Annotated in this window: 41 protein-coding genes (1 of these 41 running past the window's edge); 10 read left to right on the plus strand and 31 right to left on the minus strand. The window is 74.9% G+C overall.

All coding sequences use genetic code 11. The features are described from left to right. On the minus strand, positions 1–1,318 hold the 5' portion of the coding sequence (locus tag ACWEFJ_RS27635) for an AMP-binding protein (RefSeq protein ID WP_449715488.1). 374 nt of this gene lie to the left of the window's left edge; only the first 1,318 of its 1,692 coding nucleotides appear in the window; the start codon lies at positions 1,316–1,318; its stop codon lies off the left edge, out of view. A 160-nt stretch (positions 1,319–1,478) separates the two neighbouring features. Here ACWEFJ_RS27635 and ACWEFJ_RS27640 point away from each other — a divergent pair, with 160 nt between their 5' ends. The 3 genes from ACWEFJ_RS27640 (at position 1,479) to ACWEFJ_RS27650 (ending at position 4,093) form a co-directional block, all read left to right on the plus strand. After that, positions 1,479–2,312 carry a helix-turn-helix transcriptional regulator gene (locus ACWEFJ_RS27640; RefSeq protein ID WP_449715489.1) on the plus strand — a complete coding sequence of 278 codons (834 nt, stop codon included), beginning with the start codon at positions 1,479–1,481 and terminating at the stop codon, positions 2,310–2,312. Positions 2,313–2,385: 73 nt separating this feature from the next. Then, entirely contained in the window at positions 2,386–3,393 is a 1,008-nt protein-coding gene (locus ACWEFJ_RS27645; protein WP_378091517.1) for a TerC family protein, read from the plus strand. Between the two features lie 46 nt (positions 3,394–3,439). Continuing rightward, a complete protein-coding gene (locus ACWEFJ_RS27650) occupies positions 3,440–4,093 on the plus strand; it encodes an 8-oxoguanine DNA glycosylase OGG fold protein (protein ID WP_449715490.1) in 654 nt (217 codons plus the stop codon). A gap of 120 nt (positions 4,094–4,213) precedes the next feature. On the opposite strand, the gene ACWEFJ_RS27655 is transcribed toward ACWEFJ_RS27650, so the two are convergent. From ACWEFJ_RS27655 to ACWEFJ_RS27665, 3 genes are all read right to left on the minus strand, one after another. Further along, positions 4,214–5,245, minus strand: a complete 1,032-nt coding sequence (locus tag ACWEFJ_RS27655) for a zinc-dependent alcohol dehydrogenase (protein ID WP_449715491.1) — start codon at positions 5,243–5,245, stop codon at positions 4,214–4,216. Continuing rightward, a complete protein-coding gene (locus ACWEFJ_RS27660) occupies positions 5,242–6,102 on the minus strand; it encodes a fumarylacetoacetate hydrolase family protein (protein WP_449715492.1) in 861 nt (286 codons plus the stop codon). Before ACWEFJ_RS27660 ends, ACWEFJ_RS27655 begins: the two co-directional genes overlap by 4 nt. A gap of 91 nt (positions 6,103–6,193) precedes the next feature. Next, entirely contained in the window at positions 6,194–6,964 is a 771-nt protein-coding gene (locus tag ACWEFJ_RS27665; protein ID WP_449715493.1) for an IclR family transcriptional regulator, read from the minus strand. 101 nt (positions 6,965–7,065) lie between these two features. Here ACWEFJ_RS27665 and ACWEFJ_RS27670 point away from each other — a divergent pair, with 101 nt between their 5' ends. Further along, positions 7,066–8,775 (plus strand): IlvD/Edd family dehydratase, encoded by a 1,710-nt coding sequence (locus tag ACWEFJ_RS27670; protein ID WP_449715494.1) that lies wholly within the window; start codon positions 7,066–7,068, stop codon positions 8,773–8,775. Positions 8,776–9,116: 341 nt separating this feature from the next. Here ACWEFJ_RS27670 and ACWEFJ_RS27675 read toward each other — a convergent pair whose 3' ends face one another. Together ACWEFJ_RS27675 and ACWEFJ_RS27680 are read right to left on the minus strand one after the other, a co-directional pair. After that, positions 9,117–10,622 (minus strand): RICIN domain-containing protein, encoded by a 1,506-nt coding sequence (locus tag ACWEFJ_RS27675; protein WP_449715495.1) that lies wholly within the window; start codon positions 10,620–10,622, stop codon positions 9,117–9,119. A 54-nt stretch (positions 10,623–10,676) separates the two neighbouring features. Beyond that, positions 10,677–11,045 (minus strand): RICIN domain-containing protein, encoded by a 369-nt coding sequence (locus tag ACWEFJ_RS27680; protein WP_449715496.1) that lies wholly within the window; start codon positions 11,043–11,045, stop codon positions 10,677–10,679. Positions 11,046–11,658: 613 nt separating this feature from the next. On the opposite strand from ACWEFJ_RS27680, the gene ACWEFJ_RS27685 reads away from it, so the two are divergent. Beyond that, a complete protein-coding gene (locus ACWEFJ_RS27685) occupies positions 11,659–15,252 on the plus strand; it encodes a glycosyl hydrolase 53 family protein (protein WP_449715497.1) in 3,594 nt (1,197 codons plus the stop codon). Between the two features lie 3 nt (positions 15,253–15,255). On the opposite strand, the gene ACWEFJ_RS27690 is transcribed toward ACWEFJ_RS27685, so the two are convergent. Genes ACWEFJ_RS27690 through ACWEFJ_RS27735 form a run of 10 tightly spaced genes read right to left on the minus strand, consistent with a single transcriptional unit; the run spans position 15,256 to position 23,103 of the window. Then, positions 15,256–16,209 carry a cyclase family protein gene (locus tag ACWEFJ_RS27690; RefSeq protein ID WP_449715498.1) on the minus strand — a complete coding sequence of 318 codons (954 nt, stop codon included), beginning with the start codon at positions 16,207–16,209 and terminating at the stop codon, positions 15,256–15,258. Positions 16,210–16,265: 56 nt separating this feature from the next. Further along, positions 16,266–17,879 (minus strand): FAD-dependent monooxygenase, encoded by a 1,614-nt coding sequence (locus ACWEFJ_RS27695; protein WP_449715499.1) that lies wholly within the window; start codon positions 17,877–17,879, stop codon positions 16,266–16,268. Further along, on the minus strand, positions 17,872–18,201 hold the full coding sequence (locus ACWEFJ_RS27700; RefSeq protein ID WP_378091539.1) for a TcmI family type II polyketide cyclase: 330 nt from the start codon (positions 18,199–18,201) through the stop codon (positions 17,872–17,874). The genes ACWEFJ_RS27695 and ACWEFJ_RS27700 overlap by 8 nt, the downstream gene beginning before the upstream one ends. After that, entirely contained in the window at positions 18,186–18,644 is a 459-nt protein-coding gene (locus ACWEFJ_RS27705; RefSeq protein ID WP_449715500.1) for an SRPBCC family protein, read from the minus strand. The genes ACWEFJ_RS27700 and ACWEFJ_RS27705 overlap by 16 nt, the downstream gene beginning before the upstream one ends. Before the next feature lies 1 nt (position 18,645). Further along, a complete protein-coding gene (locus ACWEFJ_RS27710; RefSeq protein WP_449715501.1) occupies positions 18,646–18,888 on the minus strand; it encodes a phosphopantetheine-binding protein in 243 nt (80 codons plus the stop codon). A 1-nt stretch (position 18,889) separates the two neighbouring features. After that, positions 18,890–20,122: a beta-ketoacyl synthase N-terminal-like domain-containing protein gene (locus ACWEFJ_RS27715; protein ID WP_449715502.1), complete on the minus strand. Its 1,233-nt coding sequence runs from the start codon at positions 20,120–20,122 to the stop codon at positions 18,890–18,892. After that, a complete protein-coding gene (locus tag ACWEFJ_RS27720; protein ID WP_449715503.1) occupies positions 20,119–21,375 on the minus strand; it encodes a beta-ketoacyl-[acyl-carrier-protein] synthase family protein in 1,257 nt (418 codons plus the stop codon). Before ACWEFJ_RS27720 ends, ACWEFJ_RS27715 begins: the two co-directional genes overlap by 4 nt. Beyond that, the gene (locus ACWEFJ_RS27725; RefSeq protein ID WP_449715504.1) at positions 21,372–21,761 is read right to left on the minus strand and encodes a cupin domain-containing protein; all 390 of its coding nucleotides are present in this window, start codon (positions 21,759–21,761) and stop codon (positions 21,372–21,374) included. Before ACWEFJ_RS27725 ends, ACWEFJ_RS27720 begins: the two co-directional genes overlap by 4 nt. Next, positions 21,758–22,786, minus strand: a complete 1,029-nt coding sequence (locus tag ACWEFJ_RS27730; RefSeq protein WP_449715505.1) for a SchA/CurD-like domain-containing protein — start codon at positions 22,784–22,786, stop codon at positions 21,758–21,760. Before ACWEFJ_RS27730 ends, ACWEFJ_RS27725 begins: the two co-directional genes overlap by 4 nt. Further along, positions 22,783–23,103 (minus strand): hypothetical protein, encoded by a 321-nt coding sequence (locus tag ACWEFJ_RS27735; protein WP_378094747.1) that lies wholly within the window; start codon positions 23,101–23,103, stop codon positions 22,783–22,785. The genes ACWEFJ_RS27730 and ACWEFJ_RS27735 overlap by 4 nt, the downstream gene beginning before the upstream one ends. A 405-nt stretch (positions 23,104–23,508) precedes the next feature. On the opposite strand from ACWEFJ_RS27735, the gene ACWEFJ_RS27740 reads away from it, so the two are divergent. Then, positions 23,509–23,838 (plus strand): DUF6204 family protein, encoded by a 330-nt coding sequence (locus tag ACWEFJ_RS27740; protein ID WP_449715506.1) that lies wholly within the window; start codon positions 23,509–23,511, stop codon positions 23,836–23,838. 228 nt (positions 23,839–24,066) lie between these two features. On the opposite strand, the gene ACWEFJ_RS27745 is transcribed toward ACWEFJ_RS27740, so the two are convergent. Then, positions 24,067–24,570, minus strand: a complete 504-nt coding sequence (locus ACWEFJ_RS27745) for a hypothetical protein (RefSeq protein WP_449715507.1) — start codon at positions 24,568–24,570, stop codon at positions 24,067–24,069. Between the two features lie 24 nt (positions 24,571–24,594). Next, positions 24,595–26,637, minus strand: a complete 2,043-nt coding sequence (locus ACWEFJ_RS27750) for a S8 family peptidase (RefSeq protein ID WP_449715508.1) — start codon at positions 26,635–26,637, stop codon at positions 24,595–24,597. 357 nt (positions 26,638–26,994) lie between these two features. Here ACWEFJ_RS27750 and ACWEFJ_RS27755 point away from each other — a divergent pair, with 357 nt between their 5' ends. After that, positions 26,995–28,692 carry a M14 family zinc carboxypeptidase gene (locus ACWEFJ_RS27755; protein WP_378094739.1) on the plus strand — a complete coding sequence of 566 codons (1,698 nt, stop codon included), beginning with the start codon at positions 26,995–26,997 and terminating at the stop codon, positions 28,690–28,692. Between the two features lie 271 nt (positions 28,693–28,963). Here ACWEFJ_RS27755 and ACWEFJ_RS27760 read toward each other — a convergent pair whose 3' ends face one another. The 8 genes from ACWEFJ_RS27760 to ACWEFJ_RS27795 form a co-directional block, all read right to left on the minus strand. Further along, positions 28,964–29,701, minus strand: coding sequence for a DUF4328 domain-containing protein (locus ACWEFJ_RS27760; RefSeq protein WP_449715509.1), 738 nt, complete (start codon positions 29,699–29,701; stop codon positions 28,964–28,966). A gap of 175 nt (positions 29,702–29,876) precedes the next feature. Then, positions 29,877–31,379: a cellulose binding domain-containing protein gene (locus ACWEFJ_RS27765; RefSeq protein WP_378094735.1), complete on the minus strand. Its 1,503-nt coding sequence runs from the start codon at positions 31,377–31,379 to the stop codon at positions 29,877–29,879. A gap of 148 nt (positions 31,380–31,527) precedes the next feature. Beyond that, a complete protein-coding gene (locus tag ACWEFJ_RS27770) occupies positions 31,528–32,430 on the minus strand; it encodes a sugar kinase (protein WP_449715510.1) in 903 nt (300 codons plus the stop codon). Further along, positions 32,430–33,062, minus strand: coding sequence for a bifunctional 4-hydroxy-2-oxoglutarate aldolase/2-dehydro-3-deoxy-phosphogluconate aldolase (locus ACWEFJ_RS27775; RefSeq protein ID WP_449715511.1), 633 nt, complete (start codon positions 33,060–33,062; stop codon positions 32,430–32,432). Before ACWEFJ_RS27775 ends, ACWEFJ_RS27770 begins: the two co-directional genes overlap by 1 nt. Then, the gene (gene dgoD / locus ACWEFJ_RS27780; RefSeq protein ID WP_449715512.1) at positions 33,059–34,204 is read right to left on the minus strand and encodes a galactonate dehydratase; all 1,146 of its coding nucleotides are present in this window, start codon (positions 34,202–34,204) and stop codon (positions 33,059–33,061) included. Before dgoD ends, ACWEFJ_RS27775 begins: the two co-directional genes overlap by 4 nt. 27 nt (positions 34,205–34,231) lie before the next feature. Next, positions 34,232–35,002, minus strand: coding sequence for an SDR family NAD(P)-dependent oxidoreductase (locus ACWEFJ_RS27785; protein WP_378094727.1), 771 nt, complete (start codon positions 35,000–35,002; stop codon positions 34,232–34,234). Continuing rightward, positions 34,984–35,175: a hypothetical protein gene (locus ACWEFJ_RS27790; protein WP_449715513.1), complete on the minus strand. Its 192-nt coding sequence runs from the start codon at positions 35,173–35,175 to the stop codon at positions 34,984–34,986. The genes ACWEFJ_RS27785 and ACWEFJ_RS27790 overlap by 19 nt, the downstream gene beginning before the upstream one ends. 44 nt (positions 35,176–35,219) lie before the next feature. Then, complete coding sequence (locus ACWEFJ_RS27795) at positions 35,220–35,930, minus strand: FadR/GntR family transcriptional regulator (protein WP_449715514.1); 711 nt, start codon at positions 35,928–35,930, stop codon at positions 35,220–35,222. A 129-nt stretch (positions 35,931–36,059) separates the two neighbouring features. Between ACWEFJ_RS27795 and ACWEFJ_RS27800 the strand changes: the two genes are divergently transcribed. The 3 genes from ACWEFJ_RS27800 to ACWEFJ_RS27810 all read left to right on the plus strand — a co-directional run bounded on the left by ACWEFJ_RS27800 (position 36,060) and on the right by ACWEFJ_RS27810 (position 40,694). Further along, on the plus strand, positions 36,060–38,375 hold the full coding sequence (locus ACWEFJ_RS27800; RefSeq protein WP_449715515.1) for a beta-galactosidase: 2,316 nt from the start codon (positions 36,060–36,062) through the stop codon (positions 38,373–38,375). 133 nt (positions 38,376–38,508) lie between these two features. After that, on the plus strand, positions 38,509–39,750 hold the full coding sequence (locus tag ACWEFJ_RS27805) for a cellulase-like family protein (protein ID WP_449715516.1): 1,242 nt from the start codon (positions 38,509–38,511) through the stop codon (positions 39,748–39,750). Positions 39,751–40,031: 281 nt separating this feature from the next. Beyond that, complete coding sequence (locus tag ACWEFJ_RS27810; protein ID WP_449715517.1) at positions 40,032–40,694, plus strand: DUF4097 family beta strand repeat-containing protein; 663 nt, start codon at positions 40,032–40,034, stop codon at positions 40,692–40,694. A gap of 69 nt (positions 40,695–40,763) precedes the next feature. Here ACWEFJ_RS27810 and ACWEFJ_RS27815 read toward each other — a convergent pair whose 3' ends face one another. From ACWEFJ_RS27815 to ACWEFJ_RS27835, 5 genes are all read right to left on the minus strand, one after another. Beyond that, positions 40,764–41,165, minus strand: a complete 402-nt coding sequence (locus tag ACWEFJ_RS27815) for a hypothetical protein (RefSeq protein ID WP_378098304.1) — start codon at positions 41,163–41,165, stop codon at positions 40,764–40,766. Positions 41,166–41,287: 122 nt separating this feature from the next. Continuing rightward, the gene (locus ACWEFJ_RS27820; protein WP_449715518.1) at positions 41,288–42,061 is read right to left on the minus strand and encodes a winged helix-turn-helix domain-containing protein; all 774 of its coding nucleotides are present in this window, start codon (positions 42,059–42,061) and stop codon (positions 41,288–41,290) included. Positions 42,062–42,215: 154 nt separating this feature from the next. Further along, the gene (locus ACWEFJ_RS27825) at positions 42,216–43,148 is read right to left on the minus strand and encodes an NAD(+)/NADH kinase (protein ID WP_378098301.1); all 933 of its coding nucleotides are present in this window, start codon (positions 43,146–43,148) and stop codon (positions 42,216–42,218) included. 149 nt (positions 43,149–43,297) lie between these two features. After that, complete coding sequence (locus ACWEFJ_RS27830) at positions 43,298–43,972, minus strand: MerR family transcriptional regulator (protein WP_378098298.1); 675 nt, start codon at positions 43,970–43,972, stop codon at positions 43,298–43,300. Positions 43,973–44,051: 79 nt separating this feature from the next. Further along, the coding region (locus ACWEFJ_RS27835; RefSeq protein ID WP_449715519.1) for a hypothetical protein at positions 44,052–44,234 on the minus strand (183 nt) is incomplete at its 5' end.

Genomic DNA, 44,234 nt, shown 5'->3' on the forward strand with positions numbered 1-44,234 from the left:
GGCCGATGAACGTGACGTAGCCGTCCTGGTCGACGCTCGCGACGTCACCGGTGTGGTAGAAGCCGCCGGCCTTCGCCTCGGCGTCGCGCTCGGGATCGCCCTGGTAGTCGGTCATCAGCGGCAGCGGGCGGGCCGAGAGGTCCAGGCAGATCTCGCCCTCGCCGGGACCGGTGACGACCTCGCCGGTGACGGGGTCGACGAGCGCCACCGGCACGCCGGGCAGCGGCCGGCCCATGGACCCCGGTTTGACCGCCGAGCCGGGCGTGTTGCCGATCTGGGCCGTCGTCTCGGTCTGGCCGTAGCCGTCCCGCAGGGTGAGCCCCCACGCCTGCCGCACCCGGTCGATCACCTCGGGGTTCAGCGGCTCGCCCGCCGCGATGACCTCGCGCAGCGAGCCGGGGCCGCCCGACAGGTCGGCGTTGATCAGCATCCGCCACACCGTCGGCGGTGCGCAGAACGTGGTGACGCCGTGCTCGCGGATCCGCTCCAGCAGCGGGCCGGGCTCGAACCGGCGGTAGTTGACGACGAAGATCGTCGCCTCGGCGATCCAGGGGGCGAAGAAGCACGACCACGCGTGCTTGGCCCAGCCGGGCGAGGAGATGTTGAGGTGCACGTCGCCCGGCCGCAGCCCGAGCCAGTAGAGGGTCGACAGGTGCCCCACCGGGTACGAGACCTGGGTGTGCCGCACCAGCTTGGGGCGCGACGTGGTGCCGGAGGTGAAGTACAGCAGCAGCGGGTCGTCGGGCGCGGTGCCGGGGTGGGCCGCGGGCGCGACGTCCAGCGCCGCGGCCTCGGTGGTGTCGGCCCAGCCCTCGGCGCGTCCCACGCAGAACCGGCCGTACTCCCCCGGCACCCGGTCGAACCTGCCGACGTCCGCCGCCGCGCACAGGACGTGCCGCGCGCCGCCCCGGTCGATCCGGTCGACCAGGTCGGCCGGGCCCGCCATCGTGGTGGTGGGCGTGATGACCGCGCCGAGCTTCATGATCGCCAGCATCGACTCCCACAGCTCGACCTGGTTGCCGAGCATCAGGACCACGGGGTCGCCCCGGCGGACGCCGCGGTCCGCGAGCCACGCGGCCAGGCGGTCGGAGGCGACGGCCAGCTCGTCGAACGTGCGCGTCGTGACCGTGCCGTCCTCCTCGGCGATGACCAGCGCCGGCCGGTCGTTGCCGCGGGCGATCGCGTCGAACCAGTCGACGGCCCAGTTGAAGCGCTCGCCGGGGTCCGGCCAGCGGAACTCGCGGACGGCACGGGCGTGGTCGTCCCTGAGCGCCAGCAGCGCGTCACGCGCTGCGCGGTACGCCTCGGTCGCGGTCATCGTCGTACTCCTTCGTGGCGCGCCCGGTCCCGGACGGCACGACTCTGCGTGAGCACGCTCGCCACCGACTACCCACGGAGGGGGGTAGCGCGCCCTTGACCTCGTCGTGCCTGCTGACCGAGTCTCGACCCGGGGACCACCACCGACCACCGGAGAGGGCATGGACGACGACGTCGCGGTGCACGACCTCATCGAGCGGCTGCTGCCGGAGCGCCTGCGGCGGCTGCGGCGGGTCGGTGGCGTGCCCGTCGTCTTCGGCGGGGCCACCAGGCCGGTGGGCGGCACGTCGTCGCTGGTCATCAGCCGGCTCACCGGGACGCTCGGCACGTCGTTGCACGGCCTGGTGGTGCGGTCCGGGCTCGGCCTCGGCGGAGCGGTGCTGCGGCACGGGGCGGCGCGGCGGGTGGACGACTACGCGTCCACGGCCGGCATCACGCACGACTACGACCGCGTGGTGGTGGCGGAGGAACGGCTGACGTCGGTGTTCGCCGTGCCGGTGGTCGTCGGCGGCTCGGTGCGCGGGGTGCTCTACGGGGCGGTGCGCGACCCGCACCCCATCGGCGACCGGGTGCTGACCGCGGCGACAACGATCGCCTCCCGGCTGCAACGCGACGTCGAGGACCTCCTGCGGCCCGCCCCGCCCGTCGTGGCCGACCCGCGGGCCAGGGCGTTGGACGACCTGGCGGCGGTCGTCGCGGCGACGGAGGACCCGGGGCTCCGGGCCAGGCTGGCCCGCATCCACCGCGACCTCGGCGGCGTGCCCGCCCGGCCGGTCCCCGGCGGGCCCCGGCTGTCGCCGCGCGAGCTGGACGTGCTGCGGCTCGTGGCCCGCGGCGACGGCAACCTGGAGATCGCCGGCGAGCTGGGGCTGCGGCCCGAGACGGTCAAGGCGTACCTGCGCAGCGGCATGCGCAAGCTCGACGTGCACAACCGCACCGCGGCCGTGCACGTCGCCTGCCGGTGGGGCCTGCTCGCCCCGCCGACCGCCGGCTGAGGCGTCACGGACGGGCGACGACACCCGCCCGCGTGCCCGGTCGTCGTGCTCCGATTGGTCTAGTGTGGGGCGCGTGCTGCAGATCACCGGCCTCACGTGGGCGGTCACCATCGCGCTCATCGTGCTGCTGCTGGCGGTGGACCTGGCCCTCGCCGCGGCACGGCCGCACCGGGTCGGGTTCCGGGAGGCGGGCCTCTGGTCGGTCTTCTACATCCTCGTCGCCGTCGGTTTCGGCGTCTGGCTCTGGTCGGCCCACGGCGGCGGCTTCGGGACCGAGTACTTCGCCGGGTACATCGTCGAGAAGAGCCTGTCGGTCGACAACCTCTTCGTCTTCGTGATCATCATGACCACGTTCGCGGTGCCCGAGGAGCACCAGCACAAGGTGCTCACCTTCGGCATCGTGCTGGCGCTGTTCATGCGGGCGGTGTTCATCGCGGTCGGGGCCACGCTGCTGGCGTTGTTCTCGTTCATGTTCCTGCTGTTCGGCGTGCTGCTGATCTTCACCGCGGTGCAGCTCTTCCGGCACCGCGACGAGGACCCGGACATCGAGAACAACGTGGTGGTCCGGACCGCGCGCCGGATCCTGCCGCTCACCGACGACTACGTCGGCGGCCGGATCCTCACCCGGGTGGACGGCCGGCGCGTGGCCACACCCCTGTTCGTCGTGCTGGTGGCCATCGGCGGCGTGGACCTGCTGTTCGCGCTGGACTCGATCCCGGCGGTGTTCGGCGTGACCGAGGAGCCCTACATCGTCTTCACCGCGAACGCGTTCGCTCTGCTCGGGCTGCGGGCGTTGTTCTTCCTGGTCAAGGGCTTGCTCGACCGGCTGGTGTACCTGTCGGCCGGGCTCGCGCTGATCCTCGCGTTCATCGGGGTGAAGCTGATCCTGCACTGGGCCCACGTCGACGTGGACGACCGCGTGCCCGAGATCCCGACCCCGCTGAGCCTCGGCGTGATCGTGGTCGTGCTGCTGGTGGTGACCGTGGCGAGCCTGGTCAAGACCCGCCGCGACCCGTCGGCCAAGGCGCACGCGGGCTCCCTGCGCGCCCGCTCGGACGAGGCCCGCGACCGCGAGCGGTGAGGTCGGGTAACGGCAGCGCGCGGACCGCGATGCACCGGACATGCCGATGACCGATCTGACGACGGTGGCGCTGCCGCCCTGGGCGGTACCGTCCCGTCCCCGCGAGGTGGGCGTCGGCGACCACGCCATCCGGATCCGGGAGCGGTGGTGGCGATCGGCGATCGGCGATCGCGGGCTGCCCGGCCGGCCGCCGGTCGGCCCGACGCTCACCCGGGCCGAGGTGTGGGCGCCGGCCGACGACGTGTTCACGACGCTGTGGCGGGTCCTGGCGTGGGGGTCGGGCAGCCGGTTGCGGCAGAACGCGCGCAGGTTGGACAGCATCGCCGCCGACGTGCCGCGCGCCGAACGCCTCCTCACCGAGGCGGCGGCGAGGTCGCGGCACGACCCCGCCGGCGCGTACGCGGTGCTGTGGCCCGACGGGCGCAGCGCGATCGGGTGGCTGGGCCCGTCGTTCTTCACGAAGTTCCTCTACTTCGCCGGTGGCGGCAGCCGGGAGCACCCGTGCCTGATCCTGGACCGGGTCGTGGCCACCGCCCTGCGCGACCACTGCGGCTGGGCCTCCCTCGACCCCGCCGGGTCCTGGCCGGCGCGGACCTACCAGCGGTATTGCGACCTGCTGGCCCGGTGGGCGCGGGAGCACCGCTGCGCGCCGGACGAGGTGGAACTGGCGCTGTTCGCCGGCCCGCCGGACGCCGGGTGAGGCAGGCGGCCGGTCAGCGCGAGGCCCGGCCGGCGCGAGTCCGACCGGATCTGACCAGCGAAGGTCCGGCCGGCGCGGGTCCGGCGGTGCGAGTCAGGCCGGCGCGCGTGCGGGGTCCGGTCAAAGCAGGGTCGGGTCGACGTGGATCTTCGGGCCCGGTCCGGCACCCTCGACGGGGTGCCCGGCCAACACGTCGGCGACCCGGTCCAGGCCCACGGTCGCGGCGACGAGTGGGCGCGGGTCGACGGTTCCGGTGGCGTAGGCGGTGATCGTGTCGGCCAGGCCCGGCGAGGCGGACAGGACGCCGACGGCGGTGACGTCCTTCAGCGCCAACGCCCTCGTGTCGATCCGGCTCGGGTTGCCCGCCAGTCCGATGTAGACGACCCGGCCCGAAGGCTCCACCCGGTCGAGCGCCAGCGCCGGGAGGTGGGCGGCGTTCGAGGCGTCCACCACGGCGTCGAACGGCAGGTCCGGCAGGGTGTCCTCGGTCCACGTGCGGTCGAAGCCCAGCGCCCGGGCGAAGGCGGGCGACTCGTCGGCCCGGCCCATCAGGTGCACCTCGACGCCCTCGGCGCGCAGGAACATCGCGGTGAGCAGGCCGATCGTCCCCGGTCCCAGCACCAGCGCCCGGTCGCCGGGGCCGACGTCGGCGGCCCGGGCGGCGCGCAGCGCGTTGCCGCCCGGCTCGACCAGCGCGCCGAGCGCCGCGTCGACCCGGTCCGGCAGCACGTGCAACGACCACGCGGGCACGGCGATCCGCTCGGCCAGCGCGCCGGGCCGCCCGTCGCGGATGCCGACCTCCTGCCGCCGCTCGCAGACGTGCTGCCGCCCGCGCCGGCACCGGCGGCACGTCCGGTCGCCCAGCATGGTGTCGCCCATGACCCGGCGGCCGAGCCAGGCCGGGTCCACGCCCTCGCCAACGGCGCGGACGGTGCCCGACCACTCGTGGCCCAGCCGCATCGGGTACGAGCTGTGCCCCTCGTGCAGGTAGGCCATCTCGCCGGTGAAGAACTCGACGTCCGTGCCGCACACGCCGACCCGCTCGACGTCCACGACCACCTCCCCCGCGACGGCGTCCGGCACGGGCACCTCGCGCGCCTCCCCCTCCCGGGGCCCGGTGAGCACGAAGGCGCGCATGGTGGCCCGGCTCATCGCGGGGCGAGCACGTGCTGGCGCTGGCTGCCCAGCCCCCGGATGCCCAACTCCACCACGTCGCCGGGCCGCAGCCAGACCTGCGGGTCGAGGCCCATGCCGACGCCGGGCGGGGTGCCGGTGTTGATGAGGTCGCCCGGCTCCAGCACCATGAACTGGCTCAGGTGGTGCACGATGAAGTACGGGTCGAAGACCATCGTGGCGGTGCTGCCGGTCTGCCGGCGCTCCCCGTTGACGTCGAGCCACAGGTCCAGCGCGAGGACGTCGTCGATCTCGTCCGGCGTGACGAGCCACGGGCCGGCCGGGTTGAACGTCTCGGCGGACTTGCCCTTGGTCCACTGCCCGCCGCGCTCCAGCTGGAACGAGCGCTCGCTGACGTCGTTGACGACCAGGTAGCCGGCGATCGCGTCGCGCGCCTCCTCGACCGAGTCCAGGTAGGAGGTGCGCCGGCCGACCACGATCCCGAGTTCGACCTCCCAGTCGGTCTTGGTCGAGCCGCGCGGGATGCGGATGTCGTCGTCGGGGCCGACGAGCGTGTTCGGCGACTTGGTGAACAGGATCGGCTCGTCGGGCACGGCCTGGCCGGTCTCGGCGGCGTGGTCGCGGTAGTTCAGGCCGATGCACAGGATCTGGTGCGGGCGGGCGATGGGCGCGCCGACGCGCTCGCCCGCGAACCGGGACACCCGGCCCGCCTCGGCGCGGTCGGCGACGACGGGGCGGACGCGGTCGGGGCCGCCGCTGCCGAAGAACTCCTCGTCGAAGTCGCGGACGACGTCGGACAGGTCGACGTAGGTCTCGTCGTCCAGGCGGGCGACGGGCTTCTCGGCGCCGGGCGCGCCGATGCGCATGAGGTACAAGGGTTTTTCTCCGGGCTCGGTGGAACGGGCGATCAGGGGGCGACGGGGCGCGGTAACGACGGGCCGGGCAGCCGGGTCCGCGCGGCGGCGGTCACCGCGCCCCGCCCAGGTCGCCGAGCAGGTCGCGGATCCCGTCCACGGCGTCGACCAGGGCGCGCAACGGCGTGCGGTAGGCCAGCGCGCTGACGCTCAGCGCGCCGGAGGGCGTCGTGGGCGAGGTCGCGTACACGGGCAGCGCGACGCAGTTCACGCCCGGCTCGTTCTCCTGGTCGTCGGTGGCGTAGCCGCGCTCGCGCGCCTCGACCAGGTCGCGGTGCAGGGCGTCGACCGTGCCGCGCGTGTTCGGGGTCCGGCGTTCGAGGTCGGTCGGGCCGATCCACGCCGCGACGTCGTCCCGGGTCCGCAGGCGGTGGGCGAGCAGCAGTTTGCCGACGGCGGTCGCGTGCGCCGGGTTGCGCCCGCCGACGGTCGAGGTCAGCCGGACCGGGCCCGCGGGCGGGTCGACCTTCTCCCGGTAGACGACCTCGCGGCCGTCGAGGACCGCGTAGTGCGTCGTCTCCCCGAACCGGTGCGCCAGCGACTCCAGCACCGGGCGCACGCGCACGTGGTCCGGGCGCGCCTCGTGGTGCGCGAAGGCCATCCGGAGGAATTCGTCGCCGAGCAGGTAGCGCCCGCGCGCGTCCTGGTCGGCCAGGCCCGCGCGGCGCAGCGAGCCCAGCGCCCGGTGCACGGTCGGCTTGGGGCTGCCGATCACCCTCGTCAGCTCCTCCAGCCCGACGCCGCCGGGGTGGCGGGCCAGCTCCTTGAGGACGGCGAGCACGCGGTCGGACCCGACGAGCCTGCTCGCGTCGAGCCGAGCCACGTCCCCGGTCGCGGGTGCTGTCGCTTTCGCCGACGGGTGGTTATCGTTCATCGCGTTCCACAAGTTAGACCATCGTGTCGATAGGTGGAAGGCGGTCGCAGGTGACGTTACGGAGCGCCCAGTGGTACGCGGGGGACGGTCGCAACGCCTACATCCACCGCGCGTGGATGCGGCGCGGGGTGCCCGGTGACGCGTTCGACCGCCCGCAGATCGCCATCGCCAACACCGCCTCGGACCTGACGCCGTGCAACGCGCACCTGACGGAGGTGGCCGCGTCGGTGCGCGACGGCATCCACGAGGCCGGCGGCATCCCGCTGGAGCTGCCCGTGGTGTCGCTGGGCGAGACGCAGGTCCGCCCCACCGCGATGCTGTGGCGGAACATGGCCGCGATGGCCACCGAGGAGATGCTGCGGGCCAACCCGATCGACGGCGTGGTGCTGCTCGGCGGGTGCGACAAGACCATCCCGTCGCTGCTCATGGCCGCCGCCTCGGTGGACCTGCCCGCCGTGGTCGTGCCGGGCGGACCGATGCTGACCGGCACGTTCCGCGGCGTGCCGCTGGGGTGCGGCACCGACGTGTGGCGGCTGTCGGAGGAGGTGCGCGCGGGCTCGCTGTCGAACGAGCAGTTCATCCGGTCCGAGTCGGCGATGATCCGCAGCCGGGGCCACTGCAACACCATGGGCACCGCGTCCACCATGGCGCTGGTGGCCGAGGCCCTGGGCGTCGTCGTCCCCGGCGTCGCGGGCACGCCCGCCCCGGACAGCCGCCTGCTGGAGGCCGCGCACCGCACCGGCCGGCTCGCCGTGGAGCTGGTCACCGCCGACCGGCGACCCGGCGCGTTCCTCACCAGGGCGTCGTTCCACAACGCCATCGTCGCCCTGGCCGCGATCGGCGGCTCGACCAACGCGGTGGTCCACCTGCTCGCCATCGCCGGACGCCTGGGCGTCGACCTGACCCTGGACGACTTCGACCGGATCGGCTCGGACGTGCCGGTGCTCGTGGACCTCCAGCCCGCCGGCCGGTTCCTCATGGAGGACTTCCACCGCGCGGGCGGTCTGCTCGCCGTGCTGCGCGAGGTGCGCGACCTGCTCGACCCCGACGCGCTCACCGTGACGGGCAGGCCGCTGGTCGAGTACCTGGACGACGCGCCGATCTGGGACCCGGAGGTCATCCGCACCCGCGCGACGCCGCTGGTGGAGCACGGGGGCATCGCGGTGCTGCGGGGAAACCTCGCGCCGCGCGGAGCCCTGGTGAAGCCCGCCGCCGCGTCGCCGCACCTGCTCAAGCACCGCGGCCGGGCCGTGGTGTTCGACTCCATCGAGGACTTCCACGCCCGGGTGGACGACCCGGACCTGGACGTGGACGCCGACTCGGTGCTGGTGCTGCGCGGCTGCGGGCCCAAGGGTTACCCCGGCATGCCGGAGGTGTCGAACATGCCGCTGCCGAAGAAGCTGCTGGAGCAGGGCGTGCGCGACATGGTCCGCGTCTGCGACGGCCGCATGTCCGGCACCGCCTACGGCACCGTCGTGCTGCACGTCGCGCCCGAGGCCGCCGCCGGGGGGCCGCTCGCGCTCGTCCGCACCGGCGACGTGATCACCCTGGACGTCGAGGCCCGGCGCATCGACGTCGAGCTGTCGGACGAGGAACTGGCCGCCCGCACGCCCGACGAGGCCACCGTCGCCGGGTTCGCCAACCCCCGTCGCGGCTGGGAACGCCTCTACGTCGACCACGTGCTCCAGGCGGACACCGGGGCGGATCTGGACTTCCTGCTCGGTTCCAGCGGGTCGCGGGTCAGCCGGGAATCGCACTGACCGGGACGACCGCGGACCGGCCGGGATCGCGCCGACCGGGACGAGCCGACCGGGCCGGGATCGCGGCGAGCGGAACGAGCCGACCGGGCCGCGATCGCGCCGACCGCGACGAGCCGACCCGGCCGGGCAGGGACCGCGCCGAGCGGGACGGGCCGAGCGGTGCGCGGCGCAAGGCTTTCCGGTCGTGCGCGCCGGGGTTCGGGATCCGGCCGAGGGCACGCCGGCCGTCGGGACGCGAGGACTCCCGCGCCCAGCGGCCCGGCGTCGAAGGGACGACGCCGGGCCGTGGCCGCGCCGGTTCACGGACGTGCGCGTGAACCGACGACCCGCGGAGGAGGTCGTCACACGGTCGTGCGCGACCACTGCTGGTTGGCGCCGGTGTTGCAGGTGTACTGCTTGAGGATCGCGCCGTCCGCGGTCGACGCGGCGGGCACGTCCACGCACTTGCCGCTGTGCCGGGCCCGGAGCTGGAAGTAGCCGCCGTTGGCCACCATCTGGAACTGCTGGTTCGTGCCGCTGCCGCACGTGTACTGGATGAGTTCCGCGCCGTCGGCGGTGGACGCGCCGACCACGTCGAGGCACTTCCCGCTGTGGCGGCTGACGATGCGCCAGTAGCCGCTGCCGGCGTCCTCGAACTGCCACTGCTGCCAGGCGTTGCCGCCGTAGGTGTACTGGCCGATGCGCGCGCCGTTGTCGGTGTTCGGCTGCTGGACGTCCATCGACTTGCCGCTGTGGCGCACGTCGAGCCGGTAGTACGTGCCCACCGGCGGGTTCGTGGAGCCGTCGCCCCAGGCGTAGCGGACCCGGTCGGCCCCGGAGGCGTTGCGCAGGGTCAGGTCGAGGTTGGTGCCGCTGCCGCTCAACGCGTACAGCGAGTAGTGGTCGTAGCCGAGGTTGCCGGTCAGCTTGCCGCCGAGCGCGGGCCAGTACGTGCCGCCCATCCTGTTGTCCCGCATGACCTGCGCCACGGCGCGGAGGTAGCGCACGAAGTTGTCCGTGCTGTTGGCGTCGCCGTAGTTGAGACCGGTGGACTGCGGCGAGCCGAATTCGGTCACGACCGCGCGGGACGCGCAGTTGCCCAAGCGCGTCTGCATGTGGCTGCGGAACGCGTCGTAGGTCATCGGGCTGTAGAAGAAGGCGTAGTAGTGGAACGACAGCAGCGTGGCGTTGAAGCGGCTGTCGTTGCAGATGTCGCGCAGGTCCTGGCTGAAGCCGGTGCCGCCGATGAGCACCCGGCCGGGCACGGCCGACGTGTGGTAGGCCAACCAGTTCGCCGCGACGGTGCGCCACTCCGCCGACGAGTAGCCGTGCGGCTCGTTCATCGGCTCGAAGTAGACGTTGGCGTTGGACCCGTAGGTGTTGGTCACGCTGGACCACATCGTGTTCCACGCGGCCAGGTTGGTGATCCGGCCGCCGGAGGCCGCGCCGTCCTCCCAGTACGCGAGGATGACCTTGAACCCGCGCTCGGTGGCGGCGTCGATGGCCCCTCGGTAGGAGTTCCACCAGGTCGTGTTGGCGACGGTGTGGGTGTTGATCGGCAACCGGACGGTGTTGACGCCCATGGTGGAGGCCATGTCGTCGTACAGGGCGTTGGCCTTCGCCCGCACGGTCGCGTAGCTGTCGGACTGGTTGAGGCCCTGCACGACGAGCGTGCCGGTGGTGAAGTTGTCGCCCAGCATGGCCCAGTTCATGCCGCGGAACTGGCTGGTGGCGGCGGTGGCCGTCGGCGTGAGGGCGACCAGGCTCGCCGTCACCGTCAGCGCGGTCGCCACCAGGGCGGTCAGCGAACGCCGGGTTCTCCTCGGCGCTCGTGCCGGGTGGCCGTCGGACGTCGTGGTCGGTGTCATCGGTTGTCCAATCAGGCGTGGTCCCGCCGGGTGCGGGGATTCGGGTGTCGTGGATCAGGTCCGGGTGCGGCTCCGCTGCCGGTTCGCGCCGGTGCCGCGGGTGTACTGCGGGATGTCGGCACCGTCGCCGGCGCCGGAGTTCACGACGTCGAGGCACTTGCCGCTGTTCTGGTTGACCACGCGGGAGTAGCCGCCGCCGGCGTCCTCGACCGGGCGTCGCCCTTGAACGTGGTGTGGACGTGCCCGGAGGCGGCTCGGGCGGGCGGGGCGACGACCACCGCGGCGCAGGCGGCCGTGGGCACCGCGAGGCCGAGTCGGGCCGGCCGGTTGTCCGGGCTTCGGCGTTCGGGTCACGGGTGGTCTCCCGGTTCGGCGGGATCGGGCACGCGGTCGGCGGCTCGGGGCCGGGGCAGGCGTGAGCACCCCGGACGCGGACGGACGCGGTCGAACGCGGACGGGAGCGGACCGGTCGTGCCGTCCGGTGTGGACGGAGAGGGAAAGCGCTTAACCGGCGACGCGACGGGTGGGGCGTGCGCGGCGGGCGGGTGAAGAGTTCATCGTTGATCTCCTCGGAGGTGTCGACGACTGCGCTCGGTCGACCGGCCCTGGCCGGCGGTTCCGCGGTGCCCGGCGTGCCGGTCGTCGCGACCTCCGGCGGCGGCCCGTCGGGATCGCCCGGCTCGGCGTCGCCGTCGACCGTCGTCCACGGCGTTGCGGGCGGGTGGAGAACCCGGATGTTTGCGTTAACATCCGGAGCGGTCATAGTGTGCGAGGAAGCGCTCGACGGTGTCAATACGACTGGCGACTTCCGGTCACCGGGCCGCGACGAGCCGTTTCGCCGGCCCCGGATCCGCTGCGCACGGCTCCGGCCACTCCCTCCCACCCCACCTCACCAGGGACATCAGGCGGCGACAGGCCGACTGTGCACGTTCCCACACAGTCACCATTGGTGGAGCCAGTCTGACCCCTGGTACTGCGCCGACTTGTTGTGTACGTTCACAGCACCCTGGAGCCGGATCACCCCACGGAGCACGCCATGCGAGTCGCCTCCCTGCACGGACCGCGAGCGGTGGCGGTGGTCGGGCTGGTGCTCGCCGGCGCCCTGGCGACGCCGCCCGCCCAGGCCGCGGACGGCCCGGTCGAGGCGGGCATCGTGGTCCGCAAGGTCGAGAACCTGCCCGAGGACTTCGTCAACGGGGTCGATGTGTCGTCCGTGATCGCCCTGGAGCGCTCGGGGGTGGTGTTCCGCGACGCCGCCCGGCAGCCGGCCGACCTGTTCGCGGTCCTCGCCGGAGCCGGGATCACCGACGTCCGCGTCCGCGTGTGGAACGACCCGTACGACGCCGCCGGCAACGGGTACGGGGGCGGGACCGTCGACGTCGCGCGGGCCGTGGAGATCGGGGCGCGGGCGACCCGTGCCGGGCTGCGGGTGCTGGTGGACTTCCACTACTCCGACTTCTGGGCCGACCCGGCGAAGCAGCAGGCGCCGAAGGCGTGGGCCGGGCTCTCCGTCGCGGAGAAGGCCGACGCGGTCGGCCGGTTCACCACCGACGCGCTGCACCGCTTCAAGGCGGCGGGCGTCGACGTGCGCATGGTGCAGGTCGGCAACGAGACCAACAACGCCGTGGCCGGTGTGACCGGGTGGGAGGGCATGGCCCGGCTCTTCTCGGCCGGCTCGGCGGCGGTTCGGGCGGTGCTGCCCGACGCGCTGGTCGCCCTCCACTTCACCAATCCCGAGTCGAGCGGCCGCTACGCCGGGTACGCGCGGGAACTCGCGGCACGCGGCGTGGACTACGACGTCTTCGCGTCCAGCTACTACCCGTACTGGCACGGGACCCCCGCGAACCTGACGTCCGTGCTCAAGCACGTCGCCGACACCTACGGCAAGCGGGTCGTGGTCGCGGAGACGTCGTGGGCGCACACGCTGGCCGATGGCGACGGGCACGGCAACGTCATCGACCTGCCCTCGGAGGCCACGCAGTACCCGGTGAGCGTGCAGGGCCAGGCCACGGCGGTGCGCGACGTGGTCCAGGCCGTCGTGGACGTCGGCGCGGCGGGCATCGGCGTCTACTACTGGGAGCCGGCGTGGTTGCCGGTCGGGCCGCCGTCCGCGCTGGAGGCGAACAGGCTGCTCTGGGAACGGGACGGCTCCGGGTGGGCGTCGAGCCACGCGGGCGGGTACGACCCGCACGACGCGGGCCTCCACTTCGGCGGCTCGGCCTGGGAGAACCAGGCCCTGTTCGCCGCCGACGGCACACCGCTGGAATCGCTGAACGTGTTCGCGTACGCCCGCACCGGGTCCGTGGCGCCGCGCGAGGTGACCGGCGTGGGGACGGTGGCGCTGACCGTGCCGGAGGGCGAGCCGGTCGTCCTGCCGTCGGCGGTCACCGTCGCCTACAACGACGGTTCCGCGGAGGAGCAGCCCGTCACGTGGTCGGGCGCGCAGGAGTGGATCTCCGGCCCGGGCTCCTACCGGGTGAGCGGGGTGACGGCGTCCGGGCGCGCGACCGAGGCGGCCGTCGTCGTCGCGCAGCGGAACTTCCTGCGCAACCCCGGTTTCGAGGCGCCGGACACCGGCATGTGGGAACGCGCCGGAACGGGCGTCACGGTCCGCGCGACCGACGACCCGCACGGCGGGGAGCGGTCCGCGCACTTCCACTCCCCCGACCCCTACGCCTTCACGCTCTCGCAACGCGTCGACGGCCTGGCCGCGGGCGACTACGTGGCCCGCGCCGCGCTCCAGGGCGACGGCGAGGCCACGCCCGACGACGTCCGGATCACGCTGGCGACCCCGGCCGGCGCCGGCACGGCCTCGTTCGCGCTGACCGGTTGGCGCAACTGGTCGACGCCGACGACCGGCGCGGTGACCGTCCCCGAGGGCGGTTCGGCCACCGTGACGATCACGGCCGACCTGCCGGGCGGCGCGTGGGGCACGCTGGACGACGTCGAGCTGGTCCGCCACCTGCCGCCGGGCGCGGACACGGGCGCGCTGCGGGCTTTGGTGGACCGCGCCGGGCGGATCGACCGCGCCGCGTTCGCCGACCTCGCCCCGCTGGACCGCGCCGTCGAGGTGGGCCGGGTGGTCCTGGGCGCGCTCTCCCCCGCCGCCGACCGGGTGGCCGGGGCCGTGCGGCGGCTCGACGACGCCTTCGGCGGGCTGGAACCCGTCGGTGAGGCCCCCGCGCCGAGGGTCGAGCCGGTGGCGGTCGCCGTCGTGGACGGCGAGCCGGTCCGACTGCCCCCGCACGTCACCGTGACGGCCTACGACGGCGTCGTCACCGAGCAGCCGGTGACGTGGTCCGACGCCGTGCGGTGGATCGCGGGGCCGGGCGCGTACGCGATCCGCGGCGCCACCGACGCCGGTCTCGCGGTGACCGCGCGCGTCACGGTGACCGGGCGGAACTGGTTGCGCAACGGCGGGTTCGAGGACGCCGACACGTCGATGTGGACGGTCGACGGGCCGGGCGCGCGCATCGTGGGCACCGACGACGCGGCCGGCGGCTCGCGCGCGCTGGCGTTCTGGCTCGACTCCGCCTACTCGTTCACCCTCACGCAGCGGTTGTCCGGCCTCCCGGCGGGCGAGTACGTGCTGTCCGCCGTGACGCAGGGCGCCGGGGCGAGCCCTTCCGACGCGTTGACGCTGTCGGCCCGTTCCACCGCCGGGTCGGCCGGCGTCCCGCTGGAGCTGGCGGGCTGGAAGGCGTTCCGCACCGCCACCACCGCGCCGGTGGCCGTCGACGCGGACGGCGAGCTGACCGTGTCGGCGTCGTTCGCGCTCGGCGCGGGCGCGTGGGGCTCGATCGACGAGCTGCGCCTGGTCCGCGCCGGCGCGGCCGACGTGGACACCGACGGGCTCGCGGCGGCCGTCGCCGAGGCCGAGGGGATCGACCGCGGCGGCTACACGCCCGGGTCGGCGGCGACGCTGGTCGCCGCGATCGAGCGGGCGCACGTGGTGCTCGACGCCGACCGCCCGACCCGGGACGCGGTGGACGGCGCACGCCGCGCGCTCGCCGACGCGGTGGCGGACCTGGTCGTCCGCGACAGCGCCCGGCAGGCGCCCGGGCAGGGCGTGCTCTCGCACGACAACGGCTGGGACACCGGCCTGCACGACGGCGCGTACGCGGTGCGGATGAACCTGTGGTGGGGCGAGAACGCCACGTCGTTGCGGCTCTACGAGAACGGCGTGCTCATCGCCCGCGTGCCGCTGGCACCGGACGGCCTCAACGCCCAGTCCGCGAGCGTCCCGGTGACGGGCAAGCCCAACGGCGCCTACGTGTACACCGGCGAGCTGGTCAACTCCCGGGGCCGGACCGCCGTGCGGCCGGTGACGGTCACGGTGACCCGGGCAGCCCCGGCGACGCCCTCGATCAGCCACGACAACGCCGACCGGGACGGCGACTACCGGGTCGTCGCGAACCTGTGGTGGGGCACCAACGCGACGTCGTACCGGTTCTTCGAGAACGGCGTGCTCGTCGCGGAGGAACCGCTGCCGGCCGCCACGCCGAACGCGCAGAGGGCCGAGCTGGCCGTCACCGGCAAGCCCGGGGGCTCCTACCTCTACCGCGCCGAGTTCGTGAACGCGGCGGGCACGAGCACCAGCGGCGACGTCCGGGTGGAGGTCCGGCGGTAGCGGTCAGAAGGTGGCGATCGGGTTGACCGGGCTGCCGGACGTGCCGGCGAACCGGACCGGCGCGACCGCGAGCTGGAAGTCCCACTGGCCCAGCCCGGCGGCCGTCGCCGCGCACGCCTCCAGGTCGCAGTTGTCCAGCAGCCACAGGCCCATCGCCACCAGGCCGACGGCGTGCACCGGCATCAGCACGTCGTCGTAGCCCGACGGCTGCACGTCCTGCGGGGTGTCCGCGCCGATCAGCGCGACCTGCCGGGCGTGCAGCCACGGCAGGCAGGACGCGTGCCAGCCGGCCTGCGTGAACCCGCCCGACGCGCCGGACTCGTGCCGGGCTCGGCCGTGGCCGGTGCGCAGCAGCACGGCGTCGCCCGGCCGCACCCGCACGCCCTGGCGGCGCTCGGCCTCCTCCAGGTCTTCGGGGAACACGCCCTGCCCCGGCTCCAGCCACGGCACGTCGCGGACCCGCGCGACGTCCAGCAGGACACCGCGCGTGACGATGCCGTTCGCCGCCGCCGTGACCGCGCCCCACGCCGATCCGGTCGCGGGGTCGACGAGCGAGTGCGACCGCCCGTTGTACATCCTGCCGTCCCAGTGGACGTGGCACGGCGAGTCGACGTGGGTGACGGTGTTGCCGTGGAACGCGATGCCGAGCCGCTCGGACGAGAAGCCCCAGCGCCGGTCGCGGTGGAACGCCGCCGGCAGGTGCTCGCCGCCCGGCATGTCCGCCGCGCGCGGGAACGTCGTCGTGGACCGCTCCATGTCGTCCGGCGCCGAGACCTCCCACGCGCACGACACGCTCCGGCCGTGCCGCACGGCCCGCGCCGCCGCCAGCCGGACGTCGTCGGTGACGTGGTTCAGCGTGCCCAGCTCGTCGTCGTCGCCCCAGCGCCCCCAGTTGGACAACGCGTCGAAGTACCCGAGCACGTCGTCCTGCGTGGGCGCCGGTCGCCCTGCCGTCATGCCCGCCCCCGGCTCCTCGTGCCACCGGACCGGCGGCCGGCCGGTCCGGTGGCAGGCTACGGCACGGACTCGTGGCGCTGCGGCCCTCCGCGTTCACGGATGCACTTCGCGTTCGGGCTGAACAGCACGCGGTTGATCGCCGCGACGAGGGTGTCGGAGTCGTCGGCTCCCGGCGTGCGCCAGGCGATGAAGCCGTCCGGGCGGATCAGCACGGCCCCGGCGTCGGTCACGCCGAACCGGTCGAGGTGACGGGTCCGGTGGTGTTCGACGCCGACGCCGGTCCGCTCCGCCGCGAGCGTCGCGGTCCGCGCCCAGCCGGTGCCGGCGACGCCGGTGAGCAGGACGAAGTCCCGGCCCATCAGGTCGACGGGCGAAACCGGCTGCCCGTCGTGCTCCACCGGCACGTGGGGTGCTCGGGTGCCCGGTGCGCCCGACGGCCGCTCCGGGTCCTCCACCGGGTCCGGCGTGGCGCCGTCCGGGACGATCGCCCCGTCGGGGTAGGTGTAGCCGTACATCGCCATCCGCTGCCGCCGGGCGCTCTCGCGCGGGTCGCCGGCGTTGCCGTTGACCAGGCCGTACCGCTTGACCGTCAGCCCGGTCGTGTGACGGGCGACGGGCAGGCGCTCGGTCTCGTAGCTGGCGACCAGCCCGGGCCCCGCCTGGCCGCGGTGGCGCAGGGCGAGCTTCCACGCGAGGTTGAACGCGTCCTGGACGCCGGTCGCCACGCCGAACGTGCCGACCGGCGGCATGGTGTGGGCGGCGTCGCCGGCGACCAGCACCCGACCGGCGCACATCCGGTCGGCGACCCGGCCGGCGATCTCCCACGGCACGTCGGACACGTGGTCGAGGGTGATCGGGAGGTCGTCCACGCCGACGGCGGCCCGGACCAGCCCGACGCACCGCTCCTCGGTCATGGCGGTGTCGTCGTCGGGACCGAGGGAGAGGGCGAACCGCCAGCGCTTCACCCCGTCGACCGGCGTGAGGAAGCCCTGGACGGCCGGGTTGCGCACGGTCAGCGCGACGATCCTGCGCCCGCGCAGGGGCTCGCGCAGGTCGGCGTCGAAGTAGACGTTCAGCTTGCGCGCCAGCGTCCCGGGACCGCCGTGGCCGATCCCGAGCAGGCGGCGGACCGGGCTGTGCGCGCCGTCCGCCGCGACGAGGTGGTCGGCCACGACCTCCTCCTCGCGCCCGGTGCGGTGGCAGCGCAGCACCGCGACGACGCCGTCCGGCCGGTCCCGCACGGCCACGACCTCGGTGCCGTACCGCACGTCGACGCCGGCCGCGACGGCCCGGTCCCGCAGCAGCGGTTCGAGCTGGTCCTGGTCGATGGCCGCCCACTCGCACGGGCTGTGCGGGTCGGGGCCCGTGCCGAGGCGGTCCGGCAGCCGCAGGAGTTCCGCGCCGGCCAGGGTCTCGACGTGCGCGACGACGCCGTGGTCGGCGATCGGCGACCGCACCGCGCGGATGGCGTCCTCCAGGCCCACGGCGCGGTACAGCTCCATCGTGCGCGGGTTGAGCGCGCGGGCCCTCGGTTCGGCCAACGGCTCGCCGCGCCGCTCCACCAGCACGGTCGGCACGCCGTACCAGGCCAGGAACACCGCGGCGGACAGCCCGGTCACACCACCGCCCGCGACGAGCACCGGAACGCGGGTCGCGCGCGCGTCAGCCACGGCGCTCCCACCGGTAGAACTCGTGCGCGAGGGCGTCCTTCGGCTCGCGCCAAACCACCGGGTCGTACGGGGTGATGAAGGGGCGCAGGTCCTCGCTGATCCGGGTGAAGCGGTGGTCGTGGCGGTGCTCGGCCAGCGCGTCGTCCAGCGGCCGGTCGCCCTCGACCAGGTGCAGGTACAGGTCGCCGAACCGGAACAGGCTCCGCGCCCGCACGCCGATCGCCTCGGGGAGACCGGTGTGGCGGTCGGCGTCGGCGAACACCGCCGCGACCTCCGGGGCGGCTTCGGGGACCATCCGGGCCACGATCACGGTGCGGTGCACGCCAACTCCTCGACCTTGTGCTTGATCAGAGACATCTGGACCCGGCTGTTCTCGTTGATGCGCCTGGTCATCGCGGCGTCGTCCAGCGGCGCGTCCGGTTTCATGGCGAAGTCCTGCACCCACCGCATCCGCACCCCGCCGTCGGCCGGCTCGTAGGTCCACCTGATGTCCATCCGCTCGAACGGGCCGGTGGTGAGCCGGCGGGCGGTGACCGTCCTGGTCGCGGGGTCCATCACGCGCTCGGACACCCAGGTCCACTGGTTGCCCCGCTCGTCCGGGTGCATCGTGAGGCGGAACACGACGCGGTGGCCGTCGCGCTCCAGCACCTGCGCCGAGGCGTACTCGCTGAACAGCTCCGGCCAGCTCTCGACGTCGTTGGTGCGCTCCCACACCAGGTCCATCGGCGCGGCGATGACGATCTCGTTCTCGGTGTGCCCGGCCACCTCACGCCCTCCCCGACAGCAGCGACAGCAGCTCGCGCGGCGACCGGTCCGGTCGCAGGTCCACGTCGGGGGGTATGCCGTGGTCGCGCCGCAGCTCGCCCAGCACCCCCATGAGGCCGAGCGAGTCGATGCCGAGGTCGTCGAAGGTCAGCCGCGGGTCGGTGACCTGCCCGGCGGTCACCACGACGCCGGTGCACCGGCTGATCAGGGCCGCCAGGTCGACCGGGGAAAGGTTCGCTTCCACTTCAGTTGCCTCCCGTGAGCGATGTCGGGTGTCGGAGCACCAGCGCCGAGTTGCCGCCGTGCCGGCCGCGGGACAGGACGAGGGCCGTGCGAAGGTCGGCCTCGCGGGCCGTTCCGGTCACGAGGTCGAGGTCGAACCGGCAGTCGCGGACGCCCGGCGTCGGCGGCACGACGCCGTGTTCCACGGCCAGCACGGCGGTGGCGACGTCGAGCACCGCCGCGCCGGAGTAGCAGCGCCCGTACCCGGCCTTGGGCGCGGTGACCGGCACCCGGTCGGCCCGGTCGCCGAGCAGCAGGCGCAGGGCCAGCGCCTCGGCGGCGTCCGCCCGCGGATCCGCCACCGCGTCGAGGAAGACCACGTCCACGTCGCCCGCGGTGAGCCCGGCCTCGGCCAACGCGTCCTCGGCGGCCCGCAGCAGCCCTTCGGCCGAGCTGTCGGGGCACCCCGTGCCGGTGTAGGTCGCGCCGCACCCGGCGACGACGGCCCGCGCGGCGGCGCCCCGGTCGGACGCGGCGCGCTCGGCCTCCACGACGAGCATCGCGCCGCCCTCGGCCGGCGCGAAACCGGCGGCGTGCGCGGTGAACGGCAGGTACGCGGTGGCCGGGTCGTCGACCGTGCTGAGCACGTCGAGCCCGAGCTGGCAGCACATCGAGTAGGGGCAGAAGGGCGCTTCCGCGCCGCCGACGAGCATCGCCGCGGCCCCTCGCCGCAGCTCCCCGGCGGCCACCGCGAACGCGTCCAGGCCGCCCGACTCGTCGGCCACGACCACGCTCGACGGGCCGCGCAGGCCGTTGCCGATGGAGACCTGGCCGGCGGCGGCCGCGTAGAACCACGCGATCGACTGGTACGGCCCCACGTGGTCGGGTCCGCCTCGCCACAGCCGCTCGATCTCCCGCTGGCCGAACTCCACCCCGCCCGCGTAGCCCGCCGTCACCACGCCGAACCCGAACGGCGGCACGGCGGCCGGGTCGAGCCCGGCGTCGCGCAGCGCCAGGTCCGCCGCCGCCAGCGCGAAGTGGGTGAACCGGTCGGTCTGCACGGCGACGCGCGGATCGACCCGGCCCTCGGCCTCGAACCCGACCACCTCGCCGACCACGGTCACCGGGTACGGGTTGGGCTCGTACCGGCGCACCGCGCCCAGCGACACCCGCCCGGCGCGCACCGCGGGCCAGAACGACTCGACGCCGACACCGCTGGGCGCGATCACGCCCAGGCCGGTCACCACGGCGGTCATCGCCGGTCCGGGCGGGTCAGCACGACCGCGGACTGGAACCCGCCGAACCCGCTGCCCAGCGACAGCACCGCGCGCAGGTCCCGTTCCCTCGCCGTGTGCGGCACGTAGTCCAGGTCGCACTCCGGGTCGGGGGTGTCCAGGTTCGCCGTCGGCGGGACCACCCCCTCCCCCAGCGCCAGCACGCAGGCCACCAGCTCGATCGCGCCGATCGCGCCCAGCGAGTGGCCGACCATCGACTTGATCGAGCTGACCGGCGTCCGGTACGCGTGCGCGCCGAGCGCCCGGCGCAGCGCGGCGGTCTCGTGCCGGTCGTTCTGCCGGGTGCCCGAACCGTGCGCGTTGACGTAGTCCACGTCCCCGGGGGCCAACCGGGCCTGCGCCAGGGCGCGCCGCACCGCCTCGGCCATCTCGACGCCCTCCGCGGTCAGACCGGTCATGTGGTGGGCGTTGCTGCGGGTCGCGAAACCCGCGACCTCGGCCAGCACCACCGCGCCCCGGCGACGGGCGTGCTCCCACTCCTCCAGCACCAGCACGGCCGCGCCCTCGCCGAGCACGAACCCGTCGCGGTCGCGGTCGAACGGCCGGGCCGCGTGCCCCGGGTCGTCGTTGCGGGTCGAGGTGGCCCCGATCGCGTCGAAGCACGCCACCGCGATGGGCGAGATCGGGGACTCCGCCGCGCCCGCGACCACGACGTCCGCCCGGTCCTCCTCGATGAGGCGGGCGGCGTGGCCGACCGCGTCCAGCCCGGCGGTGCAGCCGGTCGACACGGTGCGCACCGGTCCGCGCGCGCCGACCCGGTCGGCGACCTCCGCGGCCAGCGTGGCGGGCGACAGGGCGCGGGACAGGAACGGGGACGCCGCCCCCGGGTCGACCAGCCACCGCCGGCCCCCGTGCGAGGTGGCGACGTAGTCCAGCTCCAGCCGCGTGGTCGCGCCGACCGCCGACCCCGTGCACACGCCCACCCGCCAGGGGTCCTCGACGTCGAGTCCGGCCTGCCGCCACGCCTCGTCCGCGGCCACCGCGGCGAACCGCACGTACCGGTCCATCCGGGCGACCTCCACGGCCGACAGCCCGGCGGCGTCCGGGTCGAAATCGCACTCGGCGGCGATCCTGGACCGGAAACCCCGCGCGTCGAACAGCCCGATCGGCCGGGTCGCGGTCCGGCCGGAGGTCAGCAGCTCCCAGAAGGGCTTCACCCCGATCCCGCCCGGCGCCACCACCCCCAACCCCGTGACGGCCACCCGGCGGGTCACGGTGTCGTCTCCGTGTCCACGTGCCCCAGGTCCGGGCGCGGCGCCAGCGGGCACAGGTGGAACACCGCGCGGGCGGGACCGGGGCCGGTGTTGCGGACCCGGTGCCGCACCCCGGTCGGGAACAGCAGCGCCTGGTCCGCGCGGACCGCGTGCGGCACGTCGTCGAGGTCCACCTCGACCTCGCCCTCCACGACGTACAGGAACTCGTCGGAGTAGGGGTGGTAGTGCTCGTCGACCCGTTCCCCCGGCTCCAGGCGCACCACGCCGAGGAACCCGGTCGTGGCCCCCACGGTCGCGGGGCCGAGCAGGACGCGGAGGTCCCCGCCCCGGGCCCGGTTCGGCGCGGCGTCGCGGGAGCTGACGACGTGGTAGGTCTGGCTGGTCATGAGGACACCCCTGCGATGCGATCGGTCACCAACGTCATCGGGCGGGCCGTGCGGACGATCGGCGCCAGCTCGCCCGCCAGCGGCACCTCCAGCGTCGCGTCCGGCGACTCGACCAGGTGCACGACGAGGTCGCGCCGGCGGAACACCGTGGTGTTGCGGCCCGGGACCGCGGCGTCGGCGGCGAGCCGGCGGGCCACTTCCCCGCCCCGCCCCGGCAGCGCCCGGTAGACCGCGGCGGTGCGGGGCGGGTGGCCGGGGCACCCGTGCGCGGAGGCGACGACCCGCATCCCGGCGGTCGCCAGGAACCGCCGTCGCCCGTCGTCGTCGGACAGGTCGCGGTCCAGCGTGAGGTGCGGGCGCAGCCTCTCCTCCACCGCCCGGACCTGCGGCTGCCCGGCCAGGTGCCGCACGACCTCGGACGGCGGGCCGGTGATGTCCACGACCCGCACCACGAGCGGCCCGGCCATGAACACCGACGTCCGGTCCAGCAGCCGCGGCCCGTCCCCCGCCCGCCCCGCCGGCGGCGAGGAGTAGCCGGCCAGGATCTCGGCCACCTCGGCCACCGACTCCGGCCGCACGGTGAACGCCAACGCGTAACGGCGCACCGGTCCGCCCCCGACCGGTCCCCGGGCCGGCGGCAGCGGCGCGGTGGCGAGGCGGACGTGGTAGCGGCGCGACTCCCTGGAGGTCACGCACGCCATCAGGGGCCCGGCGAGTTCGCGGTGCCCGGCGCTCGCCTCCCACCGGTGGAAGTGCGCCGGGCTCGACCACTCGCTGGTGAGCACCCACTCGTCCGGGTCGTCCTCGGACTGGCACAGCTGGTCGCCGAGGTAGCCGTCCACCCGCGCCACCCGGTGCCGGATCCGCCGGTACGCCTCCAGGAACCGGTGCCGCTGACCGTCGGCCACCCGGAGCCGGAAGACCACCCGCAGCCGGCCCACCGCCGACGCGGCGTCGCCCGCCGGCTCGGCCCCGCCCGTCAGGAGCGTCGAGGTGCGCTCGCCCGGCGGCGTGTCGGCCGTCATGCGGGCACCCGCCGCCGGTCGGGCTCCGAGGCGATCCGGCACGCCTCCTTCGCGACATCGGAGTCGACGCCCTCGTCGACCAGCATGCGGCGGCACTTGCGGCGGTCGTCGTGCTTGCCGGTCTTGGCGATCTTGCACGCCTTGAGCACGGTGTCGGTCGCCTCGTACCCGTGCTCCATCACCAGGTCGATGCAGATCCCCGGGTCCGCGTGAGCCGGGGGCGCGATCGGCGTGGCGGCCACGACCACCGCGCACGCCACCGCCGCCGCACCTGCCGCGGCGCCGCGAAGCCACGCCGTCCGGGACGTCGGTGACATCGGCTCCTCCCTCCCTGTTCGCGCCGGGTGCGCTGCCAGGCCGCCCACCGCGTCCTGCGCCCCGCGTCGAACCAGCATCGCCCGGCGCACATCACGGCTCGGCCGTCTGGTCGGCGATGTCGTCCGACCGGACAGGACACCACTCGCCCAGGTCATTTCCCTTGTCGCCCATCACCTTCCGCGCGCGGCGCGCGGGGCGGACTCTCACACCATGGGGGAACCCCGTCCGGGTTCGCGGTGACCTTCGGCGGACGGGCGTGGAATGGCGGTTTTGCCTGTTTGACGTGCCGACGTCAGGAATCGGGACCCCGTGCGCCGTCGCCGTGACGGCGGTCAAGTCGGTTGCCGTCCGCCCGGCCGGTGTTCCACGATGCACCCCACATCCGGGCGAGCGGGGGACGGCACATGGCGGAGCACACCTACCGGGTCATGGTGCGCGGCAGGTTCACCGACCTCGACGACGCCGGCCGCGCGCGGCTGCTGGCCGAGGTCGACCGGCACGGGGTGCTCGACAACGGCTTCTCCGAGCAGGGGGCGCTGGCCTACGACCGGTCGCTGGACTTCTTCAGCTTCCGCGTGCAGCTGCGGGCGGAGGTGGAGGCGACCGACCGTGCCGTGTGCGACCGCGCGCTGGCCATGGCGTCGCGCGCGGTCGAGGAGTTCGGTGTGGACTTCCGCGACATGCGCGCCTCGGCCACCGACCTCGACCTGATCAAGATCCGCCGGCGCACGTAGCCCGGCGGGAGCGGCCCGGCGGCTCGTCCTGCCGGTGGGCGACCGGACCGCCGCGCTCCGCTCTCGACCGAACCCGTGCGCGCCGGCCACCGCCGCCTGCGCGCCGAAGTCCACAAAGGACGAAACGGGGCGGGCGAGGTCGGCTCGTGGAGCTGTTCCGGCGGCGCGTTGCCGAGCGCGGCCGCTCGTGCCGCCGCGCTGCCGGCCAAGGGCGGCCCCCAACCGGTCTCAGCACATGACGATGCTGCTGTCGAGGTAGCTCCGGCCCGACGCGCTCCGCTGCTCGGTGATCCAGAACCGGAAGTTCGCGGTCGCCTGGGTGGTCGTGTTGAGCCGGTTGACCCGCTCGCCGAGCAGGACGTGGTAGGTGGTGGTGCTCGCCGGGTCGCGGTACTCGCCGGTCACCAGGCACGGGAGGTTGCCGGTCTGCCAGGTCGGCTGCATCGCGTCGACGTACTGGACCAGCACGTTGCACGTCGCCCGGCGCGCCGAGACGAACAGGGGCGGTGTGTAGGCCGCGTTCTCGCGCAGCCAGAACCGGTAGGTGGTGTTCGCGATTATGGTGCCGCCCGTGTACGAGCGCTCGCCCAGCACCCAGTGGGTGTGGTACGGCGGCAGCGCGTCGCTGTAGCTGCCGTTGGTGCAGTCGGCCGGAGGCGCGGCCTGCGCCGGGGTCGCGACCGACAACGCCGCGATCAGCACGGCCGCCGCGGTGGCCACGGTGCGCTTCACGGTGGGCTCCTTCCGGAGGTGTGGTCAGGTGGTGTCGAGGGCGACGTCGTCGATCACGAAGGACGTCGTCGCGCCGGTGTCCTCGACGGCGGTGAGCCGCAGGACCACCGACGTCCCGGCGAACGCGGACACGTCGTAGGCCCTGAGCCGGTAGCCGGACGCCGCGTCGAAGTTCGACAGCACGTCCAGGGTCACCCAGGGCTGCGGTCCCGGGCCGGCCGGCGCGACGTCCACGACGAGCAGGTCCGAGGCGTCCGGGCGCGGCCCCCACGGGACCGGCTGCGGGCCCGCGCTCCACGGGTCCGGGAACGGTCCCCACGGCCACGGCCACGGTTTGGGCGGCGGTGGCGTCCCCTCCGGGTTCGGCTTGTGGGCCACGGTCGCGGGCGTGTCGGCGGGGCCGCTGCCGATCGCCCACTCGGAGGTTTCGACGTGCGCCCAGAAGGACAGCGTGTGCACGGCGCCTTCGGCGGGGATCGTCACGGTCTGGGACAGGGACGTGCGCCCGGCGAAGCCCGTGCCGCCCAGCCAGGCCGAGGCGTCGCCGGTGCGCGCGGGCCGCCCGGTCTGCCCGAGCACGCCCGGCGTCGCGCTCCACGGCACGGGGCCCGGCCTCGCCTCGAACCCCGGTTGGTCCACCGCCTGGCCGAGGACGGGCCCCGGCATCCGGGTCACGACGGTCGTGGTGACGGTGTCGGTGCGGGCGGCCGCGTCGGTCACGGTGGTGGTCACGGTGTGGCGGCCCGCGGTGGTCGGGACGCCGGCGTACCGGCCCGTCGCCGGGTCGAGCGCCACACCGGGTGGCAGGCCGGTCGCCGTCCACCGGTAGGGCGGCGTGCCGCCGGACACGGCGGGGGCCACCGCGAACTGCGCGCCCACGACGCCGGAGGCGGTCGCCGGCCGGTCGACCACCGGGGTGAGGTGGGTGAGCGCCAGGGCCAGCAGGTTCGGCGCGCCGGCGCCCGCGTTGACGACCCGGCCCGCGACCGCGTTCCCGCGCAGCCGGGCGGCGACCTCGGCGGGCGAGGCGTTCGGGCGCAGGGTCAACCACTGCGCCGCGATGCCGGCGACGTGCGCGGCGGCGGACGACGTGCCGCTCACGGTGTTGGCGCCGGTACCCCACGCGGACGTGATGGACACCCCCGGCGCGAACAGGTCCACGCAGGGGCCGGTGTTGGCGAAGGCGGGCCGCCGGTCGGTGCGGTCCGTCGCGCTCACCGTGACGACTTCGGGAACCCTGGCGGGCGTGGTGTCGCAGGCGCTGCCGCCCGCGTTGCCCGCCGCGACGACCGTGGTGACACCGGACGAGACCAGGCGGCGCACGGCCGACTCCAGCGCGGTGCTCGTCCCGGGCGATTCCAGGCTGAGGCTCGCGACGGCGGGCGCGACCGCGTTGGCGGCGACCCAGTCGAGCCCGGCGATGACGCCGGCGACCGTGCCGGCGCCGGCGCAGCCCAGGACCTTCACCGCCACCAGCCGGACGCCCTTGGCGACGCCGTGCGCCGTGCCGCCGATCGTGCCGGCCACGTGCGTGCCGTGCCCGTGGCAGTCGGTGTCCGTCCCGTCCCCGGTGGTGTTGACGCCCCACCGGACCCGGTCGCGGAAGTCCTGGTGCGTCGTGGCGATGCCGGTGTCGACGACGTAGGCGTGCACCGCGGAACCGGTGTTGCGGTAGGTGTAGGCGGCGTCGAGCGGGAGGGCGGGCCGGTCGACGCGGTCCAGCCCCCAGGACGGTGGGTCGGGCTGCCGCCAGGACGCCCGCACCGGCCGGTCCCGCTCCACGGACGCCACGTCCGGGTCGGCCGCCAGGCGTCGGGCGGCGTCCTCGCTCATCGAGGCCGAGTAGCCGCGCACCGCGGTGTGGAACGTGCGGTCGACCCGGCCGCCGTACCGGCCGGCCGTCGCCGACGCGAGTGCCGCGACGCCCGACCCGCCGGCTCGGGCGACCGCCGCGTCGTGGAACACCACGATGTAGTCGCGTGGGGCGGCGTGTGCCGCGGCGGGGGAGGTGAGCGCCCCGGCCAGGATCGCGACGACGCTCGGGAGCACCGGCCAACGCACGCCCACGGCTCGCCTCCACCGGGGTAGGACGGGTGATGTCCTCGAAGACCCCGGCGGCGGTGACCGCGCGCACGGGGCCGGCCCGAGGGTAGCCACCCGGCGATCCGGCCGGCATCCACCATTGGGCCGCCGCCCCGGGGCCGCCGCGTAGGCCGGTGGGGTTCCTCCTGCCTGGACCGCACGGAGCGGGCACGACGTCCGCCCGTCCCGGCAAGGTGGGCGGCACTCCCCGAGGGGACGACGTCACCGGCCCACCCGGCCCCGCGCACGTCGGCCCACCGAACGCCGGCCGGGACGTCGCCGCGTCCCGCCTGGGAGAGTGGTTCCCTCCGCCGCGTTCCTCCTCCGCGCAGGAAGGATCCGATGAAGCGACACCGATCACGGCTCGCCCTGCTGTGCGCCGCCGCCACCCTCGTGGCGGCCGGCCCGGCGACGGCGACCCCGGACGACCGCGCCCTCCTCTACGAGGTGCACGCCCCGCTCGGCTCCGAGCAGGCCCTGTTCGCCGCCGGCTTCGACGTGATGGAGCACCGCGAGGGCGACAACCTCTTCGTCCTCGGCGACCGGTCTACGGGCGGCGCGCTCGCCCGGGCCGGGTTCACCGCCTCCGTCGACCAGGTGCTGCCCGAGCCGGCACGGTCGGCGGCCACCGGCGACACGTTCCACGGCGGCTACCGCACCGTCGGCGCCCACCAGCAGCACCTCGACCAGGTCGCCCGCGAGCACCCGGACCTCGCCACCGTCGTGGACTACGGCGATTCCTGGCTCAAGACCCGGAACCGGGGCGGGCACGACCTGCGGGCCTTGTGCGTCACCCGCAAGCGCCCCGGCGACTGCGCCCTGTCCCCCGACGCGCCCAAGCCCCGCTTCTTCGTCCTGGCCCAGCTCCACTCCCGCGAGCTGACCACCGGCGAGATCGCGTGGCGCTGGATCGACCACCTCGTGGGCGGCGCCGACCCGGAGGTCGCCGCCCTGCTGGACACCACCGAGTTCTGGGTCGTGCCCGTCGCCAACCCCGACGGCGTGGAGCAGGTCCAGCGGGGCGGCGACACGCCGGTGCCCCACCGCAAGAACGGCAACGACACCGACCTCCAGGGCACCCCGTGCGGCACCGCGTCGCACTCCCACCACGGCGTGGACCTCAACCGCAACACCGGCTCCAACTGGGGTCTCCAGAACGCGTCCGACCAGCAGTGCGACCAGACCTACCGGGGCAGCGCACCCGAGTCCGAGCCGGAAACCCGTGCGCTGCAAGCGTTGTGGCGATCCCTGTACCGCGACCGGAGGCCCGCCGACCCGGCCCGGGCCGCGCCCGCCGACACCACGGGCCTGGTGCTGTCCCTGCACAGCTACGGCAACTACGTGCTGTTCCCGTGGAGCGGCGGCGGGCCCGAGCGGCGCACCGGCAACGACGCGGCGCTGCGCGACCTCGCCCAGCGGTTCGCCGGGCTGGCGGGCGCGGGCTGGCAGTACGGGCAGTCGGGCCAGGTGCTCTACTCGGCCTCGGGCACCACCGACGACTGGGTGTACGACGACCTCGGCGTCGCGTCCTTCGTGTGGGAGGTCGGCCCGCCGCCCGAGCAGGCGTGCGGCGGGTTCTTCCCGTCCTACTCGTGCCAGGACGGGTTCTTCTGGCCCAAGGCGCTGCCCATGCTGCGCCACGCGGCACGTCAGGCGGCCGCGCCGTACGCGCCCGTGCCCGAACCGACGACCCCGTGCGCCACGCGGGTCGACGACACCGACACGCCGGTGGTGACCCGGACCCCGCCGGTGGTCGTCACCCTGACCGTCACCGGCTGCGAGGGCAACGCCCGGTCCGCCTCGCGGGTCGAGGTGCACTACAAGAACCTCCAGGGCTCGCTCATCACCCTGGACCTCGTCGCCCCGGACGGCACGAGCTACCGCCTCCAGCACCAGGTCGTGAGCACCCTGCCGGACCCCGGCGGCGCGTTCACCCTCGACCTGTCCCGCGAGACCCGCAACGGCACCTGGCAACTGCGGGTGCACAACGTCATCTGGGTGGGGACGGGCCACCTCGACTGGTGGAGCCTGTCGCTGTAGCCGCGTCGCGCCGGTCCCACCGCGGGATGGGACCGGCGCGGCCTGCTCCGGACCCTGCCGCCACCCGGTAACGACCGCGGGCGGCCTCCCCCGGACGCTGCCGCCACGCGGTGAGGACCGGGGACCTGCTCCGGCCGCTGCCACCGCAGGGTCGAACCGACGCACGGGCCCGCTCCGCCGTGGCTTACCCCGGCGTGGCCTGCTCCGGCGTGGCCAACTCCGGCCGCTGCCACCGCACGGTCGACCGGCGCACGGCCCGCTCCGGCGTGGCCTACTCCGGGCGCTGCCAGCGCGGGTCGTGGGCAGGTGGCGGGATCGGCGCGGTGGGCGGGCGCGGGAAGTCGACCTGGGTCAGGCCGACGGACGAGGGCGAGACGATGTCGGGCGGCGTGACGAAGCCGGGCACGGACTGGAACGCGCCGATCCGCCGGACGACGTTCGCCGCGAGCACGGCGGCGGCCACCGAGAGCGCGGCGACGACGACGAGCATCACGCCGCCGTTGGCGAACTCGTCGACGGACTCGCCGGCGGCCAGCATCCGGTCGGTGATCCGGTCCACCACCTGGTAGGCGATGAACAGGCCCCACCACCAGTTGATCTCGGCGTGGCCGCGCGGCGGCTGGTGGCGGGGCGCGCTGACGTCCCAGACGTCGGCCACCACCCGGCGCGGGATCCAGAAGCTGACGATCGGCAGCCAGCCCCAGATGGTCCAGTGCCTGGCGTGGTGGTGGGCGTCCCACGCGACCAGGTCGGCGTTGGCGCGGACCCGCCACGACCACACCACGAACACCACGCCGGCGGCGAGGTAGACCGCCGTGCCGGCCAGGTCGAGCAGGTTGGTCGCGGCGAGGGTGCGGTCGAACTCCGCGTCCCCGACGAGCCCGTCGACGTAGTCCTGGAGCACGCCGTGCACCCGCCACACCCACCCGGCCATCACCAGGTCGGACAGGGCGGTCAGCGCGACCAGCACGGAGAACGCGACGCCAAGGCCGCGCACGGATCGGAACACGGACATCTCCACTGCGAAAGGGCCCCCCGACCCGGGACGGAGCGTACGTGACGGAACCGGCGAAAGGGACCGGATTCCCACGTCCCGGACGGCGGCGTGCGTCGCAGCGCGCACCCGCGCCCGGCGGCGCGACCCCGGGCGCGGAACGCCGGGGTCACGCCGCCGGGCGGTGTCGTCACCAGTTCAGCCGGAGCCCGTTCACGTAGCTGGTGAGCAGGCCCGCGATGATCCCGTCGTCGCGCAGCGAGTAGTGCCAGTCGCAGCCGAGCAGGTCCAGCGTCGGGTCGTCGTAGTACCAGTAGCGGACGTTGGCGTCGCCGCGCTGGTTGCGCTCCTGCACGACCTGCTGGGCGGCCTGGGGGAACGCCGTGTTGCCGGAGTAGGCGCTGGCGCTGACCACGATCGTCGTCCCGCTGCCGTACCGGGCGCGCAGCTTGTCCAGGAAGCCCTGGTAGGCGGTCTTGTAGGCGCTGACCAGGCCGGCGGGCGTCCACGGCTCGCCCGCGTTGATGGGCGTGGAGAAGTCGTTGGTGCCCAGGTTGACCACGACGAGCTGCGGCTTCCAGGTGCCGGGGTTCTGCCACACGTCGCCCGCGACGTGCTGCAACGCCCGGTCGTAGGTGGTGCGGAAGTCGGTGCCCGGGTCGCCGCCGTTGTAGTTGCGGACCATGCCCCGGCCGGACTGGGCGGTGACCTGGTAGTCGGCGTTCAACGCGCGGGCCGCCTGGGCGGCGAACCCGAGGTCGGCGTTGGAGTTGCGGTTGACGCCGCCGTTGGCCGAGCAGTCGCGCGTGGTGGACATGTTGCCGTAGCCCGCGGTCAGGGAGTCGCCGATGAACTCGATCTGCCGGGTGCGGGCGGCGGGCTTGGCCAGGACCTCGCCGCCGGGGGCGGCGGTGAAGCCGCCGAACTCGCCCGCGCCCCAGGGGCTCTCGGTGCGCTTGACCAGCCGGACGGTGTGCTCGGCGTTGGCGAGGTTGTTGACCCAGTGGGTGGTGCGGCCCGGCGTCACCAGGGTCGCCACCGTCCTGCCGTCGACCTGGACGTCGTAGTCGTTGTTGGGGTCGTTGAGCACGATCCCGACGCCGGTGCCGCGGAAGCGGCCCTCGAAGTAGATGCCCGGCCAGGTGTACTGCACCGCGCCCGAGGTGGTCTTGACCCGGCCGACCGTGTGCACGCGGGCCAACACGCCGTCGACCGGCGGCTGCGAGGTCGTCGTCGTGGTGGTCGTGGTGGTAGTGGTTGTCGTGGTGGTGGTCGTGCCCGTGCAGAGGGTGCCGTTGAGCGCGAAGTCCGTGGGCACGGGGTTGGTCGAGTTGTTCCACGAGCCGTTGAAGCCGAACGCGGTGGACGCGCCGGTGGCCAGCGCCCCGTTCCAGCTCGCGTTGGCCACCGCGACCTGCGCGCCGGACTGGGTGGCGGTGCCGCCCCACGCCTGGGTGACCTGCTGGCCGGCGGCGAACGACCACGTCAGCTTCCAGCTCGTGACCGGGTCGCCGAGGTTGGTGACGTTGACGTTCGCGGTGAAGCCGCCTTGCCACTGGCTGCCGACCTGGTAGGTGACCCGGCAGCCGGCGGCGGCCTGCGCGGGCAGGGACGTGAGGCCGGCCGCGGCCGCGGCGGCGACCACGGCCACGACGAGTCCGCTGTGGACTTTTCTCGACCTGCTCGAGGACATGGGCACCGCCATCTGCGCTGATGGCCGGCCGGGAGGTCCGACCGGGGGACGACAGGGGTTCTGGGAGCGTTCCCAGGCCGACTGTAGCCAAGAGTTTGCGCAACGTGAAGTTCCTCCACCCCGGACCGTCTCGACTGGTCCGAGCGGTTCAGCGCAGCGTCGTGCCGGGCGGCAGGCCCAGCAGCGGCAGTTCGGCCCGGGTCGGCAGCCCTTCCCAGTCGCCGACCGCCTGCACCGCGAACGCGGCCGTCGTGGTGCCCCTGGCCAGCCGTTCCGCCGGCGGCAGCCGGTCGAGCAGGCCGGACAGGTAGCCCGCGGTGAACGCGTCGCCCGCGCCCACCGGGTCGACCGCGTCCACCCGGTGGGCGGGCGCGCTCCACGTGCCGTCGCGGGTGCGGACCCGCGCACCGTCGCGGCCCAGCTTGGTGACCACCTCGCCGGTCAGGTCGTCGCCGCCCACCAGCGCGATCTCGTCCGGCGACCCGATCACGACCGACGCCCGCAGGGCGAGCGGCCGCAGCACGCGGGCCGCCTCGTCGGCCGACCACAGCAGGCTCCGGTGGTTGACGTCCAGCGACACCAGGCCACCCGCGGCACGGACCGCGTCGACGGCGGCGCGCACGGCGGCCAGCGGGCCCGCGCCCAGGGCGGGCGTGATGCCGGTGACGTGCAGCAGCCGGGTCCCGCCCGCGAGACCGGCCACGGCGTCGGCCGCGCTCAGGCGCGACCCCGCCGAGCCGGCGCGGTGGTAGAGGACGCGGGTGACGTCCGGGGTGCGCCGTTCGAACAGGATCAACCCGGTGGGCGCGGTGGGGTCGCGGACGACCGCCGAGGTGTCCACGCCTTCGGCGCGCAGCGTGCGCACGACGAGTTCGCCGGGTTCGTCCGCGCCGACGCGGCCGACCCACCGGGCGGTGTGGCCCAGCCGGACCAGGCCGATGGCCACCGTGCTCTCCGCGCCGGCGACCGAGGTCGTGGCGGACCCGCCCAGGCGCCAGGGCCCGGTGCTGCGCAGCGACATCATGGTCTCGCCGAGCACGATCGCGTCCATCACGGGCGACCCGCCTCCCGCAGGAACGACCGGGCGCGCTCCGCCAGCCCGGCCGGGTCGCCGCCGGTGAGGGGCGCGCCGACGCCGACCGCCACCGCGCCCGCGTCCAGGTACCGCCGCACGTCCTCGACGCCGATGCCGCCCACCGGCACCGGCGGGACGTCCGGGAACGGCGCGCGCAGCGCGGCGACGTGACCGGGCCCGAGCGAGGACGCCGGGAACACCTTGACGGCCGCGGCCCCCGCGCGGTGCGCGGCGAGGACCTCCGAGGGCGTGAGCGCGCCCGCCAGGACCGGCAGGCCCAGCTCGACCGAGGCGTGCACGCCCTCGCCCAGGGCCGGGGTCACGGCGAAGGTCGCGCCCGCGTCCCGCGCCGACCGGGCGTCGTCGGCGGTGAGGACCGTGCCCGCGCCGACGTGCACGCCGGGGCCGACGCCCGCGGCCACGCGTTCGATGACGCGCAGCGCGTCGGCGGAGGTGAGGGACACCTCCAGCAACGCGATGCCGTGGTCCACGAGCACCGCGGCGGCGCGTTCGCACGCCGCCGGGTCGTCGCCGCGGATGATGGCCAGCAGCCGGTGCGCGCGCAGCGCCTCGATCAGTCGCACGTCGTCGTCCCCGTTCCTCGTCACCACTCCGCGAAGGACCCGTCGTCGTGCCGCCACACCGGCGGCCGCCAGCGGTGCCCGACCGCGTCCGCGCGGCGGACCGCGTCCTCGTCCACCCGGATGCCCAACCCCGGCGCGTCCCAGCGGCGGATCGCCCCGTCGTGGAAGGTGAACGGGTCGCGGTCGAGCACGTAGTCGAGCAGTTCCGCGCCCTGGTTGTAGTGGATGCCGATGCTCTGCTCCTGGATCAGGAAGTTCGGCGTGGCGAAGGCGACCTGGAGGCTCGCGGCGAGCGCGATGGGGCCCAGCGGGCAGTGCGGCGCGAGCAGCGCGTCGTGCGCCTCGGCCAGGGAGGCGATGCGGCGGACCTCGGAGATGCCGCCCGCGTGGGACAGGTCCGGCTGGACGACGGCGACCCCGGCGCGCAGGGCGGGCAGGAAGTCGGCCCGCGAGTACAGGCGCTCGCCGCACGCGATGGGCACCGGCCCGGCCCGCACGACGTCGGCGAGCCGGTCGCGGTGCTCGGGCAGCACGGGTTCCTCCACGAACAGCGGGTGCAGGGGCGCGATCTCGGGCAGCACGCGAAGGGCCGCGGCGGTGGTGAACCGGCCGTGGAAGTCCACGGCGACATCGCGGTCGTCGCCGACGGCCTCGCGCACGGCGGCCAGCCGCGCGACGACGGCGGCGGTCCCGGCGCGGGTGGGGACGGGCGCCATCCGGCCGCCGGCGTTGACCTTCACGGCGGTCAGCCCGGCCGCGACCTGCGCGGCGGCGGCGTCGGCCACCTCCGCCGGCTCGTCGCCGCCGATCCAGCCGTAGACGCGGACCCGGTCGCGCACCGCTCCCCCGAGCAGCCGGTGCACGGGCACGCCCAGGGACTTGCCCAGGATGTCCCACAGCGCCTGGTCGATGCCGGCGGCGGCGCTGGAGAGCACGGGACCGCCGCGGTAGAAGGCGGCCTTGGTGGTGAGCTGCCACAGGTCCTCGATGCGGCCGGGGTCCGCGCCGACGAGCAGGTCGGACAGCTCCGCCACGGCGGCGCGCACGGTGTCGGCGCGCCCCTCCACGACGGGTTCGCCCCACCCGGTGATGCCCTCGTCCGTGCCGACGCGGCAGAACAGCCAGCGGGGCGGGACGAGGAAGGTCTCGACCTCGGTGATCTTCACGCGCGCTCCGTTCGGGTCGGGTGCCGGTCAGGACGAGGTCTTGTAGACGCTCCAGCCGCCGTCCACGGGCACGCACGCGCCGGTCACGAAGGAGGCGTCGTCGCCGACCAGGAAGGCGATGACGGCGGCCACCTCCTCCGGGCGGCCCAGGCGGCGCACGACGGTCTGCTCGGCGCTGGCGCGGCGGTCGTCCTCGCCGATGTCGTCCCAGGCGGCGGTGAGCACCGGTCCGGGCAGCACGGCGTTGACGCGCAGCTCGGTGCCGTACTCGGCGGCCAGCTGGCGGGTCAGGCCGGTGAGCCCGGCCTTGGTGGCGGCGTAGGCGGCGCGGCCGGGCAGGCCCATGAGGGCGTGCACGGAGGAGGTCAGCACCACCGCGCCCCGCCGGTCCCGCCGCAGGTCCGGCAGGCACTCGCGGACGCCGAGGAACGCGCCGGTGAGGTTGACCGCGACCTGCCGGTCCCAGGACCGCGTGCTGGTCTCGTGCGCGGGCCGCACGTCGACCACGTAGGCGTTGCCGACCAGCACGTCGACCGGTCCCAGCTCGGCGCGGCACGCGCGCACGGCCCGCGCCCAGTCGTCCTCGGAGCTGACGTCGCAGCGCACCGCGACGGCCCGCCCTCCGCCCGCCACGACGTCCGCCGCCGTCGCGTCCACCTCGGGGGAGACGTCCAACAGGGCCACGGCCGCGCCGTCGCGGGCCAGCCGGCGCGCGGTCGCCGCCCCGATCCCCCGCGCCGCGCCGGTGACCACGGCGACGCGTCCGGCGAGCGGCCCGGTCACCGCTGCCCCGCCCACGCGATCACCACGCCCGCCACCGCAACCCGCCCCACCGGCCGCCCGATCACCACGCCGGTCCCCCGCGCCGCCCCCTCGCAACGCCCGCCGGTCACCCCGGCACGCCCCGCGAGCGGCCCGGTCACCGGCGCTCCGCCGGTCGGCACGGCCACACGCCCCACCCGCCCGGTCACCGGCGCTCCACCAGTCGGCACGACCACACGCCCCACCCGCCCGGTCACCGGCGCTCCACCGGCGCGGCCACGGTGTCGAGGTCCGCCAGCGCCTTGGCCAGCAGGTCCAGCATGGCCAGTTCGGCGCGGGCGGCGTCGCCGGCGCGCACGGCGTCCAGGACCGCGCGGTGGCTCGGCACCGGGTCGTCCACGCCGGTGTGGGCGTGGACCAGGCGGTCGCGGGCGCGCAGGCCGGGTTCGAGCAGCAGGTCCATCCGCGCGAACAGCTCGTTGCCCGTGGCGGCGAGCAGGGCGCGGTGGAACGCGACGTCGGCCTCCGCCGCCGCGACCGCGTCCCCGCCCGCCTCGGCCATCGCGCGCAGTGCCGCGTCCAGCGCCGCCAGGTCCGCCTCGGTGCGACGCCCGGCGGCCCGGTGCGCGACCGCGGGCTCGATCACCGACCGCAGGTCCGCCAGGTCGCGCAGCACGCGCGCGGCGTCGCCGCCGTCGATGCGCCAGTCGATCACGTCGGCGTCGAGCAGGTCCCACGCCGACCGCGGCCGGACGAAGGTGCCGCGCTTCTGCCGGGCGTCCACCAGGCCCTTGCCGGTCAGCACCTTCAACGCCTCGCGCAGCACGGTCAGGCTGACGTCCAGCTCCTCGCCCAGCTCCCGCAGGTCCAGCACGTCGCCGGGCGCGTACCGCCCGCCCACGATGCGCGAGCCGAGGTCGTGCACGACCTGGTAGTGCACGCCGCGACCGGTGTAGCGCGCCATGGTGCTCCCTCCCGGCGGTGGTCGGCCACCAGCGTAGCAAGTAGTCATTATTTATGAATAATCCTTGACACCGGTGTGCGGCGTGCCCACGATGAACCCGCCGCCGACCGCCGGAGTCCAGGAGCGCCCATGCTCTCGCTGCACGCTCACGACCCCGTCCCGCCGCCGACCGGCCACCTGCCGATGGGCACCGCCCCCGACGACCCGCGGCCGGTCGGCGTGGACGGCCGCGCGCTCAGCCGCGACGGGCGGCCGTGGTTGCCCGTGATGGGCGAGTTCCACTTCAGCCGCTTCCCCGACGCGCTGTGGCGGCGGGAACTGCTGCTGATGAGGGCGGGCGGGATCGACCTCGTCGCCACCTACCTGTTCTGGAACCACCACGAGGAGGTCCGCGGCCGGTGGCGGTTCGACGGCGACCGGGACGTGCGGCGCTTCGTCGCGCTGTGCGGCGAGCTGGGCCTAGCCGTCTCGCTGCGGATCGGCCCGTGGTCGCACGGCGAGTGCCGCAACGGCGGGTTCCCCGACTGGCTGTCCGACGTGGACTGCGTGCCGCGCACCGACGACCCGGCCTACCTGGCGCCGGTGCGGTCCTACTACGGCGCGATCGCCGAACGGCTCGCCGGCTCGTGGTGGGCCGACGGCGGCCCGGTCGTCGCGGTGCAGGTGGAGAACGAGCTGTACGACCGGCCCGACCACCTGGCCACGCTGCGCGCCCTGGCGCGCGAGGTCGGCATCGACGCTCCACTGTGGACGGCGACGGGGTGGGGCGCGGCCCGGCTGCCGCCGGACGTGGTGCTCCCGGTCTACGGCGGCTACCCCGAGGCGTTCTGGGAGGACGCCTCCGACGGGTGGGCCCGCGAGGCGCGCCGCCACTACTTCCCCACCCCGATCCGCGACGACCACGCGATCGGCGCCGACCTGCGCGCCACCGCGCCGGCGGCCGGCGGTCCCGACGACACGCGCCACCCCTACGCGACGTGCGAGCTAGGCGGCGGGATGGCCATCGCCTACCACCGCCGCCCGCTCGTCCCGGCGGCGGACGTGTCGGCCCTGGCGCTGACCAAGCTCGCGAGCGGGTCGGTGTGGCAGGGCTACTACCTCTACCACGGCTGCTCGCAGCGCCTGGACCTGGCGACGCCGAACCAGGAGTCGCACGCCACCGGCTACCCCAACGACCTGCCGGTGGTCGACTACGACTTCCAGGCCCCGCTGGGCGCGTACGGGCAGGTGCGGCCCTCGTTCGCCGCGCTGCGGCTCCAGCACCTGTTCCTGCGCGACAACGGCGCGGAGCTGGCGCGGGCCGGGGCGCACTTCCCCGACGTGCGCCCGCCGGGCCTGGACGACCGGGCGGTGCCGCGCTGGTCGGTGCGGTGGGGCGGGGCCGGCGCGTTCCTGTTCGTCAACAACCACCAGCCGCACGAGCCGTTGCCCGACCACCACGACGTGCGCTTCGAGGTCGTGCTCGGCGACCGGACCGTGCGGCTGCCCGACGAGGGCGTGACCGTGCCTTCCGGGGCCCACTTCGCCTGGCCGATCGGTTACCGCGTCGGCTCCGTGGAGCTGGCGTGGGCCTGCGCGACGCCGGTCGCGCGGCCGGCGTGGGACGGCGTGCCCACGGCCGTGTTCGTCGCCACCGCCGGCATCACCCCGCGGTTCGCGTTCCCGGTCGGCACGCGGGTGGACGGCGCGCGGATCGACGACCAGGGCGTCGTCACCGTCGCGGCTCCCGGACCCGACGCCGTGGTCACGGCCACCGCGCCGGACGGCGCGACGGCACGGCTGCTCGTGCTGGACGAGGCGAGCGGGTCGCGGTTGCAGCGGCTGACCGTGGCCGGCGTGGACACGGTGGTGTTGTGCGACGAGCCGGTGGTGGTCGACGGTGACTCGGCGTGGGTGGAGACCACGCGCGACCACCTCGACGTGTCGTTCCTGCCCGCGCCCGACCGGGTCACCGGCGAACCGCACGGCGAGTTCCGCCGGGTCCGCCTCACCGCGGACGGCACCCGGCACGAACCGGTGGTGCGCGCGGTGCGCGTAGGAGCGAAGGCCCCACCCGCCCGGACGGGCGGTCCGAGGCGGCGGGCGTCCGCGCCCCTGGACGAGGACTTCGAGCACGCCGCGGTCTTCCACGTCGAGGTGCCCGCCGAGGCCCTTCGCGGTGACGACGAGGTGCTGCTCGTGCTCGGCTACACCGGTGACGTGGCCCGCGCCCACGTCGGCGGCCGGCTCGTCGCCGACCACTTCTGGCACGGCCCGGAGTGGGAGATCGGCCTGCGCCGGTTCGCCGACGAGGTCGCGGCCGACGGCGTCGAGATCCGGGTGCTGCCGCGCCCGGCGGGCAGCGCGGTGTACGTCGACCCGGCGGTGCGCGCGCGGTACCGGACGGCCACCGCCTCCCTCGACTCGGCCCGCCTGGTCCGCCGCACGCGGGTGGAGCTGTGGTGAGCGCGCGGCCGTCCCACCGCGCGACGTGTCCCGGCAGTCGGTGGACGCACCCGGCGCGCTCCGACCGGTCCACCGGGGAAGCGGCGGTCTGCCGGGTGATCCGCGCCGCCACGAGTTCGAGGGCGGTGGCGGCGTGAAGCCGGCGCGGTTGACGATCACGTTGTGGGACTTCACCTGGTACACCCGTTCCGGGCCCGGTGAGCCGTTCGAGGACCTGGACCGCCGCTTCGCCGAGGCGGTGCACCGCGGCTACAACACCGTGCGGATCTGCGCGATGCCGCTGCTGCTGTTCCGGTCCGGTGTGGACACCTCCGCCGTGCGGTTCGGCCCGTTGGGCGGCGGGTACGGCGAGCGGGTCCGGTGGTACGACGTGCGCGCCGAGACCACGGTGGACGTCCGGGAACGGCTGCTGGAGCTGTTCCGGGCCGCGCGGCGGCACGACTGCTTCGTCATCCTGTCCAGCTGGGAGTACCAGCAGAGCCCGTCGTTCGCCCTCGACCCGGCCTGGCACGAGGCCGTGCGGTCGATCGACCCGGAGGAGCGCGCGACGGCGCTGGCCGACGCGTTGGCCGACCTGGTGGACCTGCTGGTGGAGCACGGGCTGGACGACCGGGTGGTGTTCACCGAGCTGCACAACGAGGTGCAGGTGGGCGGGCTCGCGGAAGGGCTGGCCGGTGACCCGGTGGTGGCGCTGCGGCCACGGCTGGAACGCGGCCTGGCGCGGTTCAGGCGACGCCACCCCGACCGGATGGTCGCGGTGGACTACGCGACGGTGCCGGTCGGCTCGATGCGCGGCGTGCCGCGCACTGCGGACGTGGTGGTGTTCCACCCCTACGTGCACGGCGTGCTGGACGAACTGCTCGACGTGTTCGCGCTGCGCGACCCGGGGCGGCCGTTCCCGCAGGAACGTGCGCGCCGCGAGCTGCTGCGCCCGGACGCGCCCGACCTGGCCGACTGGTCGCCGCCGCCGGACCGGCGATGGCGGCCGGCCGCGACCGTGGTCGGCGCGCGGGAGGTGTACGTGCACGACTGGTGCGACCCGGACAAGTGGGACGCCTGGCTCTACGACCGCTACGCCACCCACCGGATCGCCATGCGGCAGCGGCTCACCACCTGGATCGCCGCCGCGGCCGACTGGGCCGCCGAAACGGGCGTGCCGCTGGTGTTCGGCGAGGGCTGGGTCGGCTACACGCCGCTGCACGCCGGCTTCGAGGAGGGCCCGGTGGGCGCGTCCTTCTGCCGGCTGGCGGCCACCGAGGCGGCACGCGTCGGCGCGTGGGGCTCGGTCGTGTGCTCCAACGCCGCGCCGCACCACCCGATGTGGGCGGACATCGCGCTGCAGCGCGAGTGCAACGACCTCCTCTGGGGCCGCTGACCGCGTCCTGGTCCCGTTCGTCGCGCGATCGACTCGTGCGCCGCGACCACCGGGACGCAGGCCGCGGTCGAGCAGCCGGGTGAAGCCGGCCGGCCCGCTGCGCCCGTTGCGCAGCGGGATCCGGTCCGCCGCCCAGACCACCACGAGCACCCGCGTCGCTCCACACCACCGACCCCCTGCGCCGTGTCAGAGGCCGTGTCAGCGCCGTGGCCGGTCGGTGTCAGGGCCGCCCGTGATCGTTGATCCCGTCAGCCACGGACCGACGACCACGGGAGAGCACGATGCGCACGTTCGACACCCCCGCCCCCATCTCCACCGTCCTGGACGTCCCCGCCGGGCACGTCCGCCTCATCGCCGACGACCGGGCCGACACGGCGGTCCAGGTGCGGCCCGCGGACGCCGCCAAGGGTCGTGACGTGCAGGCCGCGGCGCGGACCGCGGTCGAGTACGGCGACGGCGTCCTGCGGATCACGGCTCCGGCGAAGACCCAGGTCCTCGGCCCCTCCGGGTTCGTGGAGGTGGAGGTCCGGCTGCCCGCGGGCTCCCACGTCGAGGTCAGGGCGGCCGGCGTGGACTTCCGGGGCGTCGGGCGGCTCGGCGACGTCGCGGTCGAGGGCGCGCACGCGTCGGTCGAGGTCGAGGAGGTCGGGAGCGTCCGCCTCACCACCCGGAGCGGTGACGTCGCGGTCGGCCGCCTCACCGGCTCCGCGGAGATCAGCACCGGCAAGGGCGACATCCGGATCGCCGAGGCCGTGAGCGGCACGGTGGTGCTGCGCACCCTGGCCGGCGACGTGTCGGTCGACGCCGCGGCCGGCGTGTCCGCCTCCCTCGACGCGGGCACCGGTCACGGCCGGATCCGGAACACGCTCCGCAACACCGGCACCGCCGACCTGAGCATCCACGCCACCACGAGCCACGGCGACATCGTCGCCCGCGGCCGTTGACACCCGCGACCCGGCCGGCGGGTCCGCCCCGAGGGGTGGACCCGCCGGCCGTGGGGCGCGAAACCCCCGCTACGGGTTGACGTAGACCAGGTAGACGTCGCCGTCACAGGTCGAGGCGCCGACGTTCTTGACCGTCCAGTGCAGCTCCAGCTCCGAGGGGGAGTCGAAGTAGTTGGTCATGGACTTCCAGGTGCGCACGACCTCCATCTCGCACGCCACGCCCAGCGCGAGCGGGTTGGGCTTGGGCCACACGTCGACGCGGTGCGAGAGCCCCTGGGGCGTGAAGTTCCAGTGCTTGCTGATGGACGCGCCGGGAGCCAGGTCGTCGATCGAGTAGATGACGTAGGTGCCGGCCTCGTCCACCTCCAGCGCGGCCGGCGACGACGCCGCCACGGCGGGCGACGCCGCCACGAGCATCGCGGCCAACGCCACCAGCCACAGCCACGCTCTCGGCCTCTTCTTCGTGGTCACGGTGATCTCTCCTCTCCGCGGCGGGCCGCGGGTCAGGGGCAGGACCCCCTGAGGGAACCGCGAGAGGCGGCGGGCGCGGATCGGCGAAATCGCCTACATCGGCCCGGCGACCGCGCCGGGCGTCACGGACCGAGCCGGTAGCCCGCGCCGGGGATCGTCCGGAGCACCGGCGGGTCGCCGAGCTTGCGCCGCAGCCGGCCCACGGTCACGGTGTTGGTGAACGGGTCGGCGTGCTCGTCCCAGACCCGCTCCAGCAGGTCTTCCGCGCTGAGGACGGCGGGCGCGGCCCGCAGCAGCGCGTCCAGCAGGGCGAATTCCTTCGGCGACAGGTCCAGGCGACGCCCTTCGCGGGTCGCGGTGCGCAGCGCCGGGTCCAGTGCGACGCCCGCGGCGCGCAGCACCCTGGGCCGGGCGGACGGCCGGCGGCGGGCCAGCGCCCGCACCCGCAGCACCAGTTCGGGGAAGTGGAACGGCTTGGCCAGGTAGTCGTCCGCGCCCAGGGCGAGGCCGCCGTGAGCCTCGACGACCGCCCGGACGATCGACAGCCCCAGGCCCGAGCCCGCGTCCGAACCGGTGCGGGCGGTGGCCAGGCGGCGGAACGGCTCGCCGAGGTCGGCCGTGCGGCGCGGGTCGAGGACGGGTCCGCCGGACTCCACGACGAGCGTCGGCGGCGCGGGCGCGGTGCGCACCGCGATCCAGCCGCCCCGCTCGTTGTGCACGACCGCGTTGTCGACCAGGTTGTCCACCAGGCGGGCCGGGCCCTCGGGGTGCGGGCGCTGGTGCGGCGGGTGTGGCCGTCGGTCGTGGTCGTCGTGGCGGTGGTGGTGCTGCCGTACGCGGTGGCGGCCGTGCCGCTGCTGCCGGACGAGGTGGCGCGGGTGGGCGCTGCGGGTCACGCCGGCCGCCGGGTTCGCGGCGCAGCAGACCCTCGTCGAATACCCGCAGGTCGTGGCGCACTACGCGCCGTCGACCGGCTGTTTCCCGCTCGCGTGGTGGGCGGGGTTGGCGGTGCTCGCGGCATGGGCCGCGGCGGCCGTCGTCGCGGTGCGGTCAGCCCGGTAGCCGGCGGGCCCGTTCCCGCACGTCCTCGGGCACGAGTTCGAGCAGCTGGTCGGGGCGGAGCGGGAGGTCGAGGAGGCTGAGCTTGACCCGCGAGCGGCGGGCGTGGGCGGCGGCGTCGAAGCGCACCAGGTTGACCGGGGACGGGTGCAGCGCCAGCGTCAGCTCGCCGCCGGGACCGACCTCGCGGGCGTCCGCGCCGTCGAGGGTGAGGCGGATCGCGTGGGCGTCGGAGGGGTTGGCCAGGGTGAGCGCGTCGTCCGCGCCGAACAGGACCGTGCGGTCGATGCCGGTCATGGGTGCGACGGGGGTGAGGCCGATCGCCCGGACGGACGGCGAGATGACCGGTCCGCCGGCGGCGTGGTTGTAGGCGGTGGACCCGGTGGGGGTGCAGGCGACGACCGCGTCGCAGCGGTAGTAGCCGTGGCGGACGCCGTTGACGGAGAGGTCGACGTTCACCGCCGTCCACGGTCGGGCGGAGGTGAGGACGGCGTCGTTGAACGCGACCGCCGGCTGCGCCCCGGCGTGCTCGACCTGGATGCAGCTGTGGGGTTCCAGCGAGAAGTCGCCGTCGGTGAGGCGGTCGAGGGCGGCGGGCAGGTCGGTGGGCGCCAGCTCGACCAGGAAGCCGAGGTTGCCGTGGTTGACGCCGAGCACCGGGGTGGGGCGGCCCGCCACCAGGCGCATCGCGCCGAGCATCGTGCCGTCGCCGCCGAGGCTGATCACGGCGTCGACCTGGTCGGCGAACTCGTCCGGCGGGACCGGGAGCAGGCCGTGACCGAGCCGGCGCGCGTCGGCGGCGGGCGCGACGACCCGCACGCCGTGCCGGCGGGCGAACCGGGTGATCACGTCCAGGGAGGCGGCCACGGGGTTGCGCGGGTGCGCCACGACCCCGACCGTGCGGACGTGCCCACCTCCCGCCACCGCGGCTCCTCCTCCGGCGGACGGACTACGACGTCGAACCCTAACCGCCGCCGAGGCGCTTCGCAGACCGACCGCTCGTGGCGACGGGCGGACCGGTTGCGTGCGGCACCGGATCGGGACGCCTCCTCCCCGCGCGGACGCGGTCGTGGTCACGGGAGGTCGGCGGGTTCGATCGGGGTGCCCGGTCGGGTGGCGAACAGGGTCGCGACCAGGTGGTCTTCGAGGTCGTCCACGGCGAGTTCGAGCGTCGTGGTGCGAGGGGTGCAGCGCAGCAGGACCGCGGTCGGTCGGCGGCACACGCACTCGTGCGCGACCAGCTCCGCCAGCGCCACCGTCAACGACGGGCTGCTCGGGAACGTCGCCGCCAGCACCCCGTCCCCGTGGCGGTACGTGTGGGGGTAGGCCAGGACCTTCATCCAGCTGCGCAGGCACGGCAGGTCGTGGTCGCGGTCGGTCGCCGCGTCCCGCGCCGAGAACCCGTGCAGCGTCTCGACCAGCTGGAGCGAGAAGGCGGACAGCTCGGCGATCCGGAGGTTCACCTCCGAGATCCGGAACCGGAGCTTCCCGATCAGCAGGTCCCGCGCGGCGTCCGGGGTGTTGCCGTCCCAGCCCAGGACGAGTTCCCGGATCTCGTCCAGCGTCAACCCCATCTGCTTGCCGCGCGCGATGAACCGGAGGCGGTCCACGTCGCGGTCGGTGTAGACGCGGCGGCCGCCGGCGCTGCGGGACGCGGTCGGCAGCAGCCCCGAGTTCTCGTAGAAGCGGATCGCGGAGGGTGCGAAGCCGGTGAGCTGCGCCAGCTCCGTAATGCGGATCTGCGACACGGCGCCTCGGTCGATCGTCGTCGGGACACGGGATGCCGAGCGGTGGCGGGCCGTCGCCGGTGACGGCCCGCCACCGGGATCAGCAATCGCAGTCGACGTCGTGCTTGGTGCCGTCGGTGTGCCCGGCCGTCGCCATCGGCAACGTGGTCGACGGCTTGCTCGTCAGGGGGCGCACGGCGCGGCCGATGACCATCGCCTCGATGAACTCCCACGCGCCCGGCATCTTCGTCTCCTGCAGATCCGCGATCTCCAACGACGAGTT

This window comes from Actinosynnema sp. NPDC004786 (assembly GCF_053601135.1).

Bases quoted from the DNA above. Each gene is read 5' to 3' on its own strand.
- ACWEFJ_RS27810 (WP_449715517.1), top strand. From the start codon at position 40,032: ATGCGCACGTTCGACACCCCCGCCCCCATCTCCACCGTCCTGGACGTC.
- ACWEFJ_RS27725 (WP_449715504.1), bottom strand. From the start codon at position 21,761: ATGACCAGCCAGACCTACCACGTCGTCAGCTCCCGCGACGCCGCGCCG.
- ACWEFJ_RS27770 (WP_449715510.1), bottom strand. From the start codon at position 32,430: ATGGACGCGATCGTGCTCGGCGAGACCATGATGTCGCTGCGCAGCACC.
- ACWEFJ_RS27755 (WP_378094739.1), top strand. From the start codon at position 26,995: ATGAAGCGACACCGATCACGGCTCGCCCTGCTGTGCGCCGCCGCCACC.
- ACWEFJ_RS27740 (WP_449715506.1), top strand. From the start codon at position 23,509: ATGGCGGAGCACACCTACCGGGTCATGGTGCGCGGCAGGTTCACCGAC.
- ACWEFJ_RS27730 (WP_449715505.1), bottom strand. From the start codon at position 22,786: ATGACGGCCGACACGCCGCCGGGCGAGCGCACCTCGACGCTCCTGACG.
- ACWEFJ_RS27765 (WP_378094735.1), bottom strand. From the start codon at position 31,379: ATGTCCTCGAGCAGGTCGAGAAAAGTCCACAGCGGACTCGTCGTGGCC.
- ACWEFJ_RS27655 (WP_449715491.1), bottom strand. From the start codon at position 5,245: ATGAGCCGGGCCACCATGCGCGCCTTCGTGCTCACCGGGCCCCGGGAG.
- ACWEFJ_RS27650 (WP_449715490.1), top strand. From the start codon at position 3,440: ATGACCGATCTGACGACGGTGGCGCTGCCGCCCTGGGCGGTACCGTCC.
- ACWEFJ_RS27690 (WP_449715498.1), bottom strand. From the start codon at position 16,209: ATGACGGCAGGGCGACCGGCGCCCACGCAGGACGACGTGCTCGGGTAC.
- ACWEFJ_RS27795 (WP_449715514.1), bottom strand. From the start codon at position 35,930: ATGGCGCGCTACACCGGTCGCGGCGTGCACTACCAGGTCGTGCACGAC.
- ACWEFJ_RS27715 (WP_449715502.1), bottom strand. From the start codon at position 20,122: ATGACCGCCGTGGTGACCGGCCTGGGCGTGATCGCGCCCAGCGGTGTC.
- ACWEFJ_RS27685 (WP_449715497.1), top strand. From the start codon at position 11,659: ATGCGAGTCGCCTCCCTGCACGGACCGCGAGCGGTGGCGGTGGTCGGG.
- ACWEFJ_RS27800 (WP_449715515.1), top strand. From the start codon at position 36,060: ATGCTCTCGCTGCACGCTCACGACCCCGTCCCGCCGCCGACCGGCCAC.
- ACWEFJ_RS27735 (WP_378094747.1), bottom strand. From the start codon at position 23,103: ATGTCACCGACGTCCCGGACGGCGTGGCTTCGCGGCGCCGCGGCAGGT.
- ACWEFJ_RS27675 (WP_449715495.1), bottom strand. From the start codon at position 10,622: ATGACACCGACCACGACGTCCGACGGCCACCCGGCACGAGCGCCGAGG.
- ACWEFJ_RS27640 (WP_449715489.1), top strand. From the start codon at position 1,479: ATGGACGACGACGTCGCGGTGCACGACCTCATCGAGCGGCTGCTGCCG.